The 54684-nt window shown below is 71.4% G+C and carries 56 protein-coding genes, 2 tRNA genes and 1 riboswitch (2 of these 59 only partly in view); of the genes, 17 read left to right on the top strand and 41 right to left on the bottom strand.

Annotation, left to right across the window (positions count from 1 at the left end; translation table 11 throughout):
• From R2D22_RS23305 to R2D22_RS23290, 4 genes are all read right to left on the bottom strand, one after another.
• Positions 1–1099 carry the 5' portion of a DUF445 domain-containing protein gene (locus R2D22_RS23305; RefSeq protein ID WP_318106598.1) on the bottom strand. 287 nt of this gene lie to the left of the window's left edge, so the window shows 1099 of its 1386 coding nt (coding positions 1–1099); it begins with the start codon at positions 1097–1099; its stop codon lies beyond the left edge, outside the window.
• Positions 1100–1152: 53 nt separating this feature from the next.
• Positions 1153–2217, bottom strand: coding sequence for an ABC transporter ATP-binding protein (locus tag R2D22_RS23300; protein ID WP_318106597.1), 1065 nt, complete (start codon positions 2215–2217; stop codon positions 1153–1155).
• Between the two features lie 16 nt (positions 2218–2233).
• A complete protein-coding gene (locus R2D22_RS23295; protein ID WP_318109947.1) occupies positions 2234–3010 on the bottom strand; it encodes an ABC transporter permease in 777 nt (258 codons plus the stop codon).
• A gap of 109 nt (positions 3011–3119) precedes the next feature.
• Positions 3120–3920: an ABC transporter permease gene (locus R2D22_RS23290; RefSeq protein WP_318109945.1), complete on the bottom strand. Its 801-nt coding sequence runs from the start codon at positions 3918–3920 to the stop codon at positions 3120–3122.
• 187 nt (positions 3921–4107) lie between these two features.
• On the opposite strand from R2D22_RS23290, the gene R2D22_RS23285 reads away from it, so the two are divergent.
• A complete protein-coding gene (locus tag R2D22_RS23285; RefSeq protein WP_318106596.1) occupies positions 4108–6531 on the top strand; it encodes a transglycosylase domain-containing protein in 2424 nt (807 codons plus the stop codon).
• Here R2D22_RS23285 and R2D22_RS23280 read toward each other — a convergent pair.
• The 3 genes from R2D22_RS23280 to R2D22_RS23270 all read right to left on the bottom strand — a co-directional run bounded on the left by R2D22_RS23280 (position 6528) and on the right by R2D22_RS23270 (position 7706).
• Positions 6528–6848: a DMT family transporter gene (locus R2D22_RS23280; protein WP_318106595.1), complete on the bottom strand. Its 321-nt coding sequence runs from the start codon at positions 6846–6848 to the stop codon at positions 6528–6530. The genes R2D22_RS23285 and R2D22_RS23280 overlap by 4 nt on opposite strands.
• A 42-nt stretch (positions 6849–6890) precedes the next feature.
• Positions 6891–6956, bottom strand: a riboswitch (guanidine-III (ykkC-III) riboswitch).
• Positions 6957–7010: 54 nt separating this feature from the next.
• Positions 7011–7349, bottom strand: coding sequence for a GroES family chaperonin (locus R2D22_RS23275; RefSeq protein WP_318106594.1), 339 nt, complete (start codon positions 7347–7349; stop codon positions 7011–7013).
• 36 nt (positions 7350–7385) lie between these two features.
• A complete protein-coding gene (locus tag R2D22_RS23270) occupies positions 7386–7706 on the bottom strand; it encodes a DUF3618 domain-containing protein (RefSeq protein WP_318106593.1) in 321 nt (106 codons plus the stop codon).
• Positions 7707–7828: 122 nt separating this feature from the next.
• Here R2D22_RS23270 and bcp point away from each other — a divergent pair, with 122 nt between their 5' ends.
• Complete coding sequence (bcp, locus tag R2D22_RS23265; protein ID WP_318106592.1) at positions 7829–8296, top strand: thioredoxin-dependent thiol peroxidase; 468 nt, start codon at positions 7829–7831, stop codon at positions 8294–8296.
• Between the two features lie 72 nt (positions 8297–8368).
• Positions 8369–8452: transfer RNA gene (locus R2D22_RS23260), tRNA-Leu, on the top strand.
• 1 nt (position 8453) lies between these two features.
• On the opposite strand, the gene rdgB is transcribed toward R2D22_RS23260, so the two are convergent.
• The 4 genes from rdgB to R2D22_RS23240 form a co-directional block, all read right to left on the bottom strand.
• On the bottom strand, positions 8454–9056 hold the full coding sequence (gene rdgB / locus R2D22_RS23255) for an RdgB/HAM1 family non-canonical purine NTP pyrophosphatase (protein WP_318106591.1): 603 nt from the start codon (positions 9054–9056) through the stop codon (positions 8454–8456).
• 8 nt (positions 9057–9064) lie between these two features.
• Positions 9065–9445: a hypothetical protein gene (locus R2D22_RS23250; RefSeq protein ID WP_318106590.1), complete on the bottom strand. Its 381-nt coding sequence runs from the start codon at positions 9443–9445 to the stop codon at positions 9065–9067.
• 84 nt (positions 9446–9529) lie between these two features.
• Complete coding sequence (gene rph, locus R2D22_RS23245; protein WP_318106589.1) at positions 9530–10261, bottom strand: ribonuclease PH; 732 nt, start codon at positions 10259–10261, stop codon at positions 9530–9532.
• Between the two features lie 77 nt (positions 10262–10338).
• A complete protein-coding gene (locus R2D22_RS23240; protein ID WP_018517946.1) occupies positions 10339–10572 on the bottom strand; it encodes a PTS sugar transporter subunit IIB in 234 nt (77 codons plus the stop codon).
• A 178-nt stretch (positions 10573–10750) separates the two neighbouring features.
• Between R2D22_RS23240 and R2D22_RS23235 the strand changes: the two genes are divergently transcribed.
• Both R2D22_RS23235 and R2D22_RS23230 read left to right on the top strand, forming a co-directional pair.
• Positions 10751–12058, top strand: a complete 1308-nt coding sequence (locus R2D22_RS23235) for a PTS transporter subunit EIIC (protein WP_411977067.1) — start codon at positions 10751–10753, stop codon at positions 12056–12058.
• 305 nt (positions 12059–12363) lie between these two features.
• Positions 12364–13629 carry a PTS transporter subunit EIIC gene (locus R2D22_RS23230; RefSeq protein WP_318106587.1) on the top strand — a complete coding sequence of 422 codons (1266 nt, stop codon included), beginning with the start codon at positions 12364–12366 and terminating at the stop codon, positions 13627–13629.
• An 89-nt stretch (positions 13630–13718) separates the two neighbouring features.
• Here R2D22_RS23230 and R2D22_RS23225 read toward each other — a convergent pair whose 3' ends face one another.
• A complete protein-coding gene (locus R2D22_RS23225) occupies positions 13719–14471 on the bottom strand; it encodes an MBL fold metallo-hydrolase (protein WP_318106586.1) in 753 nt (250 codons plus the stop codon).
• Positions 14472–14684: 213 nt separating this feature from the next.
• Between R2D22_RS23225 and R2D22_RS23220 the strand changes: the two genes are divergently transcribed.
• Positions 14685–15200 carry a type II toxin-antitoxin system PemK/MazF family toxin gene (locus R2D22_RS23220; RefSeq protein WP_318106585.1) on the top strand — a complete coding sequence of 172 codons (516 nt, stop codon included), beginning with the start codon at positions 14685–14687 and terminating at the stop codon, positions 15198–15200.
• 16 nt (positions 15201–15216) lie between these two features.
• On the opposite strand, the gene R2D22_RS23215 is transcribed toward R2D22_RS23220, so the two are convergent.
• The 7 genes from R2D22_RS23215 to clpS form a co-directional block, all read right to left on the bottom strand.
• Complete coding sequence (locus R2D22_RS23215; protein ID WP_318106584.1) at positions 15217–16167, bottom strand: PLP-dependent cysteine synthase family protein; 951 nt, start codon at positions 16165–16167, stop codon at positions 15217–15219.
• Positions 16168–16172: 5 nt separating this feature from the next.
• On the bottom strand, positions 16173–16451 hold the full coding sequence (locus R2D22_RS23210) for a MoaD/ThiS family protein (RefSeq protein ID WP_318106583.1): 279 nt from the start codon (positions 16449–16451) through the stop codon (positions 16173–16175).
• A 97-nt stretch (positions 16452–16548) separates the two neighbouring features.
• Positions 16549–16647: a putative leader peptide gene (locus R2D22_RS23205; RefSeq protein ID WP_318106582.1), complete on the bottom strand. Its 99-nt coding sequence runs from the start codon at positions 16645–16647 to the stop codon at positions 16549–16551.
• Positions 16648–16713: 66 nt separating this feature from the next.
• Positions 16714–17160, bottom strand: a complete 447-nt coding sequence (locus tag R2D22_RS23200; RefSeq protein ID WP_318106581.1) for a M67 family metallopeptidase — start codon at positions 17158–17160, stop codon at positions 16714–16716.
• A gap of 77 nt (positions 17161–17237) precedes the next feature.
• Positions 17238–18674 carry an amino acid permease gene (locus R2D22_RS23195; protein ID WP_318106580.1) on the bottom strand — a complete coding sequence of 479 codons (1437 nt, stop codon included), beginning with the start codon at positions 18672–18674 and terminating at the stop codon, positions 17238–17240.
• 250 nt (positions 18675–18924) lie between these two features.
• Positions 18925–19503: a DUF2017 domain-containing protein gene (locus tag R2D22_RS23190; protein WP_318106579.1), complete on the bottom strand. Its 579-nt coding sequence runs from the start codon at positions 19501–19503 to the stop codon at positions 18925–18927.
• Entirely contained in the window at positions 19503–19808 is a 306-nt protein-coding gene (clpS, locus tag R2D22_RS23185; protein WP_318106578.1) for an ATP-dependent Clp protease adapter ClpS, read from the bottom strand. Before clpS ends, R2D22_RS23190 begins: the two co-directional genes overlap by 1 nt.
• Before the next feature lie 112 nt (positions 19809–19920).
• Between clpS and R2D22_RS23180 the strand changes: the two genes are divergently transcribed.
• Complete coding sequence (locus R2D22_RS23180) at positions 19921–21249, top strand: nicotinate phosphoribosyltransferase (RefSeq protein WP_318106577.1); 1329 nt, start codon at positions 19921–19923, stop codon at positions 21247–21249.
• Positions 21250–21387: 138 nt separating this feature from the next.
• On the top strand, positions 21388–21978 hold the full coding sequence (locus R2D22_RS23175; RefSeq protein ID WP_318106576.1) for an isochorismatase family protein: 591 nt from the start codon (positions 21388–21390) through the stop codon (positions 21976–21978).
• 35 nt (positions 21979–22013) lie between these two features.
• Here the strand turns inward: R2D22_RS23175 and R2D22_RS23170 are convergent, their stop codons facing one another.
• Together R2D22_RS23170 and R2D22_RS23165 are read right to left on the bottom strand one after the other, a co-directional pair.
• On the bottom strand, positions 22014–22316 hold the full coding sequence (locus tag R2D22_RS23170; RefSeq protein WP_318106575.1) for a hypothetical protein: 303 nt from the start codon (positions 22314–22316) through the stop codon (positions 22014–22016).
• Between the two features lie 122 nt (positions 22317–22438).
• Positions 22439–24847: an immune inhibitor A domain-containing protein gene (locus R2D22_RS23165; protein WP_318106574.1), complete on the bottom strand. Its 2409-nt coding sequence runs from the start codon at positions 24845–24847 to the stop codon at positions 22439–22441.
• 390 nt (positions 24848–25237) lie between these two features.
• Here R2D22_RS23165 and R2D22_RS23160 point away from each other — a divergent pair, with 390 nt between their 5' ends.
• Positions 25238–25522: a hypothetical protein gene (locus R2D22_RS23160; protein ID WP_318106573.1), complete on the top strand. Its 285-nt coding sequence runs from the start codon at positions 25238–25240 to the stop codon at positions 25520–25522.
• An 11-nt stretch (positions 25523–25533) separates the two neighbouring features.
• Here the strand turns inward: R2D22_RS23160 and R2D22_RS23155 are convergent, their stop codons facing one another.
• Both R2D22_RS23155 and R2D22_RS23150 read right to left on the bottom strand, forming a co-directional pair.
• Positions 25534–26307, bottom strand: a complete 774-nt coding sequence (locus tag R2D22_RS23155; RefSeq protein ID WP_318106572.1) for an RDD family protein — start codon at positions 26305–26307, stop codon at positions 25534–25536.
• A 110-nt stretch (positions 26308–26417) separates the two neighbouring features.
• A complete protein-coding gene (locus tag R2D22_RS23150; protein ID WP_318106571.1) occupies positions 26418–27872 on the bottom strand; it encodes an RDD family protein in 1455 nt (484 codons plus the stop codon).
• Positions 27873–28203: 331 nt separating this feature from the next.
• On the opposite strand from R2D22_RS23150, the gene R2D22_RS23145 reads away from it, so the two are divergent.
• On the top strand, positions 28204–28722 hold the full coding sequence (locus tag R2D22_RS23145; RefSeq protein ID WP_318106570.1) for an SsgA family sporulation/cell division regulator: 519 nt from the start codon (positions 28204–28206) through the stop codon (positions 28720–28722).
• Positions 28723–28738: 16 nt separating this feature from the next.
• Here R2D22_RS23145 and R2D22_RS23140 read toward each other — a convergent pair whose 3' ends face one another.
• The gene (locus R2D22_RS23140; protein WP_318106569.1) at positions 28739–30127 is read right to left on the bottom strand and encodes an FAD-binding oxidoreductase; all 1389 of its coding nucleotides are present in this window, start codon (positions 30125–30127) and stop codon (positions 28739–28741) included.
• Positions 30128–30225: 98 nt separating this feature from the next.
• On the opposite strand from R2D22_RS23140, the gene R2D22_RS23135 reads away from it, so the two are divergent.
• The gene (locus R2D22_RS23135; RefSeq protein ID WP_318106568.1) at positions 30226–31758 is read left to right on the top strand and encodes a tetratricopeptide repeat protein; all 1533 of its coding nucleotides are present in this window, start codon (positions 30226–30228) and stop codon (positions 31756–31758) included.
• Between the two features lie 139 nt (positions 31759–31897).
• Here R2D22_RS23135 and hppD read toward each other — a convergent pair whose 3' ends face one another.
• Positions 31898–33043, bottom strand: coding sequence for a 4-hydroxyphenylpyruvate dioxygenase (hppD, locus tag R2D22_RS23130; protein WP_318106567.1), 1146 nt, complete (start codon positions 33041–33043; stop codon positions 31898–31900).
• 121 nt (positions 33044–33164) lie between these two features.
• Here hppD and R2D22_RS23125 point away from each other — a divergent pair, with 121 nt between their 5' ends.
• From R2D22_RS23125 to R2D22_RS23115, 3 genes are all read left to right on the top strand, one after another.
• Positions 33165–33638, top strand: a complete 474-nt coding sequence (locus tag R2D22_RS23125; protein ID WP_318106566.1) for an Lrp/AsnC family transcriptional regulator — start codon at positions 33165–33167, stop codon at positions 33636–33638.
• Positions 33639–33740: 102 nt separating this feature from the next.
• Complete coding sequence (locus R2D22_RS23120) at positions 33741–34313, top strand: ArsR/SmtB family transcription factor (RefSeq protein ID WP_318106565.1); 573 nt, start codon at positions 33741–33743, stop codon at positions 34311–34313.
• 13 nt (positions 34314–34326) lie between these two features.
• Entirely contained in the window at positions 34327–34500 is a 174-nt protein-coding gene (locus tag R2D22_RS23115) for a hypothetical protein (RefSeq protein WP_318106564.1), read from the top strand.
• Between the two features lie 27 nt (positions 34501–34527).
• On the opposite strand, the gene R2D22_RS23110 is transcribed toward R2D22_RS23115, so the two are convergent.
• From R2D22_RS23110 to R2D22_RS23085, 6 genes are all read right to left on the bottom strand, one after another.
• Positions 34528–35322, bottom strand: coding sequence for a S16 family serine protease (locus tag R2D22_RS23110; RefSeq protein ID WP_318106563.1), 795 nt, complete (start codon positions 35320–35322; stop codon positions 34528–34530).
• 93 nt (positions 35323–35415) lie between these two features.
• Complete coding sequence (locus tag R2D22_RS23105) at positions 35416–36057, bottom strand: IclR family transcriptional regulator (protein ID WP_318106562.1); 642 nt, start codon at positions 36055–36057, stop codon at positions 35416–35418.
• A gap of 322 nt (positions 36058–36379) precedes the next feature.
• A complete protein-coding gene (locus R2D22_RS23100; protein ID WP_318106561.1) occupies positions 36380–38173 on the bottom strand; it encodes a DEAD/DEAH box helicase in 1794 nt (597 codons plus the stop codon).
• Between the two features lie 108 nt (positions 38174–38281).
• The gene (locus tag R2D22_RS23095) at positions 38282–38677 is read right to left on the bottom strand and encodes a type II toxin-antitoxin system death-on-curing family toxin (RefSeq protein WP_318106560.1); all 396 of its coding nucleotides are present in this window, start codon (positions 38675–38677) and stop codon (positions 38282–38284) included.
• Complete coding sequence (locus tag R2D22_RS23090; RefSeq protein WP_318106559.1) at positions 38674–38862, bottom strand: hypothetical protein; 189 nt, start codon at positions 38860–38862, stop codon at positions 38674–38676. Before R2D22_RS23090 ends, R2D22_RS23095 begins: the two co-directional genes overlap by 4 nt.
• A gap of 223 nt (positions 38863–39085) precedes the next feature.
• The gene (locus tag R2D22_RS23085; RefSeq protein ID WP_318106558.1) at positions 39086–40546 is read right to left on the bottom strand and encodes an MFS transporter; all 1461 of its coding nucleotides are present in this window, start codon (positions 40544–40546) and stop codon (positions 39086–39088) included.
• A 170-nt stretch (positions 40547–40716) separates the two neighbouring features.
• Here R2D22_RS23085 and R2D22_RS23080 point away from each other — a divergent pair.
• Together R2D22_RS23080 and R2D22_RS23075 are read left to right on the top strand one after the other, a co-directional pair.
• Positions 40717–40788 (top strand) — tRNA-Cys (locus R2D22_RS23080).
• A gap of 283 nt (positions 40789–41071) precedes the next feature.
• The gene (locus R2D22_RS23075) at positions 41072–41452 is read left to right on the top strand and encodes a hypothetical protein (RefSeq protein WP_318106557.1); all 381 of its coding nucleotides are present in this window, start codon (positions 41072–41074) and stop codon (positions 41450–41452) included.
• Positions 41453–41465: 13 nt separating this feature from the next.
• Here R2D22_RS23075 and R2D22_RS23070 read toward each other — a convergent pair whose 3' ends face one another.
• The 7 genes from R2D22_RS23070 to R2D22_RS23040 form a co-directional block, all read right to left on the bottom strand.
• The gene (locus R2D22_RS23070; RefSeq protein WP_318106556.1) at positions 41466–41966 is read right to left on the bottom strand and encodes a DUF1269 domain-containing protein; all 501 of its coding nucleotides are present in this window, start codon (positions 41964–41966) and stop codon (positions 41466–41468) included.
• A gap of 124 nt (positions 41967–42090) precedes the next feature.
• A complete protein-coding gene (locus tag R2D22_RS23065) occupies positions 42091–44415 on the bottom strand; it encodes a xanthine dehydrogenase family protein molybdopterin-binding subunit (protein WP_318106555.1) in 2325 nt (774 codons plus the stop codon).
• Positions 44412–45800 (bottom strand): (2Fe-2S)-binding protein, encoded by a 1389-nt coding sequence (locus tag R2D22_RS23060; protein WP_318106554.1) that lies wholly within the window; start codon positions 45798–45800, stop codon positions 44412–44414. The genes R2D22_RS23065 and R2D22_RS23060 overlap by 4 nt, the downstream gene beginning before the upstream one ends.
• Positions 45797–46672 carry an FAD binding domain-containing protein gene (locus tag R2D22_RS23055; RefSeq protein WP_318106553.1) on the bottom strand — a complete coding sequence of 292 codons (876 nt, stop codon included), beginning with the start codon at positions 46670–46672 and terminating at the stop codon, positions 45797–45799. Before R2D22_RS23055 ends, R2D22_RS23060 begins: the two co-directional genes overlap by 4 nt.
• A gap of 253 nt (positions 46673–46925) precedes the next feature.
• Complete coding sequence (locus R2D22_RS23050; protein ID WP_318106552.1) at positions 46926–48527, bottom strand: beta-N-acetylhexosaminidase; 1602 nt, start codon at positions 48525–48527, stop codon at positions 46926–46928.
• Between the two features lie 132 nt (positions 48528–48659).
• Entirely contained in the window at positions 48660–48950 is a 291-nt protein-coding gene (locus tag R2D22_RS23045; protein ID WP_318106551.1) for a DUF3039 domain-containing protein, read from the bottom strand.
• Between the two features lie 30 nt (positions 48951–48980).
• Entirely contained in the window at positions 48981–49541 is a 561-nt protein-coding gene (locus R2D22_RS23040; protein ID WP_318106550.1) for a YqgE/AlgH family protein, read from the bottom strand.
• Positions 49542–49831: 290 nt separating this feature from the next.
• On the opposite strand from R2D22_RS23040, the gene murA reads away from it, so the two are divergent.
• The gene (gene murA / locus R2D22_RS23035; RefSeq protein WP_318106549.1) at positions 49832–51172 is read left to right on the top strand and encodes a UDP-N-acetylglucosamine 1-carboxyvinyltransferase; all 1341 of its coding nucleotides are present in this window, start codon (positions 49832–49834) and stop codon (positions 51170–51172) included.
• A gap of 295 nt (positions 51173–51467) precedes the next feature.
• On the opposite strand, the gene R2D22_RS23030 is transcribed toward murA, so the two are convergent.
• The 3 genes from R2D22_RS23030 to R2D22_RS23020 form a co-directional block, all read right to left on the bottom strand.
• Complete coding sequence (locus R2D22_RS23030) at positions 51468–51749, bottom strand: HU family DNA-binding protein (RefSeq protein WP_015033921.1); 282 nt, start codon at positions 51747–51749, stop codon at positions 51468–51470.
• A gap of 310 nt (positions 51750–52059) precedes the next feature.
• Entirely contained in the window at positions 52060–53496 is a 1437-nt protein-coding gene (locus R2D22_RS23025; protein WP_318106548.1) for an NAD-dependent malic enzyme, read from the bottom strand.
• A gap of 373 nt (positions 53497–53869) precedes the next feature.
• A protein-coding gene (locus tag R2D22_RS23020; RefSeq protein WP_318106547.1) for a HelD family protein crosses the window boundary here: on the bottom strand, positions 53870–54684 show its 3' end. Its footprint extends 1546 nt past the window's final position; 815 of the gene's 2361 nt are visible here — the last part of the coding sequence; its start codon lies off the right edge, out of view — the gene reads right to left on this strand; the stop codon is at positions 53870–53872.

Genomic DNA, 54684 nt, shown 5'->3' with positions numbered 1-54684 from the left:
GCGCGCGCAGGCGGAGTTCGCTGCGGTCGTCCTCCGCGGCCGCCAGCATCATCGTGCGGACCGCCGACCACGCCGAGGCGATGACGTCCTGCACCTCCGGCCGCGCCAAGAGGTCCGACTTCAGGCGCTCCACCCGTGCCCGCGTGTCCGTGTCGGCCTGGAGGTCGGCCGCGAAGTCCGTCAGGAAGCGGTCGATCGCGCCGCGCGCCGGGTGCCCGGGCATGTCCCGCATCTCCGTGACGAAGCGGAGGAGTTCCCGGTAGACCCGTTCGCCGACCTTTCTGTCCACGAATCTCGGGGTCCAGCCCGGCGCCCCGCCCTGCACCGCGTCCATCACCGAGTCCGCGTGGAACACCAGCCAGTCGTGCGCTCGTGCGCAGATCAGGTCCACCGCCCGTCGGTGCGCCCCGTCCGCGACGATCTTCTCCAGCGTCTTGCCGATGCCCGGCGCGACCTCCGCCGCGTCCGCCCGCCGCGTGATCGCCTCCCCCACCACCGCCTGCACGTCCGAGTCCCGCAGCACCGTCAGCGCCCCGCGCAGCGCCGTCGCCAGCTCCGCCGTCACCCGGTCCGCGTGCGCCGGCTCCGCCAGCCACGCACCCAGCCGGCCGGCGATGCCGAGGGCGCGCAGCCGGCCCCGTACGACGTCCGCCGACAGGAAGTTCTCCCCGACGAACGCGCCGAGCGTGGCCCCCAGCTGGTCCTTCTTCGTCGGGATGATCGCGGTGTGCGGGATCGGCAGCCCCATCGGGCGCTTGAACAGCGCCGTCACCGCGAACCAGTCCGCCAGCGCGCCCACCATCCCGGCCTCCGCCGCGGCCGCGACGTACCCCGCCCAGGCCCCGGCCCCCTCCGCCTTCCCCCACGTCGCCAGCGCGTAGATCACCGCCACGCACAGCAGCAGGCCCGTCGCCGTGGCCTTCATCCGCCGCACGCCGCGGCTCTTCTCCGCGTCCGCCGCCGTGTACGCGAACGCGGCGAGGGGGCGGGGAGACGCCGTACGAGGCGTGGGCGGGGACGGTGCAGGCGAAAGCGCCCCGGCCGGTGAGTCCCCCGCCCCCGGCCTCGCGCCCTGCCCGTCCCTCTCCCTGTCGTTCATCCGTCCGCCGTCCCCGTCCCGTCCCGTTCCGTACGCTTGCCGTACGAATGTCCCTACCTCAGAGACTTCTCGGGCGCATCCTGAGTTCCCGAGGACGGTCCCGCTGACGATCCCGTTGTCGGTCCCGCCGACGATCCCGTTGTCGGTCCCGCCGACGGTCCCGTCTCCGTCCCCGCGTACATCTTCGCGATCACCGCCTCGATGTCCGGCTCCCGCACGGACAGGTCCACCAGCGGGTACGCCTCCGCCACCGCCGCCACCACCGGCGCCGCCGACGCCGAGGAAGGGAACGCCAGCCACTGCCGCGGCCCCTCCGCCCGCACGAACCGGGCCCCCAGCACCTCGATCGGCGGCAGCTCCCGCTCCAGGTCCACCACCAGCGTCCGCTCGCTCTCCCCCGCCTCGTGCAGACCCGCCACCGCCCCCTCGTACATCAGCCGGCCGTGGTCGATCACCATCACCCGCCCGCACAGCTGCTCGATGTCCGTCAGGTCGTGCGTCGTCAGCAGCACCGTCGTGCCCCGCTCCGCGTTCAGGTCCCGCAGGAACTCCCGCACCCGCGCCTTCGACACCACGTCGAGCCCGATCGTCGGCTCGTCCAGGTACAGCACGTCCGGGTCGTGCAGCAGCGCCGCTGCGATGTCGCCGCGCATCCGCTGACCGAGTGACAGCTGCCGCACCGGTACGTCGAGCAGCGCGCCGAGCTCCAGGAGCTCCACGCACCGCTCCAGGTTCTCCGCGAACCGGGCGTCCGGGACCCGGTACATCCGGTGCACCAGCCGGTACGAGTCGATCAGCGGCAGGTCCCACCACAGCGTCGTCCGCTGCCCGAACACCACCCCGATCCGGCGCGCCAGCCTCGTCCGCTCCCGCGCCGGGTCGATGCCGGCGACCCGCAGCCAGCCGCCGGTCGGGGTGAGGATGCCCGTCAGCATCTTGATCGTCGTCGACTTCCCCGCGCCGTTCGGGCCGATGTACCCGACCATCTCGCCGCGCGCCACCCGGAAACTGATCCCGTCCACCGCTCTGACCTGCTGCTTCTCGCGACGGAACCGGCCCGCGCCCTTGCGGCGTACGTCGAAGACCTTCTCCACGCCGTCCAGTTCGATGAGATCCATGGTCCCGCCTCTCGCCTCAGCTTCCCGTGCTCCGGTACGACCGCAGCCCCTTCCGCCACGCCGCCCCCGCCACCGCGCAGCACCCCGCCGCCACCAGCGGCGACAGGAACGCCGCCCACACCGGCACCCCCGCCGGAAGCGGGCGGCCCAGCACGTACAGCGCCGGCAGCCAGTTCACGAACGCCAGCGGGACGACGTACACGACCCCCCGCACCAGCTCCTTCGCGAAGATCGTCGGCGGGTAGCCGAGCAGCGTGTTGCCGCCGTACGTGAACGCGTTCGTGACCTCCGACGCATCCTGCGCCCAGAACAGCAGCGACGCGCCCAGCACCATCAGCGCGGAGAAGAGCACCGCACCGGACACCACCATCACCGGCACCAGCAGCACCTTCACCGCCGTCCACTCCACGTCCACCAGCGCCAGGCCCCAGACCAGCACGAACAGACCCTGCGCCACCCGGCCCAGCCGGCGCAGCGCGAACCGGTCCGCGGCGACCTGCGCCAGCACCGGCGCCGGACGCACCAGCAGCGTGTCGAGCGTCCCGTCCCGGACCCGGCCGCCCATCCGCTGCAACGAGCCCATGGTCAGGTCCGCCAGGCCGAACGACGTCCCCGTCGCCCCGTACAGGAACGCCACCTCGCCGAACGAGAACCCGCCCAGGCCGTCCACCTGACCGAACATCAGCAGGATCACGACGAAGTCGAAGAACGTGACGGCGAACGACGCGAACAGCGTCATCGCGAAGGAGGAGCGGTACGTCATCGTGGAGCGCATCCACATCCCGGCGACCATCCGGTACGTACGCCACGCCTCGCCCGCGAGCCGGTACGAGGTCTCCCCCTCGCCCGCGAGCCGGTACGAGGTCTCCCCCTCGCCCGCGAGCCGGTACGAGGCCCCCGTCTCACCCACCCTGCACCACCACCTTCCGCGTCGCCGCCGACTGCAGCAGCCGGCCCGCCGCCAGCAGCGCGACCGCCCAGCCCGCCTGGAACGCGTACGCCCGCAGCACGCCCCACCCCTGGTACTTCTCCAGGTACACGTCCGCCGGGACCTGGAGCAGCGACGCCCACGGCAGCACCTGCGCGACCTCCCCCAGCGCCCCCGGGAACACCGTCAGCGGCAGCAGCATCCCCGAGAAGAACAGGCCCGACAGCCACACCACCTGCGTCACCCCCGAGCCGTCCATCAGCCAGAACGCGCTCAGCGCCACCAGGTACCAGATCCCGAAGCTCACGCTCGCGCCCAGCGCCACCGACACCACGAACGCCGGCCACGTCACCGCCCGTTCGGGCAGCGCGATGTCGAAGACCAGCGCGCCGACCGCCATCGGGACGACCCCGCGACCGAGGAACTGGAACGCCGCCCGGCCCAGGTTGGCCGAGAACCACCAGGCCTGCAGGTCCACCGGGCGGTACAGGTCGACGGCGATGTCACCGGTCCGGATCCGCTCCATGATCTCGTCCTCGAAACCGCCGCCCATCAGCCCGCAGACGGTGATCAGCCCCTGGCCGATCCACACGTACGCGAGCGCGTCGGCCATGTCGTAACCACCCAGCCGCGGGCGCTCGTCCCACAGGGCCATGTACGTGTACGCCAGGATGAAGCCGAAGACGGTGTTGGTGAACAGCCCGGCCAGCGTGGCCACCCGGTACGTGGCATGGCGTCGGAACCCACCGGCGGCAACCAATCCATAGAGCCTCAGCACGCCGCCCCCCGCCCCCCGTCCGTACGCCGCCACAGCGCGCGACCGCAGCGCGCAACCGCGGCACGCCGCCCCGTCGCTCCCCGAGTCGCCAAAGCGCACGACCTTAGCTGCCTCGGAGTGGCACCGCGAGCCCATTTCGAGCCGGATTCACGGCTTCTGCCCGGAAGGCGTGCAGTATGACCCCATGCGCGACGAGCCACAGCAGCCCGGCTGGGAACCCCGGGACCGGACGGTGCACACTCCCCCGACCCCTCCGACTCCCCCGACCGCCCCCGCCCGGCCCAAGAGGAGGGCCCGCCGGCGGCTCCTCCCCTCCTGGCGCACCCTCCTCGGCGCGTTCCTCCTCACCGGACTGCTGCTCGCCGGCGGATTCACCGCCGGCTACCTGCTCGTCGACATCCCCGCCGCCAACGCGACCGCGATCGCGCAGTCCAACGTCTACCTCTACGCGGACGGCACCCAGCTCGCCCGCGACGGCGAGGTCAACCGCGAGAACGTCCGCCTCGACCGGATCCCCGCACCCCTGCGGCACGCCGTCCTCGCCGCCGAGGACCGCGACTTCCACTCCGAACGCGCCGTCGACCCGCAGGCCATGCTCCGCGCCGCCTGGAACACCGTCACCGGCAAGGGCAAACAGTCCGGCTCCACCATCACCCAGCAGTACGTCAAGAACTACTACCTGGGCCAGGAACGGACCGTCACCCGCAAGGTGAAGGAGTTCTTCATCGCGATCAAACTCGACCGCGAGAAGAGCAAGGACGAGATCTTCGAGGGGTACCTCAACACCAGCTACTTCGGCCGCAACGCGTACGGCGTGCAGGCCGCCGCCCGCGCCTACTACGGCCAGGACGTCGAGCACCTCGACACCGCCCAGAGCGCCTACCTCGCCACCCTGCTCAACGCCCCCAGCGTCTACGACGTCGCCACCCACCCCGAGAACCGCGCGAACGCCGTCGCCCGCTGGCACTACGTCCTCGACGGCATGGTCGCGGAGAACTGGCTCACCCCTGCCGAACGGGCCGCCATGAAGTTCCCCGCCCCGCACAAGGCCCGGCCCGTCACCAGCCTCTCCGGACAGCGCGGCTACGTCGTCCAGGCCGTCGAGGACTACCTCACCGGCCGCGGCATCCTCGACGAGAACACCCTCGCCCGCGGCGGCTACCGCATCACCACCACCCTGGAGAAGACGAAGCAGGACGCCCTCGTCCGCGCCGTCGACGACCAGGTCATGTCACGGCTCGACCGGAACGGCAACGAGACCGACCGGAACGTCCGCGTCGGCGGCGTCGCCGTCGTCCCCGGCACCGGACACGTCGTCGCCATGTACGGCGGCATCGACTACACCAAGCAGTACGTCAACAACGCCACCCGCCGCGACTACCAGGTCGGTTCGACGTTCAAGCCGATCGTCTTCACGGCGGCCGTGGAACACGGCGCACACACCCAGGACGGCCGGCCCATCACCCCGAACGCCTTCTACGACGGCAGCGACCGGCGCCCCGTCGAAGGCTGGAACGGCCCCTCGTACGCCCCCGAGAACGAGGACGGAGGCTCGTACGGACAGATCAGCGTCCGCGAGGCCACCGACAAGTCCGTGAACTCCGTGTACGCGCAGATGGCCGTCGACGTCGGCCCCACGAAGGTCCGCAAGACCGCCGTCGCCCTCGGCCTGCCGCAGAACACCCCCGACCTCACCGCCTCCCCGTCCATCGCGCTCGGCCCCGCCACCGCCAGCGTCCTCGACATGGCGGAGGCGTACGCCACCCTCGCCAACCACGGCGAACACGGCACGTACACGCTCGTCGCCGCCGTCAGCAAGGACGGCCAGGAGGTCGAGCTGCCCGCCGCCGCGCGCCGGCAGGCCGTCGCCCGGGAGGCCGCCGACACCACCACCGCCATGCTCCGCGGCGTCGTCGAGGGCGGCACAGGCACCGCCGCGCTCGCCGCCGGCCGGCCCGCCGCCGGCAAGACCGGGACCGCGGAGGACGACAAGGCCGCCTGGTTCGCCGGCTACACCCCCGACCTCGCCACCGTCGTCGCGATGATGGGCCAGGACCCGGACACCGGCGCGCAGAAGCCGCTGTACGGGGCGATGGGACTGCCGCGCGTCAACGGCGGCGGGGCACCGGCCGAGATCTGGGCACAGTTCACCCGCGAGGCACTGGAGGACACCGAGGCCACGGACTTCGACCTGCGGCTCGCGGCCGGCGCCGAGGACATGACGTTCCCGGACGGCATGCAGGACCCGTTCGGCCCCGGCGACGGCACCGAACCCGGACAGCAGGACCAGCAGGACGGCCAGTCGGACGAGGAACTCCTCGGGCCGCAGGCGGGGCCACGCGGGCCGCAGGGCAAGACCCCGGGCGGCCGGGACACGACGCCCGGCGCCGGGCGTCAGCAGCAGGCACCGACCGGACCGGGACCGGACGGTCCGACGGTCGGCGGCGCCGGAACGGGAACCGCGACGGGGACGGCGACAGGGCCGGGAACCGGGGGCGGGATCGGCGGCACGACGGGCACGGCTGACCGGCCGCCCGCGCCGCCCGCCCCACCCGGACAGCCGCAGCCGGACGCGGGACCGGGCGCGGGACCGAACGGACGCCCCTAATGACCCGAGGTCGCCTTGAGGCCGACCACGGCCACCAGCAGCAGACAGACGAAGAAGATCCGGGCGGCGGTCGCCGGCTCACCCAGCACGACCATCCCCAGCACCGCCGCACCCGCCGCGCCGATACCGACCCACACGCCGTACGCCGTACCGATGGGCAGACTCTTCGCGGCCTGCGAGAGCAACAGCATGGAGGCGACGATCCCCGCGCCCGTCAGGACGCTCGGCCAGAGACGGGTGAAGCCGTCCGTGTACTTCATGCCGATGGACCAGCCGACCTCGAGGAGACCGGCGACGATGAGAAGAACCCAGGCCATGACGACGCATACCTTCCGCGAGACGGAACAACGGATCGAACCGGTGCGTCGTCTTTGCGTGTGACCCGGTACGGCGCGTCTCGTCGGGTGCCTCCACGGTAGCAAAACGAAGGCAAAAGGCCTGGTGACCATGGTCACCAGGCCTTTGATCGGTACTCCGAACTACAGATACAGGCCGGTCGAGTCCTTGGTGCCCTCGAAGCGGTCCGCGGCGACGGCATGCAGGTCGCGCTCGCGCATCAGGACGTACGCGATGCCGCGCACCTCCACCTCCGCGCGGTCCTCGGGGTCGTACAGCACCCGGTCACCGATCTCCACGGTCCGCACGTTCTGGCCGACCGCGACGACCTCCGCCCAGGCCAGCCGACGGCCGACCGCCGCCGTCGCCGGAATCAGGATGCCGCCGCCGGAGCGCCGCTCGCCCTCCGGCGAGTCGGTCCGGACCAGCACCCGGTCGTGGAGCATCCGGATGGGCAGCTTGTCGTGGGTGTTCTCGCTCACGCGTCGAACCTACACGTCTCGCGGGTCATGCCCCGGTCAGCCCTTGCGCTTGCGCGAGGAGATCGCGAGCAGACCGACCACACCGACGACGGCCAGCGCCACCGGCACCACGCGCTCCAGACGCGGCGCGCCGTCCTCGTGCGTGAACCGGGCCTTCACGTCGTCCACGGTCCGCTGGACGGCGGCGAACGCCCGCCCGGCGGTCTGCTCCACCGTGGAGGCGGCCTTCGCCCTGGCATCGCCGATGATCGTCTTCGGATGCATCCGAATACCGATCTCGTCGAGAGTGACGGCAAGCTGGTCGCGCCGGCGGACGATGTCCGCCTCGATCTGCGCAGGGGTCCTGGCGTCCGACACCGCGCTGCCTCCGTAGTCGTAATCGGTCGTTGATGAACAGTCTGTCAGCTTCGCCGCCGCGGGGTCGTCCCAGACCCCCATTAGGCTCGTGTGGCGTACGCCCCAGATTCCCGAGGAGAGCCATGAGCGAGCGACTGCAGCCCGGCGACACCGCCCCCGCCTTCACCCTGCCCGACGCGGACGGCAACGAGGTCTCCCTCGCGGACCACAAGGGCCGCAAGGTCATCGTCTACTTCTACCCGGCGGCCCTCACCCCGGGTTGCACCAAGCAGGCGTGCGACTTCACCGACAATCTCGACCTCCTCGCCGAGGCCGGCTACGACGTCATCGGCGTGTCCCCGGACAAGCCGGAGAAGCTGGCCAAGTTCCGTGAGAAGGAGCACCTGAAGGTCACGCTGGTCGGCGACCCGGACAAGAAGGTCCTGGAGGCGTACGGCGCCTTCGGCGAGAAGAAGCTGTACGGCAAGGTCGTGACGGGCGTCATCCGCTCGACGATCGTCGTCGACGAGGACGGCAAGGTCGAACGAGCCCTCTACAACGTCAAGGCCACCGGCCACGTCGCCAAGATCATCAAGGACCTGGGTATCTGAGCCCAGGCGTCAGATCCTGCACGACCGATCGTTGAACGACGCTGCCCGGCCAGTAGCATGGCCGGGCAGCAAGCGGCCGTGGTGGAATTGGCAGTCACGCTGGGTTTAGGTCCCAGTGGGGTAATACCCGTGGGGGTTCGAGTCCCCCCGGCCGCACTTACTTGACCAACTCCCGTACCACCGGTACCAGCGCCCTGAAGGCCTTGCCTCGGTGGCTGATCGCGTTTTTCTCGTCCGGGGTCAGCTGGGCGCAGGTCACGTCGTAGCCGTCCGGCTGGAGGATGGGGTCGTAGCCGAAGCCGTAGCCGCCGACGGGTTCGTGGCGGAGGACGCCCGGCATGCGGCCTTCCACCACCCGTTCCGTGCCGTCGGGGAGAGCCAGGGCTGCCGCGCAGGTGAAGTGGGCCGCCCTGTGGGCGTCGTCGATGTCGGTCAGCTGGGCCAGCAGGAGGTCCAGGTTGGCGCGGTCGTCCCCGTGCTTGCCGACCCAGCGGGCGGAGAAGATGCCGGGGGCGCCGTTCAGGACGTCGACGCAGAGGCCGGAGTCGTCGGCGATCGCGGGCAGCCCGGTGGCCCGGGCGAGGGCGTGGGCCTTGAGGAGGGCGTTCTCGGCGAAGGTGACGCCGGTTTCCCTGACGTCGGGCACGTCGGGGTACGCGTCCGCGCCGACGAGTTCGTGGTCGAGGCCTGCGTCGGCGAGGATCGCGTGGAGTTCGGTGATCTTGCCCGCGTTGCGGGTGGCGAGGACGAGACGGGTCATGCCCTCGATTATCCCGGCGTGCAGACCTTGCCGATCTCGGTGGCCGCGTCGGTGATGGGCTTGATGTCGGGGGTGGTGTCGCCGTTCTTGACCGCGGTGCGGACGGTTTCGACGCCCTTGGTGAGGTCGTCGACGGCCTTGGAGAGGTCCGCGTTGTCCGTCGTGTTCTTGAGGTTGCCCAGTTCGGTGTCGATGGTGTTCAGCGACTCCTCGATCTGGGTCGCGTCGTTCGTCCCCGTGCTGACGGCCTGCTGGAGGTTGTTGACGGAGGTGGCGATCGCGTCGGCGGTCTTGACGCAGTCCATCGCCTTGTCGAGTGCGCCGCAGCCCACCAGGCCGGTGAGTGTGGCTGCCGTGGCGACGGCGAGGGCTATGGAGCGGCGCTTCACGTTCGGGTCCCCCCAAGTTCGTATGACTGGACGGGGCGCACGGTTCGATCCGTGCGCCCGTACCGTTTCAGACGCAGCGGCGTCCTACAGAGTTCCTTCGAGGGCCTTGCGCTGGATCTCGGCGAGTTCGGCGCAGCCGCCGGAGGCGAGGTCGAGGAGGGCGTTGAGCTCCTTGCGGTCGAAGGGCTCGGCCTCGGCGGTGCCCTGGACCTCGACGAAGCGGCCGTCGCCGGTGCAGACGACGTTCATGTCGGTGTCGGCGCGGACGTCCTCCTCGTAGCGGAGGTCGAGGAGGGGGGTGCCGTCGACGATGCCCACCGACACCGCGGCGACGGTTCCCGTGAGGGGCTTGCGGCCGGCCTTGATGAGCTTCTTGCCCTGGGCCCAGGAGACCGCGTCGGCGAGGGCGACGTACGCGCCGGTGATGGCGGCGGTGCGGGTGCCGCCGTCGGCCTGGAGGACGTCGCAGTCGAGGACGATGGTGTTCTCGCCGAGCGCCTTGTAGTCGATGACGGCGCGCAGGGAGCGGCCGATGAGGCGGGAGATCTCGTGGGTGCGGCCGCCGATCTTGCCGCGGACGGATTCGCGGTCGCCGCGGGTGTTCGTGGCGCGGGGGAGCATGGAGTACTCGGCGGTGACCCAGCCCTCGCCGCTGCCCTTGCGCCAGCGGGGGACGCCTTCGGTGACGGAGGCGGTGCAGAAGACCTTGGTGTCGCCGAAGGAGATGAGGACACTGCCCTCGGCGTGCTTGCTCCAGCCGCGTTCGATGGTGACCGGGCGGAGCTGTTCGGGCGTGCGGCCGTCGATTCGAGACATGCCCCTGAGCCTAGCTGCCATGACGAAGGGCCCGTTCCCCTGCCGGAACGGGCCCTGTGCCGATGTGAGTCAGGTGCTCACATCATGTCTTCGATGTCCGCGGCGATGGGGTCGGCGTCGGTGCCGATGACGACCTGGATGGCGGTGCCCATCTTGACGACGCCGTGGGCGCCGGCGGCCTTGAGGGCGGCTTCGTCGACCTTGCTGGGGTCGATGACCTCGGTGCGCAGCCGGGTGATGCAGCCTTCGACCTCTTCGATGTTCTCGATGCCGCCGAGGCCGGCGACGATCTTCTCAGCCTTGCTGGCCATGTGTTTCTCCCTGTCCGTTCTGCGCACCAGTGGTCCGCTTTGTCACGGTAACCCACGGTTGGCCCAACTGTGCGAGCGGGTGCCGCCGTTCTGCCGAATGATGACGATCACCGGAAGCCTGTCCCGGCGGGCTCCGCGAGCCTACCGCAACTGGTCTACACCAGTTTTCCAGGGAGGGATGTCAATGAGCAGCGAGAGTGCCGCCGCACCACCGCAGAAGTCCTGGTGGAACGGGCTCTTCCAGGGGCTGCAGAAGATGGGCCGCAGTCTCCAGCTGCCCATCGCCGTGCTGCCGGCCGCCGGCATCATCAACCGGCTCGGCCAGCCCGACGTCTTCGGTGCCGACGGTCTCGGCTGGGACAACGTCGCGAAGGTGATGGCGGGCGCGGGCGGCGCACTGCTCGACGGCAACCTCGGTCTGCCGCTGCTGTTCTGCATCGGTGTCGCGATCGGCATGGCGAAGAAGGCGGACGGCTCCACGGCGCTCGCCGCCACGGTGGGCTTCCTCGTCTACTACAACGTGCTGCGCCAGTTCCCCGAGGACTGCCCGCGGGGCACGGTGGACGTCAACGGCGGCTGCCTGGCCCCCGACCAGGCGTTCAGCGGGTACACGTACCAGAACCCCGGCGTCTTCGGCGGCATCGTCATCGGCCTGCTCTCGGCCTGGTTCTGGCAGCGCTACCACCGGAAGAAGCTCGTCGACTGGCTGGGGTTCTTCAACGGCCGCCGGCTCGTGCCGATCATCATGACGTTCGTGGCGATCGCCTTCGCGTCCCTGTGCGTGTGGATCTGGCCGCCGATCGGCGACGGTCTCGAGAACTTCAGCGACTGGCTGGTGGGTCTCGGGTTCTGGGGTTCGGGGATCTTCGGCGTGGCGAACCGGGCACTACTCGTCATCGGCCTGCACCAGTTCCTGAACGTGCCGATCTGGTTCCAGTTCGGCACGTACGAGAAGCCGGACGGCACGACGGTCCACGGCGACATCCCGATGTTCCTCGCGGGCGATCCCGACGCGGGCCAGTTCCTGACGGGCTTCTTCCCGATCATGATGTTCGCGCTGCCGGCGGCGGCGCTGGCGATCACGCACTGCGCGAAGCCGCGGCGCCGCAAGGAGGTCGGCGGCATGATGCTCTCGGTGGCGCTGACGTCGTTCGTCACGGGCATCACCGAGCCGATCGAGTACTCGTTCCTCTTCATCGCCCCGCTGCTCTACGCGATCCACGCGGTGCTCACGGGTGTGTCGATGGCCGTGACCTGGGCGCTGGGCGTCAAGGACGGCTTCAGCTTCTCGGCCGGCCTGATCGACTACGTCATCAACTGGAACCTCGCGACGAAACCGTGGCTGATCATCCCGATCGGTCTCGCGTTCGCGCTCGTCTACTACGTGATCTTCCGGTTCGCGATCACCAGGTTCAACCTCCCCACTCCGGGCCGTGAGCCCGAGGAGCTGGAGGAGGAGATGGAGCGGGACGTCACGAAGGCATAACCGCGGGAGGGGCCCGGCGGGCCGGGAGCCCCCTGGAACGCAGGGATCCCGGGCCTTCCGACCCCTGTTCCGAAGCCGCGAAAGACCCCTGGACCTCACGGTCCGGGGGTCTTTCGTCATGCCCGTACGTCACCGCCCGGACACACAGAATTCGCAGGTTCCTTATCTAAGTCTCACGTGCTAAAACTGGTCTACACCACTCAATGGTGTAGACCACGCGGTCCAGACCACCGCGTTCCACGAGACGCCGCCGTCACCACCTTTGCCATGTCCTCTGGCGGCGCCTTGCCTACTGGAGGAAGTTGATGAGTACGGCTACCGCCCAGGCCGCCGCTCCCGCGAAGAAGCGGGGCTCCGGTCTGTTCCAGGGCCTGCAGAAGGTCGGTCGCAGCCTGCAGCTGCCGATCGCCGTGCTGCCGGCCGCGGGTATTCTGCTCCGCCTCGGCCAGCCCGACGTGTTCGGCAAGGACGGCCTCGGCTGGGACAAGGTCGCCTCCGTGTTCGCCACGGCCGGCGGCGCTGTCTTCGACAATCTGCCCCTGCTGTTCTGCATAGGCGTGGCCATCGGCTTCGCCAAGAAGGCGGACGGCTCCACGGCGCTCGCCGCCCTGGTCGGCTTCCTGGTCTACAGCAATGTGCTGAAGGCCTTCCCCGTCACCGAGGCCGTGATCAACACGACCGCCAACAAGGGTGTCGACGTCGCCGCGACGTACAACAACCCGGGCGTCCTCGGCGGCATCCTGATGGGTCTCGTCTCCGCCGTGATCTGGCAGCGGTACCACCGCACCAAGCTGGTCGACTGGCTCGGCTTCTTCAACGGCCGCCGCCTCGTCCCGATCATCATGGCCTTCGTCGGCACCCTGGTCGGCGTGCTGTTCGGCGTCCTGTGGGAGCCGATCGGCGAGGCCATCTCCAGCTTCGGCGAGTGGATGACGGGCCTCGGCGCGGCCGGCGCCGGCCTGTTCGGTCTGATCAACCGCGCGCTGATCCCGGTCGGCATGCACCAGTTCGTGAACACCGTCTCCTGGTTCCAGATCGGTGACTTCACCAACGCCGCCGGCGAGGTCGTCCACGGCGACCTGAACCGCTTCTTCGCCGGTGACGCGAGCGCCGGACTCTTCATGTCGGGCTTCTTCCCGATCATGATGTTCGGCCTCCCGGCCGCCGCGCTCGCCATCGCGCACTCCGCCCGCCCCGAGCGCCGCAAGGCCGTCCTCGGCATGATGCTCTCGCTCGCGCTGACGTCCTTCGTCACCGGCATCACCGAGCCGATCGAGTTCACCTTCATGTTCATCGCGCCGGTGCTGTACGCGATCCACGCCGTCCTCACGGCCGTCTCGATGGCCGTCACCTGGGCGTTCGGCGTCCACGCGGGCTTCACCTTCTCGGCCGGTGCGATCGACTACCTGCTGAACTGGAACCTCGCGACCAAGCCCTGGATGATCATCCCGATCGGCCTGGTCTTCGGGGCGATCTACTACGTGGTCTTCCGCTTCGCGATCACCAAGTTCAACCTCCCCACGCCGGGCCGTGAGTCCGACGAGGAGCTCGAGGACCTCACCAAGGCGTGAGCCCCGAAGCACCGAAGAGAAGGCCCCGGAACCTCGATGGTTCCGGGGCCTTCCCCGTTGTCCCGAACCGAACCGAACCGGGCCGGGACTCAGATCTCGTACGCCGCGCCCGCCCGGGCCAGCTCCACCGGGCCGTCGTACGCCGCGCGCGCGTCCGCCAGGTTCCGCTCGCCGTCCGTCCACGGCGGGACGTGCGTGAGCACCATCCGGCCCACGCCCGCGCGGGACGCCGCGGCCCCGGCCTCCCGGCCGTTGAGGTGCAGGTCCGGGATGTCCTCCTTGCCGTGCGTGAACGACGCCTCGCACAGGAAGAGGTCGGCCCCGGCGGCCAGTTCGTCCAGCGACCCGCAGACGCCGGTGTCGCCGGAGTACGTCAGCGTCTTCCCGCCATGCTCGATCCGGATGCCGTACGCCTCCACCGGGTGGCACACCCGCTCGGTGCGCACCTGGAACGGGCCGATGTCGAAGGAGGCGGACTTCAGCGTGCGGAAGTCGAAGACCTCGCTCATCGCGCCGGGCGTCGGGATGTCGGCGTACGCGGTGGTCAGCCGCTGCTCCGCGCCCTCGGGGGCGTAGACGGGGATCGCGTCGCAGCGGCCGCCCTCGTGGCGGTAGTAGCGGGCGACGAAGTACACGCACATGTCGATGCAGTGGTCGGCGTGCAGGTGGCTGAGGAAGACGGCGTCGAGGTCGTAGAGACCGATGTGGCGCTGCAGCTCGCCCAGGGCGCCGTTGCCCATGTCGAGGAGCAGCCGGAAGCCGTCGGCCTCGACGAGGTAGCTCGAGCAGGCCGATTCCGCGGACGGGAACGACCCTGAGCAGCCGACGACGGTGAGCTTCATGGAGCGAGAACCTCCGTGGACGGGCGTCCGGGGACGGGTGCGGGAATGTCGCTGAGGGGGAGGTCGTGCGGTCCATCGAGCGTACGGCGCGGTGGCGTCCGTCGCTCCTCCGCAGTGGCCCGTTGTGGGCGAACTCACGGGCTCTGTCACCGGTTCGGATGGACGGCGGGGCGGCGCGGCGCGGGCGGCCGGGCCCCGGTACGGTCTTGAGGTATGGACACGTCGTGGTGGCCTGCGCTGGTCGCGGTCGTGGTGATCGCGCTGGTCGTCGCGCTCGCGGACGGGTGGGGGCGGTCGCGTCGCCGGTCGTCCGACCGGGGGCGGGGGCCGTCCGATCGCGGGCGCCGGCCGGGCCGGGGCCGGGGTACGGCGCCGACGGCGCCGCCGGGCCGGCCGCGCGGTGCGGTGCGGGCACCGGCTCGGGCGCCGCGGCCGGGTGAGATCTGGTGGGCGGAGGTGCCCTACGAGGACGGTCCGGGCTCGAAGGACCGGCCGTGTCTGGTGCTGTCGCTGCGCGGGGACCGCGCGCTCGTCGCGAAGATCACCAGCAAGTACCACGACGAGCGGCCGGGCGTGATCGCGCTGCCGCCGGGTTCGGTGGGCGATGCGCAGGGCCGGCCGAGCTTCCTGGAGACGGACGAGCTGCGCGAGGTCGAGGTGGCGGAGTTCCGCCGCAGGGTGGGCACGGCGGACCCGGTCGTCTGGGACCAGGTCCGCCACCTGGCGTGAGCGGGGGCCGGGGGCCCTACGCCCAGAGCTGGCCCTGGACGGTCTCGATCGCCTCTTCGGTCGTCGCGGCCGTGTAGAGGCCGGTCGACAGGTACTTCCAGCCGCCGTCGGCGACGACGAACGCGATGTCCGCGCTCTCCCCCGCCTTGAGCGCCTTCTTGCCGACGCCGATCGCCGCGTGCAGCGCCGCGCCGGTCGAGACGCCCGCGAAGATGCCCTCCTGCTGGAGGAGTTCGCGGGTGCGGGTGACCGCGTCCGCCGAGCCGACCGAGAAGCGGGTGGTCAGCACGGAGGCGTCGTACAGCTCGGGCACGAAGCCCTCGTCGAGGTTGCGCAGGCCGTAGACCAGGTCGTCGTACCGCGGCTCGGCGGCGACGATCCTGACGTCCGGCTTGTGCTCGCGCAGGTAGCGACCGACGCCCATGAGGGTGCCGGTGGTGCCGAGGCCCGCGACGAAGTGGGTGATGGACGGCAGGTCCGCGAGGATCTCGGGGCCGGTCGTCGCGTAGTGCGCGCCCGCGTTGTCGGGGTTGCCGTACTGGTAGAGCATCACCCAGTCCGGGTTCTGCGCGGCCAGTTCCTTGGCGACCCGGACGGCGGTGTTGGAGCCGCCGGCCGCCGGCGAGGAGATGATCTCGGCGCCCCACATCGCCAGCAGCTGGCGGCGCTCCTCGCTGGTGTTCTCCGGCATGACGCAGACGATGCGGTAGCCCTTGAGCTTCGCGGCCATCGCCAGCGAGATCCCCGTGTTGCCCGAGGTCGGTTCGAGGATCGTGCAGCCGGGGGTGAGCCGGCCGGCCTTCTCCGCCTGCTCGATCATGTGCAGGGCCGGGCGGTCCTTGACGGAGCCGGTCGGGTTGCGGTCCTCGAGCTTCGCCCAGATGCGGACGTCGTCCGACGGCGAGAGCCGCGGGAGCCGCACCAGGGGCGTGTTGCCGACCGCGGCGAGCGGGGAGTCGTAGCGCATGTCGCTCAGACCATGCCGCCGGCCACGGCCGGGAGGATCGTGACGTTGTCGCCGTCGGTCAGCTTGGTCTCGATGCCGTCCAGGAAGCGGACGTCCTCGTCGTTGAGGTACACGTTGACGAACCGGCGGAGCTTGCCCTCGTCCACGATGCGGGCCTCGATCCCGGCGTGCCGGGTCTCCAGGTCGGCGAAGAGCTCGGCGAGCGTCGCGCCGCTGCCCTCGACGGCCTTGGCGCCGTCGGTGTAGGTGCGGAGGATGGTCGGGATGCGGACCTCGATGGCCATGGCGTGGGCTCCTGTCGGGAGGTGGCGTGAAAGGCGCGCGCGGCTGTGGGCCCCCGCGCGAGGGTGGTGCTGCTGAGGAGCGCGTACGCGCTCCCGCTCACATCGCGCTGGCGAGACGGCACAGGTCGACGTGCAGGCGCGCCGTGAGCAGCGCGCTGCCCGGCGTCGTCACTTCGCTCACGTCGTGGAGAACCATGGGCTCATCGTATCGATTCCCGGTCCGGGTTCCGGAATGTGATCTCGGATACTGGACGATCGATGCTCAGCCGGTGGACTCGTTCGCCTCTGCGTAGGACTCGACGATCTCCACCTTCTCCTCCGTGACCTCGCCCTCGACGATCCGGAAGGAGCGGAACTGGAACTCGCCGGCGCCGTCGGTGTCGGCGGTGGAGACCAGGACGTAGTGGGCGCCGGGCTCGTTCGCGTACGAGATGTCGGTGCGGGAGGGGTACGCCTCGGTGGCGGTGTGCGAGTGGTAGACGATCACCGGCTCCTCGTCGCGGTCGTCCATCTCGCGGTAGAGCTTCAGCAGGTCCGCGGAGTCGAACTCGTAGAACGTGGGCGACCGGGCGGCGTTGAGCATCGGGATGAAGCGCTCGGGGCGTCCGGTGCCGGCCGGGCCGGCGACGACGCCGCAGGCCTCGTCGGGGTGGTCCGCGCGGGCGTGCTCGACGATCCGGTCGTACAGGTCACGGGTGAGGGTCAGCATGTCCGACAGGATAGACAGACGGGCCGTTCCGTACCGAGGGTTGGTACGGAACGGCCCGGATGCCGAGACGGACGAGGTCAGGAGCGCTTGGCGAAGGCCGCGCCCTCGGGGTTGCGGGCCTTCAGGACCAGGTACGAGATGCCCAGGATCAGGCCCCAGACGGGCGCGCCGTAGAGCGCGACCCGGTTGTCCGCGTCCATGCCCATGGTCACGACGACCATGAGGATGAAGGCGAGGGCGAAGAGGCTGGCCCAGATGCCGCCCGGGGCCTTGAAGGGCGACTGGGGCAGCTCGCCGCGGTCGGCCTTGATGCGGTAGCGGACCTGGCAGACCAGGATCATGATCCAGGCCCACATGCCGGAGATGGTGGCGAAGGAGACGACGTAGTTGAACGCCTCGCCGGGCCACTGGTAGTTGACCCAGACGCCCACCAGCATCAGCGCGGCGGAGAACGTGGTGCCGGCCAGCGGGGTGCCGTTCTGCGTGAGCTTGGTGAAGAACTTCGGGCCCTGGCCGTTGAGCGCGAGGTCGCGCAGCATGCGGCCGGTGGAGTACATGCCCGAGTTGCAGGACGAGAGCGCGGCCGTCAGGACGACGAAGTTGACGATCGCGGCGCCGATGCCGAGGCCCATCTTCTCGAAGGCCTCGACGAACGGGGAGACGCCCGGCTTGAACTCGGTCCACGGGACGACCGAGAGGATCATGATCAGCGCGCCGACGTAGAAGACGGCGATGCGCCACGGCACGGTGTTGATGGCCTTGGGCAGGACGGTCTTCGGGTCCTTGGACTCGCCGGCGGTGACGCCGACCAGCTCGACGGCGAGGAAGGCGAACATGACCATCTGCAGGGTCATGAGGGTGGAGCCGATGCCGTTCTCACCCGCGAAGAATCCGCCGAGGTCCCACAGGTGGGTGATCGAGGCGGTGTCGCCGGCGTCGGAGAAGCCGAGGGTGAGGATGCCGAGGCAGATCAGGATCATGCCGACGATGGCGGTGACCTTGACCATGGAGAACCAGAACTCGAGCTCGCCGAAGAGCTTCACGGAGATCAGGTTCGCGCCGTACAGGATGATCGTGAAGACGAGGGCCGAGAGCCACTGCGGGATGTCCCACCAGTAGGTCATGTAGGTGGCCGCCGCGGTGACCTCGGTGATGCCGGTGACGACCCAGAAGAGCCAGTACGTCCAGCCGGTCACGAAGCCCGCGAAGGGGCCGATGAACTCGCGCGCGTACTCCGAGAACGAGCCGGAGACCGGGCGGTACATGAGGAGCTCGCCGAGTGCCCGCATGATGAAGAAGATGACGAGGCCGGCGATCGCGTACGCGAGGATCAGGCTGGGGCCGGCCTTGTGGATGCCCTTGCCCGCGCCGAGGAAGAGGCCGGTGCCGATGGCTCCGCCGATGGCGATCATCTGGATCTGACGGGCGCCGAGTGCCCGGTGATAACCCTCGCCCGAGGCGGAATCCGCGGCCTCAACGCCGTCGTGCTTCTGGTCGACCCGCAGTGAGGTCATGGTGGTGCGCCTTTCTCCATGCTTCCTGATCCCCCCGGATACGGATGGAGTGCCACCGGCGGTCAGCCGGTCCAAGCGCCCCTGGAGACATGGGTGGCGTCACCAGCGGTCGTGCAGATCTATCACGACCCGAACGGTGACTATGCGGAGAAAGCGGGCACACCGGCCCACCGGTGGACCCATTGCTGATGTATTCGTTATCCGGATTTGAGCGTCCGCTGAGCGAACACTCGGCAGCCGGCAGGCCGCGTCAGGACATCAGCGTCTCGACGAGCGACTCCTGGAGCGCACCGAGCCAGAGGTACGCCATGACCATCGGCTTGCGCGGATCGTCGTCCGGCAACCGGTACAGGTCCCCGCCCTCGTCCTCGTCGGTGACCTCGAGCCGGGTCCCGATGGTGAGCCGCAGGTCGTTGAGCGCGCCGAGCCAGGAGCGGGACTCGTCGGGGGTGAGCTTGAGGACGGCGCCGCCCTCCCCGGACGCGGAGAGCGCGTCGAGGGTGCGGACCACCGCGAGGGCGTCGTCCCGCTTGCGGGCGCGCAGGTCGTTCTCGGTGTAGCGGCGGAAGTCCGCGGCGGCCTGCCGCAGCTCCTCGTCGTCGTCCGCGTACGCGTCGGGGAAGAGCCGGCGCAGCGCGGGGTCGGACGGCGGTTCGCTCGGGCCCTCCGCGAACAGCGCGGCCAGCGGGTCCTCGCCCTCGACGGGCTCGTCGCCCGGGCCGATCAGCTCCAGGAGCTGGACGGCCAGGGAGCGCAGGATGGAGATCTCGACCTCGTCGAGCGGCACGGCCGCGCCGCCGCCGGGCAGCGCCTCGAAGTGTCCGGCCATCACTTGCGGTCCTGGGAGAGGGTCGCCCACAGTCCGTAGCCGTGCATCGCCTGCACGTCGCGCTCCATCTCCTCGCGGGTGCCGCTGGAGACCACCGCGCGCCCCTTGTTGTGCACGTCGAGCATCAGCTTGTGCGCCTTGTCCTTGGAGTAGCCGAAGTACGCCTGGAAGACGTAGGTGACATAGCTCATCAGATTGACCGGGTCGTTGTGCACGATGGTCACCCACGGCACGTCCGGCTCGACGACCTCGAAGGCCTCTTCGGCGGGTTTCGTGCGTTCGATCTCGATTGGCGCGACGCTCACTTACCCCATGCTGCCACTCGAAGGGGCCGGTCGCACAAACGGAACCGCCGCTTCCGCGCGCCCTCGAACTAGAAATCGTCACTTTGACGATTTCTGCGGTAGCATCGCTGACATGAACGCTGCGGACCTTGGGCTGCCGGTGGATGTTCCCTCGACGGCGCTCTTCACCGACCAGTACGAGCTGACCATGTTGCAGGCCGCCCTGCGGGCGGGCACCGCCGACCGGCGGTCCGTCTTCGAGGTCTTCACCCGCCGACTGCCCGAGGGGCGCCGGTACGGCGTCGTCGCCGGCACCGGCCGCGTCCTGGACGCCGTGGAGAACTTCCGCTTCGACGCGGGCGTCATCGGCTTCCTGCGCGACCAGGGCATCGTCGACGAGTCGACCCTCGAATGGCTCGCGGGCTACCGCTTCTCCGGCGACATCTGGGGCTACCCCGAGGGCGAGGTGTACTTCCCCGGCTCGCCGATCCTGCGGGTCGAGGGCTCCTTCGCCGAGTGCGTGCTCCTGGAGACCGTGATCCTGTCGATCCTCAACCACGACTCCGCCATCGCGGCGGCGGCCTCCCGGATGTCGGCCGCGGCCGGCGGCCGGCGGCTGATCGAGATGGGCGCCCGGCGCACCCACGAGCTGGCCGCGGTGGCCTCCGCCCGCGCCGCGTACGTCGGCGGCTTCGGCGCCACCTCGGACCTGGCGGCGGGCTTCCGCTACGGCATCCCGACCGTCGGCACCTCCGCGCACGCCTTCACCCTGCTGCACGACAGCGAGCGGGACGCCTTCCGGGCCCAGATCGACTCGCTCGGCAAGGGGACGACGCTGCTCGTCGACACGTACGACGTCGCCGAGGCCGTCCGCACCGCCGTCGAGCTGGCCGGGACGGACCTCGGGGCGGTCCGCATCGACTCGGGCGACCTGCTCCTGGTCGCGCACCGGGTGCGCCAGCAACTCGACGAGCTCGGCGCGACCGGCACCAAGATCGTGGTCACCTCCGACCTCGACGAGTACGCCATCGCCTCGCTGGCCGCGGCGCCGGTCGACGCGTACGGGGTGGGCACCCAGCTGGTCACCGGCAGCGGGCACCCGACCTGCTCGATGGTCTACAAGCTGGTCGCCCGCGCCGAGTCGGCCGATCCCAAGGCGCCACTGGTCCCGGTCGCCAAGAAGTCGACGGGCGGCAAGACGTCGATCGGCGGACGCAAGTGGGCGGCCCGCCGGGTCGACGCCGAGGGCGTCGCGGAGGCGGAGATCATCGGCACCGGGCCGGTCCCGGCCGAGCTCGCCGACCGGCAGCTCCTGGTGGAGCTGGTCAAGGGCGGCGAGGTGATCGCCCGCGAGCCGCTGGACACGGTCCGCGCCCGGCACATGGACGCGCGGGCGGGGCTGCCGATGTCGGCGATCCAGCTCTCCCGCGGCGAGCCGGTCCTGCCGACGCAGTACGTGTGACCGCCCGACGCGGTACGTGTAGCCACGCCGGGGGCGGGTAGCCCCCGGCATGCCCCCTCCCGCAGGGCGGGGGAAGTCTCTACGCTCGATGTCACCCCGGAAGACGCCCTCTCCTCCCCCCATCGAAGGACAACCGCCATGCACCGCGCATTGATCGTCGTGGATGTTCAGAACGACTTCTGCGAGGGCGGCAGCCTCGCGGTGGCGGGGGGTGCGGACGTCGCTGCCGCGGTCACCGACCTGGTCGGCGAGGCCGCGGGCGCCGTCTACCGGCACGTCGTGGCGACCCGGGACCACCACATCGACCCGGGCGACCACTTCTCCGTCGCCCCGGACTACGTCAGCTCCTGGCCCGCGCACTGTGTGGCCGGCACCGAGGGCGTGGGCTTCCACCCGAACTTCGCCCCGGCCGTCGCCTCCGGCGCGATCGACGCCGTCTTCGACAAGGGCGCGTACAACGCCGCGTACAGCGGCTTCGAGGGCCTCGACGAGAACGGTGGGACGCTCGCGCAGTGGCTGCGGGACCGGGAGGTCACCGAGGTGGACGTGGTCGGCATCGCGACCGACCACTGCGTGCGGGCGACGGCGCTGGACGCGGCGCGCGAGGGGTTCCGGACGAAGGTGCTGCTCGACCTGACGGCCGGGGTCTCCGCGGAGACCACCGACCGGGCGCTGGAGGAGCTGCGGGCGGCCGGCGTCGAGCTGACCGGCAAGCCGGTCGTCGCCTAGGGGCCGCTCAGGCCACGGGTCCCTTCGGCGGGGCCCTAGGCCACGGGCTCCTTCGGGAGGGTCCGTATCGAGTGCCAGAGCTCCTGGGTGGTCGAGCGCCACAGGAGGCCGTCCGGGTGGTGCAGGACGGCGGTGATCTCGTCCGGGGTGGGCGGCTCCGCGTTGCCGCGCAGGTACACCGCCCGCAGGCCCAGGTTCCGCAGCCTGGTCAGGGCGCGGGCCCGGTTCGCGGCGTGGACCAGGAAGCGGACCGTGCACCCGTCCCCGGCCGGGCTGGGCAGCCCTATCGCGACGACCACACTGCCGTTCGGCAACTTGCTGAACCCTCCGCCGGGCATGCGGAACCACTCCCCCGTGAGTTGGCTGTCAATAAGAACTGCGTCAGACGCACCTAAACACGATCGGCCGCCGCCCGCTAGAGGGCGACGGCCGATCATGATTTGACCTGCAGTTTTACCGATTACTTGGTCGAGGGGCCGACCTGAACCGTGATCGTCTGGCCATCCTTCGGCTCCTTGACGACCTGGATCTTGGTGTTGGTGTCAGTTACCTGGACACCGGCACGCTCGGTCTCCTTGAACCAGTACGTGCCCTTGCGGTCGTCGAAGACCGGGTTGCCGGCCTGCGACGGGACCCACGTGGCGACGCCCTTGTTGTGGAGCTGGAAGCCGTCGGTGCGGGAGATGCTGAACGGCGCGTCGTACGACTGGACGCGGTTGCGCATCAGCGTGCCGTCGGACCACTTCAGCGGGCTCGGGTGCGAGTCGATCGGGAGGACCAGACCGGCGCCCGGGTGCTGGGAGGTGTTGTTGTCCTTCTGGGACAGGTCCCACTTCCAGATGAGCAGACCGTTCTGGTACGGGTAGTGCTCGACCCAGCCCGCCTTGTCACCGGTGAAACCGAAGTTGTACGGGCCGACCTTGAGGGTCTTGTCGTACGAGACGTACTGGCGGTTCTCCGCGATGTAGTACTGCTCGTACTCCTTCGTGAAGCCCTTGCCGACCCGCGAGAAGCCCTTCGCGACCCAGCCGTTGTCACCGTTCTCGACGTTGTCGGAGAAGACGGCGGCACCGTCGGCGGTCAGCGTGATGGCGTCGGCGGTGAAGCCCTTGCCGCCCGCGCCGCCGTCCGTCTGGTAGCGGAAGCGGAGGTCGAACTTCTTGCCCGCGTAGGCGTCGAGGCCGTAGACGAGCTTCTTGTGCTTGCCGGAGACGTCCGTCAGCGCCGGGGCGCCGGAGGCGTCCTTCGGGATGGCCACGCCGTCGGCGGTGCCGTCCAGGGCGGTCCAGTTGGCGCCGCCGTCCGTCGACACCTCGGCGTAGAGGTAGTCGTAGTCCAGCTCGATGTCGTACCAGCCCTGGAGCTCCAGGGAGGCCGAGGTCTTGCCGGTCAGGTCGACGGAGCGGGTCAGGGTGTTCTTGAGGTCGTCACCCATGTTGCTCCACCACTGGGTGGCGCCCTCGGCGGGGGCCACGATGTCCGTGGTGACCTGCTTCTTCGGCAGCTCGACGAGGAGCGCCTGCGGGTTCTTCGTGTTGTACTCCGAGACGCCCAGCTTGTGGGTGGTCTTGGTGGAGCGCTGCCAGTCGTTGACCTTGGCGTAGTTCAGCCAGCCGAGCTGGAGCTTGTCCCAGGCGGTCATGTCGCCGGGCAGGTCGCCGATGGCGTCCTTGCCCTGGCCGAGCCAGGAACCCGAGGACATGAGGGTCCAGAACCCGGTGGAGTTCTCGCCGCCCGCGGTGTCGTAGTGGTCCGGCAGACCGAGGTCGTGGCCGTACTCGTGGGCGAAGACGCCGAGGCCGCCGTTCTCGGGCTGCATCGTGTAGTCGCCGACCCAGATGCCGGTGTCACCGATCGGGGTACCGCCGGCCTTGTTGCCCGACGGGCCGGTCTTGCCCGCGTCGGTGCCGTAGGCGTACCAGCGGTGGGCCCACAGGGCGTTCTTGCCCTCGGCGCCGCCGCCGGCCGACTCGTCCTCGCCCGCGTGCACGAGCTGGAAGTGGTCGATGTAGCCGTCGGACTCGTTGAAGTTGCCGTCGCCGTCGAAGTCGTAGCGGTCCCACTGGTCGTACTCGGCCAGCTGGGCCTTGATCTCGGCGTCGGACTTGCCCTTGGCCTTCTGGTCGGCGACCCAGGCGGTGAGACCGTCGCGGACGGTGTCCCAGACGTTGGCGCAGTTGGTCTGGCCGCACCAGTTCGAGCCGTAACGGGCCTCGTTGTACGGGACCTTGACCCAGTCGGAGACCGTGCCGTCGACCGAGTAGCGGCCGGACGAGGTCTTCTCGTAGTAGGTCTTCAGCGACTGCTTCGGCTTGCCCTGCGCGTCCTTGCCGGTACCGAAGTACAGGTCCTGGAAGTGCTGCTGGTTGTAGTCCGCCTGCCAGGCCGTGGAGTTGTCGTTCGCACGGTCGGGCTTGGCTATGCGGTTGTGCAGCGGGCCGGGCTCGCCGCCGTACTTCGGCTTGAGCTCGGTGGTGTCGTCGTCCTTGCGGTCGACCAGGGTGGTGTTGTCCACCTGGTCGCCGAACTCGACGAGGATGGTGAAGATCTTGTCGGTCTTCTCGCGGGCCAGCTCGACGTACTTCTTGCTGCCGAGCTTGACGACCTGAGAACCGCCACGGCGCTCGATCTTGGCGTCGCCGTTCAGGACCTGCTCCAGGGCAGCCTTGCGCTGCTGCTCCTGCTGCTCGCTGTACGGGCCTTCGAGGTCGTGGTCGACCGTCGTCTTGTCGACGGTCTGGATGCCTGCCGGTGCTCCCTTGCCGTTCTCGTCGGCCTGGGCGGTGGCGAAGGTCGAGGCGGTGGCGGCGGTGGCCGCGAGCGCCACGACGACTGCGGACGCTCTGATCGCCCGTCGTCTGTTGGTCACTTGGTGTTTGTCCTCCCCGGCGACGCGATTCCACGCGGACCGAGGGTGGGGTGTCCGCGAGTGGCGTCGCACGTCACAAGTGACGACATTCGACCGGAGTTGAGGAAGAAAAGACAGACCTTGACTTGAACAGGCCAACTGCACTATGCAGGAGTCGATTCCCGATATCCGGACGAAGCCGACGAGGGGCGCACACCTCGACGGGCGCACCGAACGGGGCAATTGACGGTGGCAGTGACTCGGTGCGCCCCCCTGTGCTCCGGCACCGTGGGTTAGGTCACGCTTACCAACGGTTCCGCTCGGGCATGCCCCGACGTAGAGTCGCCCGAGAGTGCGACCCCGTGCGCGTCACCCGACCGATGCACCCTTGCTTCGAGGACTGGACCCGTCATGCCGCGTCCCAATGCCGCACAACTCGCCTACGGTTCGGCCACCGTCGTCTTCTCGACCGTCGCCCTGTTGCTGCTCTCCCGCGCCACCACCGGAGCGGGGATCGCCCTGATCGGCGTGGCCTCGCTGCTGCTGGGCCTGCTGGTCGTGCTGACCATGCCGGTCGCGGCGCGACGGCGGACGCGGGCGTCCCGGGCCGCGGCGCCCGTTCCGGCCCAGGACGAGACGATCCGGGTGCCGGCCGCGCACGTGGGCGCGGGCGCGGACACCCGGATCGGTTCGTAGCCTCCTGTCGACTACTGCGGCGTGGAGACCACCACCGTCTTCGCCGCCTTGTCGTGCAGACCCTGCTTGTAGGGCTTGTCGACCAGGATGAGGATCAGCAGCAGCAGCGGCCACAGGCAGGCGCAGCAGATCAGCGCGGGCAGCCAGAGCACGATCGCGCGCATCAGCGAGGCGTTCATCGGCGGCGTCGAGCCGTCGTTGAGCATCGCCACCCGCATCTTCATCAGCTTCTTGCCGACGGTCTGCCCGCCCCTCGCGGTCATCACGGTGTCGTAGGCGACGAACGCCACGATCGTGATGAGCTGGAAGGCGAGACCGCTGCCCGTGCTCGACTGAGTGATGGCGTCACCGAAGTCGTCGCTGTCGGTGGTCCGCTCGTAGACGTTGAGCGGGATGCCGATGAGCGCCAGCGGCACCACGACGATCAGCCAGTCGACGATCCGGGCGAGGATCCGCTTGCCGGAATCGGCGAGCGGCGGCATGCCCGCGAGCGGGTCCGGACCGCCGTAACCGCCGCCGCCTCCGTAGGGCTGGGAGCCGTACGGAGGAGGAGGCGGGCTGTCGTACGGGGAGCCACCGCCGCCGTACGGGGATCCGGGCGGCGGGCCACCGGGCGGCGGGCCCCCGGGCGGTGGGCCACCCGGGGGCGGACCTTCGGGCGGCGGGCCACCCGGCGATTCGGAGCCGTACGGACCCTCCGCCGGCGGCGGCGTGGGGTCCTGCGGCTTCTTGAGGAACGGGTCCTCATCGGGCGGCTGGCCGGGCGGCGGCTGGTCGTTGCTCATGGGGGCAGTGCATCCCGGCCGACCGGGCCCCGCAACGAATCGCCCCCCGTTCGGGGGACGGCCCAGGTGACGGCCTGTGTGACGGCCGGCCTGCCGGCCTACCTGCCTGCCTACTTGCCGGCGACGAAGGTGCGGGCCGCCTTGTCGTGCCAGCACTGCCGCCACGGGCGGTCGAACAGGCACCACAGCACGTTGACCACCCCGATCGCGAGCAGCCCGAGGACGCTGTACACCAGCCAACGGCGCAGCGAGGCGCCGAAGGTCGGCGGCTGGTGCGCCTCGATGTCGCGCACCTCGAGACCGCAGACCTTCTTGCCCGCCGTCCAGCCCCACTTGGCGGTCGGCAGCACCTCGTACAGCAGGCCGAGGACCAGGAAGACGGCCAGCGCGATCCCGAACTGGACGGAGGTCGTGCCGTCCAGGAGCCACACCTGGACCGTCGTACCGGACTGCTTGGCCGTCTCGATCTTGTCGGCGATGTGGTCGAGCGCCTGGGTCACGAACGGGAAGGACGCGGCGCCGGCGAGGGCGCCGAGGAGCACGGAGTCGATCAGCCGGGCGGCGAACCGCCGGCCGAGACCGGCCGGCCGGGCGGCGGCCTGCGCCTGAGCGGCCTTCAGGAACGGGTCCTCGACCACCGGCTTCCAGGGGGTCACCGGCTGCTGCTGTTGCTGCGCGGCCGCCGCGTCCGGCTGCGCGAGCCGGTGCACCTGCTGCGCCCACGACGGGGAGCCGCCGCCTGGACCCGTGGTGACGGGCGCGGCGACGGGAGCGGGGGCCTGCTGGGCCTGCGGCGCGGGGGCCTGGGCGGCGGCCTGGGCCTGCTGCTGGGCCTGCTGGGCCTGGGCGGGGACCTGCGGGGCCTTGCCGGCCTGCGGGCCGCCGAGGGCGCGGATCGTCATCGTCCCGCTGTCGTCCCCGGCGGGGCGGCGGCGGATGGCGACCGTCCCCTCGGGCGCGTCGGAACCGGGCTGGGTCTGCCGTACGCCGGGCAGCGCGCCACCGGTCGGGTCGGCCGGCACCACGCCACTGCCGGGCACGGTGCCCGCGATGCGGCGGGACGGGGCGGCGGGCTCGGCGGCCGGCGCCGGGCTCGGGGCCGGGTTGCCGCTCGGCGCGCGGTCGGACGGCGTCCTGTCGGCCGGGGTGCGGGGGTCCGCGAGGGCGGCGCGCGGGTCGGCCGCCTCGGGCGAGCCCCAGGAGACCTTCTGGTCGCGCTCGCCACCGAAGCCGGACTGGCGCGAGGCGTCCGCCTGCCAGGCCGACGCGGGCTCGGGCCGGACCTCGTCGGCCGGCTCCTCGTCCAGGAACACCGGCCCGGTCTCGTCCACCGCCGGCCTCGGCGCGGGCGTCGGCGTCGGCGCGGCCGGGGAGGCGAGTACGGGGGCCGGGGGCATCGCCGACGCGGGCGGCGCGGGCATGGCCTCGCCGTCCTTCGGCGCGGGCCGGCTCGTCCCGGGTACCCAGGCGGCACCGTTCCAGTACCGGACATATCCGGGAATGGACGGGTCCGGGTAGTACCCGGCCTGGGGTACCTCCCCGCCGCCTCCAGGAGGAGTAGCCACCGCTCCGACTCCGTTCCGTCACACACCGCTGCTGCCAAGGAGGACAGTAACGAAGAACCCGGGAAGGGGAAGAAGGAGGCGGCCAGAAAGCCCGCCTTCGAGCGACATGGTCCCGATTCCCGTCACCGGGTGTGGGGACCCGGCCTAGGGTGACGCCGGACTGTTGCCGTGCCTGCAGCCGTGCCTGCCGTCGTGCTCTGCCGCCGTGTCCCGCGAGGAGGCCGGAAAAATTCTCGAGAAAGTTCGCGGAAGTCGCGTAATGGCAGGTCACCACCCCGCTCTCTCCTTGTGCAGGCCCGCCCGGGGCCGCACGAGACGAGGGAGCAGGACCGTGCGCAACATCGAGAACTCCGAGCACACCGAGAACACCGCCGAGAACCCCGTCGTGGAGCGCGATCTGGAGCTGCGTCTGGTGCTGTCGCCGGAGCGGAGCATCCCCGTGCCCGCCCGGCTCGGCTACCGCGCCGACGACCCGTTCGCCGTGCACATCGCCTTCCACATCGGCTCGGAGCACCCGGTCAACTGGACGTTCGCCCGCGAGCTGCTCGTCGAGGGCGTGTTCCGGCCGTGCGGCCACGGGGACGTGCGGATCTGGCCGACGAAGGTCGAGGGCCGCAGCGTGGTGCTGATGGCGCTGTCCTCGCCGGACGGGGACGCGCTCCTGGAGGCCCCGTCGGCGCAGGTGTCCGCGTGGCTGGAGCGGACGCTGCGCGCCGTCCCGCCGGGCACCGAGGCCGACCGGCTCGGCATCGACGACGGACTCGCCCGGCTGCTCGCCCCGACCGCTGCGGACGACCTGTGGCTGCGCGACCCGTGGCCGTCGGACGAGTCGCAGGACGGCGAGCTGTGACGCCCGCCCACCCGTCTCAGAAGAGCTTGCCGGGGTTCAGCAGGCCCAGCGGGTCGAAGGTCCGCTTGATACCCCGCTGCAGCTCCACGCCCACCGGCCCCAACTCCCGTGCCAGCCACTCCTTCTTCAGCGTGCCGACGCCGTGCTCGCCGGTGATCGTTCCGCCCAGTTCCAGACCGAGCGCCATGATCTCGTCGAAGGATTCGCGGGCCCGGCGCGACTCGTCCTCGTCGGTGTGGTCGAAGCACACGACGGGATGGGTGTTGCCGTCGCCCGCGTGGGCGCACACGCCGATGGTGAGGCCGTACTTCTCCGCGATCGCGGCGGTGCCGTCGAGCATGGCGGCCAGCTTGGTCCGGGGCACGCACACGTCGTCGATCATCGTCGCCGACTTCACCGCCTCCAGGGCGGTGAGCGAGAGCCGGCGGGCCTGCAGGAGGAGTTCGGACTCCGCCACGTCCTCGGCGGGGACCACCTCGGTCGCGCCGGCCGCGGTGCACAGCACGCCGACCGCGGCCAGGTCGGCGGCCGGGTCCGGAGTGTCGAAGGCGCACAGCAGCAGAGCTTCGGTGCTGTCCGGAAGACCCATGTTCGCCAGCTTGTTGACCGCCCGGACCGTGGTGCGGTCCATGATCTCCAGCAGCGAGGGGGTGTGGCCGGCCTCCATGATCGCGCAGACCGCCGCGCAGGCCGCCGCCGTCGAGCCGAACTCGGCGGCGAGCACGAGCTGCCGCGGCGGGCGCGGCTTGAGCGCCAGGACCGCCCTGACCACGATGCCCAGACTTCCCTCCGAGCCGACGAAGAGCCGGGTGAGGTCGTACCCGGCCACGCCCTTGGCGGTGCGCCGGCCGGTGGACATCAGCCGGCCGTCGGCGAGCACGACGTCGAGTCCGAGCACGTACTCCGCCGTCACCCCGTACTTCACGCAGCACAGGCCGCCGGACGCGGTGCCGATGTTGCCGCCGATCGTGCACATCTCCCAGCTGGACGGGTCCGGCGGGTAGTACAGCCCCTGCTCGTCGACGGCGCGCGAGAGCACCGCGTTGACGACGCCCGGTTCGACGACGGCGATCCGGTCGACCGGGTTGATCTCCAGGATCCGGTCCATCTTGACGAGCGACAGCACGATGCAGCCGTCGGAGGCGTTGGCGGCGCCGGACAGGCCGGTGCGGGCGCCCTGCGGAACGACGGGGACACGCAGTTCGGTCGCGACCCGCATGACGTGCTGGACCTGCTCGACGGTCCGCGGGAGCACGACGGCGGCGGGGGCGCCGGCCGGGCAGAAGCTCGCCATGTCGTGCGCGTACGAGGCCATGACGTCGGGGTCGTCGAGGAGGGCCTCGGCGGGCAGGCCCGCGCGCAGGAGCTCGTGGAGTCGTTCGGCGGTCGGCTGAAGATCGTCCATGCCTCCAGCGTGGCACTCGGGGCCATCGGTGTGAACCCGCCGGACGTTCGGGTTCGACGCGCTCGGTGTGCTCTTCGTACAGGCGCAAAGTGAGCGCCATGAAGACGCTGAACGTCTCACGGAAGGTGCTCGTCACCGGGGTGTGCGCGGTGGCGGTCGCGGGGGCGGCGCTGGTGTACGGGCCCGATCTGTTCGACGACGGGCCGGAGCCGCTGCCCGGCCCGGCCGGCCGGGCCATGACGGCGGTGACCGCAGGGGCGCCGGCGGCGCTGCCGGACCTGGTGGCGCTGATCGGGGACCGGCGGACCTGGCTGCGTGAGCACCCGGGCGACGAGGCTTCCTGGGCGGTGCTCGGGGCGGCGTACACGGAGCGGGGCACGCGGTTCGCGGAGGCGGAGGACTTCCCGCGGGCCGAGCGGGCGCTGCGGAAGTCGCTGGCGGTGTTGCCGGCGAAGCGCGGGAACGTCGACGCGCAGCTGGGGCTCGCGGCGCTGGCCAACGCGCGGGGCGACTTCGCGCGGGGCAGGGCGTGGGGCGAGCGGGTGCGCAAGGAGGCCCCGAAGCGCTGGGCGGCGTACCCGGTGCTGATCGACGCGTACAAGGGGCTCGGCGACTACCAGGCGGCGCAGAAGGCCATGACGGCCCTGGAGGGGCTGCACTCGGGTGCGGCGGTGCTGGACCGGGCCGCGCAGATGTACCGGGACCGGGGCTGGCGCGAGGACGCGGGCGCGGCAGCGCTGGAGGCGGCGGCGTACGCGGGCAGTCCGGTGCAGAAGGCGGCCTGTCTGCACCGGCTCGGCGAACTGGCCTGGGAGCGGGGCGAGCCGGCCGAGGCGGTGGCCCAGTACACGGCGGCGCTGCGGCTGGCCCCCGCGCACGGGCCGGCGCTGGCGGGCCGGGCGAGGGCGCTGGGGGCGCTGGGGCGGACGGCGGAGGCGTTCCGGGACTACCGGGCGGCGCTTGCGGCGACGCCGTTGCCCGAATACGCCCTGGAGGCAGGCGAGTTGTACGAGGCGGAGGGCCTGGACGGGGACGCGGCGACGCAGTTCGAGACGCTGCGGGCGCGGGCGACGGAGGCCGGGGCGCAGGGCGTGAACGGGGAGCTGACGCTCGCCCGGTTCGAGACGGACCACGGCGAACCGGACGAGGGCGTACGGCGATTGAAGGCCGAGTGGGCACGCGGGCACCGCTCGATGGAGGTGGCGGACGCACTGGCCTGGGCGCTGTACCGGACCGGCGAGGCGGAGGAGGCGCTGCCGTACGCGAAGCGGGTGACCGACGAGGGCCGGCGCAGCGCGCTTTTCGCGTACCACCGCGGCGAGATCGAGCGCACGCTCGGCGAGTACGGCGCGGCGCGCCGGCACATCGGGGAGGCGCTCCGGATCAACCCGTACTTCTCCCCTCTCCTCGCCCCCAAGGCGAAGGAGGCCCTGGCAGCCCTGGGAGACCCCCCGGAGGGCGGCCCGAAGGACATGGAGGACGCGAGGCGAGCGCGGGAGGCCGCGGCAGCGGCGGAGGCGGCGAGAGCGGCCGAGGCGGCGAGAGCCGCGAACGCGGCCAAGGCCGTGACGCCCGCGAAGCCCGCGAAGCCCGCGCCGGCGCGGAAGCCCGGGGGCGCGGCGCGCCCCTGACGCCCCCGCGTTGCGGACACACGTTCCCGGCGCCCTTTGCGGGCGCCTCCGCCCCATGCTCGTACCCGCACCCCGTGGCGCGTTCACGCCGCAAGGGCGGCACCCCCCGTCGGCGCCGCCCTTGCAACCGCGCGGCGGCCTACAGGTTGCCGCGCTTGTCCTGCTCTCGCTCGATCGCTTCGAACAGGGCCTTGAAGTTGCCCTTGCCGAAGCCCATCGAGCCGTGCCGCTCGATGATCTCGAAGAAGACCGTCGGACGGTCCTGGACCGGCTTCGTGAAGATCTGCAGCAGGTAGCCGTCCTCGTCGCGGTCCGCGAGGATCTTCAGCTCGCGCAGCTCGTCGATCGGGACACGTGTGTCGCCGACCCACTCGCCCAGCGTGTCGTAGTACGCGTCCGGGACGGACAGGAACTCGACGCCCGCCGCGCGCATCGTGCGCACCGTCGCGACGATGTCGTTCGACGCGAGGGCGATGTGCTGCACGCCCGGGCCGCCGTAGAACTCCAGGTACTCGTCGATCTGCGACTTCTTCTTCGCGATCGCCGGCTCGTTGATCGGGAACTTGACCTTCTTGGTGCCGTCCGCGACGACCTTCGACATCAGCGCCGAGTACTCGGTCGCGATGTCGTCGCCGACGAACTCCTTCATGTTGGTGAAGCCCATGACCTGGTTGTAGAAGGCCACCCACTCGTTCATCTTGCCGAGCTCGACGTTGCCGACGCAGTGGTCGATGGCCTGGAAGGTGCGCTTGGCCGGCGGGGCGACGATCGGGTCGGCCGCGATGAAGCCGGGCAGGTACGGGCCGTCGTACCCGGAGCGGTCGACGAGGGTGTGGCGGGTCTTGCCGTACGTGGCGATCGCGGCGAGGACGACGGTGCCGTGCTCGTCCTTCACCTCGTACGGCTCGGTGAGGCCGCGGGCGCCGTGCTCGACGGCGTACGCGTACGCGGCGCGCGCGTCCGGCACCTCGATCGCCAGGTCGATCACGCCGTCGCCGTGCTCGGCGACGTGCTCGGCGAGGAAGGTGCCCCAGTCGGTGGCGGCCTTGATGACGGAGGTGAACACGAAACGGGCCGCGCCGTTGGTGAGGACGTACGACGCCGTCTCGCGGCTGCCGGTCTCCGGTCCGGAGTACGCGACGAGCTTCATGCCGAAGGCCGTGGAGTAGTAGTGCGCGGCCTGCTTGGCGTTGCCTACGGCGAAGACGACCGCGTCCATTCCCTTGACCGGGAAGGGATCGGCCTCACGCGCGGTGTTCGGGGTGGTGTGGAGGGTCTCAGTCATGACCGCAGACTCTCTCCGTTCCACAAGCTGCGCAATAGTTCCCTGATTCACTGGTCAATCTGCTCAGCGACGGGCCAGTATCGACGTACGTTCTGCACAGGATGACCAACGGGAGGACGCCGTGGCGATCGATCATCTGGACGGCCGGCTGCTGACACTGCTGGCACAGGAGCCGCGTATCGGGGTGCTTGAGGCGTCCCGCCGGCTCGGGGTGGCGCGCGGCACGGTCCAGGCGCGGCTGGACCGGCTCCAGTCGAACGGGGTGATCCGCGGCTTCGGGCCGGACGTGGACCCGGCGGCGCTCGGATACCCGGTGACCGCGTTCGCGACGCTGGAGATCAAGCAGGGCCAGGGCGGCGACGTACGGGCGCACCTGGCGACCGTGCCGGAGGTGCTGGAGCTGCACACGACGACGGGCCACGGGGACATGCTGTGCCGGCTGGTGGCGCGCTCGAACGCGGATCTGCAGCGGGTGATCGACCGGGTGGTGGGCTTCGCCGGGATCGTCCGGGCGTCGACGGCGATCGTGATGGAGAACCCGGTTCCGCTGCGGATCGTCCCGCTGGTGCAGCAGGCGGCGGAGGACGAACGGTAGGGGGCGGCGGGACGCAAAGGAGTTCCCGCAAAGAAGTCCATGCAAAGAGATTGATGCAAAGAAAAGCTTGCAGAGACTCCTTTGCACGCTTAGGGTCGAGTCATGCCCGAATCCGAGAACTCCGAGGCTCGCGTACTCGACTCACGGTCACTGCGCGGACTCGCCCACCCCCTGCGCATCCGCCTCCTCCAGGCGCTGCGCCGGCACGGACCGGCCACCGCGTCCCAACTCGCCGAGCGGCTCGACGAGTCCAGCGGCGCCACCAGCTACCACCTGCGGCAACTCGCCGCGCACGGCTTCGTCGAGGACGACCCGGAGCGCGGCAAGGGCCGGGAGCGGTGGTGGCGGGCCGCGCAGCAGGGGACGGCGTTCGACGAGTCGCTCCTGAAGGACCGCGGTCCGGAGACCCGGGGCGCCGCCGACGTCTACCTGCACGAGATCGCGACCGTCCACCAGCAGGAGCTGTCGACCTGGATCGCAACCCGGAGCGACTGGTCGGACGAGTGGGGCGGCGCCTCCGACATGAGTGACTTCACCTTGAACGTCACCCCGGAGGAGCTGCGCGAGATCAACGCGAAGATCCACGAACTGCTCGACGGCTACCGGCGGGCCACGCCGGCGGACGCCGAGCGCGCGCGGATCCACTTTCACGCCTTCCCGCAGAAGAACGACTGAGAGGACCGCCGCCATGCACTCCGACATCCACCTCACGCTGCACGAGATGCGCGCCGCCGACCTCCGCCAGGAGGCGGCGGGGGCGCTCCCCCGGACCTCCGTACGCGTCCAGCTCGGCTGGAAACTGGTCGAGTGGGGGCTGCGCCTGGCCACGCCGGAGCCGCGACGCGTCGTGCTGGCGGCCTGAGCGGCAGCCGGCCCCGGCGCCGTCCGGTCAGCAGCTGGGGACCTTGGCCTCCTGACCCTTCCCCAGGGCGGTGAGGGACGCCACGGCGTCCTTGAGCGTCGAGACCGGGATCAGCCGGATGCCCTTCGGCAGCTCGGCCTCGGCGTCCGAGCACTCCGCCTTCGGCACGAGGAACACGGTGGCGCCGTCCCGGCCGGCGGCCTGCGTCTTGAGGGACACGCCGCCGACGGCGCCGACGGTGCCGTCGGCCTTGATCGTGCCCGTGCCGGCGACGACACGGCCGCCGGTGAGGTCGCCGCCCGCGCCGTTCCCGTCGAGCTTGTCGACGATCCCGAGGGAGAACAGCAGGCCGGCGCTGGGGCCGCCGATGTCCTCCAGGTGGAGGGTGACCTTCACGTCCTTCGGGCTCTTGCCCAGGTAGTTCAGGGCCGCGAGCGCGGCGGCGTCCTGGGACTCCTTCATCTGGTCGAGGTTGTGCTGCTCGACCTCCTCGTCGGACTGCCCCGACGGGTACACCAGGTCGTGCGGCAGCACGGACCGGTCGGTGCGGAACCACGCGTCGACGACGTCGCCGATCCCGACCTCGGTGCTGGGGCCGGTGGCCAGGATCGTGGTCATCCGCAGCTGGCCCTTGGTCGGCCGCACCGGCGCGCCGGTGATCGTGATGACCGGCTTCCCCTCGTCCTCGCCGAGCACGTCGGCGGTCGTCCCCGGCTGCGCCACCGCGAACGGCAGCGGCGCGAACCCGGCGACGGCGACGAGCGCGGCGACGGGCAGCGCGCAGAGCGCCAGGGCACGAGGACGGGAGAGATTGCTGAGCACGCCCCCAAGATACGGGTTCCCCTCCGCAAGGCGTCGGGGGCGGGGTGCCCGGCGGACGGGGCCGGCCCGGCCGGTGGGCGGCCCCGCCACGACCTAGCGCAGGGCGTCCGCGACCTCGCGGGCCGCGTCGACCACGCGGGGGCCCACGCGTTCCGGGACCGCGTCGGCGAGCATGACGACGCCGACGCTGCCCTCCAGGCCGGTGACGCCGACCAGGGGGGCCGCCGCGCCGCTCGCGCCCGCTTCGAGTTCGCCGTGGGTGAGCGTGAAGCCGGGCTCCGTCAGGCCGCCCTGCCGGGCGGCGAGGATCGCGCGGCCCGCGGCCCCGCGGTCAAGCGGGTGCCGGAAGCCCGCCCGGTACGCCACGTGGTAGTCCGTCCAGGTCGGCTCGACGACCGCGACGGCGAGCGCCTCCGCCCCGTCGACCAGCGTCAGGTGCGCGGTCGCGCCTATGTCCTCGGCGAGCGAGCGCAGCGCGGGCAGCGCGGCCTCCCGCACCAGCGGGTGGACCTGGCGGCCCAGCCGCAGCACGCCGAGCCCGACACGGGCCCGGCCGCCCAGGTCGCGGCGGACCAGCGCGTGCTGTTCGAGCGTGGCCAGCAGACGGTAGACGACGGTCCGGTTGACGCCGAGTTTGTTGGACAACTCGGTGACCGTCAGGCCGTGGTCGGTGTCGGCGAGCAGTTTGAGGACACGCAGTCCCCGGTCGAGCGTCTGGGAGGTCTCCGCGGTCACGACGCCCTCTCCTTCGGAGTGAGTGCCGACGGACTCTCACGGATTGCTGCGACACCGGTCCCGCGGCGACGCACGTCAGAGGCCGCCGGCGGACGGGGTGCAGTACCGGCTGCGCTCCGCGGCGGCGCTGCCACGGGGCGTTTGCTTGGCCGGGACAGTAGCGACCTGCTCCGCTCAGCGGAAGACCTCGTCCAGAATCCGGGCGCGAGCGACCGGATACGGCCGGTTCGGGGCCTAAGTCGGCCGGTCTGACGACTTCACCGGACAAGATCACCCAAGACGTGCGGGGGTGCGGCCCCCGGAATCGGGGCCTCACGCCGCCTCAGCGCATCCGGGTCGCCCACTCCTGGACCTTCTTGATCCGCTCCCGGATCTGCCCCGCCGTCGCCTCCGCGCTCGGCGGCCCGCCGCACACCCGGCGCAGCTCGGTGTGGACGACGCCGTGCGGCTTGCCGCTCTGGTGCACGTACGCGCCGACCATGGTGTTGAGCTGCTTCCTGAGCTCCAGCAGCTCCTTGTGCGAAACGACGGGGCGCCGCTCCGCCGGAAGCTCCAGGAGGTCGGCCTCCTCGTCGGGCTTCTTGCGGCTGTGCGCGATCTGCCGGGCCTGACGTTTCTGCAGCAGCAGCTGCACCTGGTCGGGCTCGAGCAGACCGGGGATGCCGAGGTAGTCCTGCTCCTCCTCGCTGCCCGGGTGCGCCTGCATGCCGAACTCGGCGCTGTTGTAGAGCACCCGGTCGAAGACGGCGTCGGACTCCAGCGCCTCGAAGGGCAGCATGTCCTGCTCGCCGGTGTCCTCGTCCTGCTGGCGCTCGGCCTCCGCCATCTCCTTCTCGGACTCGGCGTACGGGTCCTCGTCCTCGCCCGCCTTCTTCGGCTTGTCGAGGACGTGGTCGCGCTCGACCTCCATCTCGTTGGCGAAGCCGAGGAGGCTGGGGATCGTCGGAAGGAACACGGACGCGGTCTCCCCGCGCCTGCGCGATCGCACGAAGCGGCCGACGGCCTGGGCGAAGAAGAGCGGCGTCGAGATGGTGGTGGCGTACACACCGACCGCGAGCCGCGGCACGTCGACGCCCTCGGACACCATCCGGACCGCGACCATCCAGCGGTCGGTGTTCTCGCTGAAGTCGTCGATCCGCTTCGACGCGCCGGTGTCGTCGGAGAGGACGACGGTCGCCTTCGTGCCGGTGATCTCGCGGATCAGCTTGGCGTACGAGCGGGCGGAGTCCTGGTCGGAGGCGATGACGAGGCCGCCGGCGTCCGGGATGGACTTGCGGACCTCGGTGAGCCGCTGGTCGGCCGCGCGCAGCACGTTCGGCATCCAGTCGCCCTTGGCGTCGAGCGCGGTGCGCCAGGCCTGCGAGATCGCGTCCTTGGTCATCGGCTCGCCGAGGCGCGCGGCGATCTCGTCGCCGGCCTTCGTGCGCCAGCGCATGTTGCCGCTGTAGGAGAGGAAGATGACCGGCCGGACGACGCCGTCGCCGAGGGCGTTGCCGTAGCCGTACGTGTAGTCCGCGGAGGAGCGGCGGATCCCGTCGTTGCCCTCCTCGTAGGTCACGAACGGAATGGGGTTGGTGTCGGAGCGGAACGGCGTACCGGTCAGCGCGAGGCGGCGGGTGGCCGGATCGAACGCCTCCAGACAGGCCTCGCCCCAGGACTTGGAGTCACCGGCGTGGTGGATCTCGTCGAGGATGACGAGGGTCTTGCGCTGCTCGCAGCGGTTGCGGTGCAGCATGGGCCGCACGCCGACGCCGGCGTACGTGATGGCGACGCCCTGGTACTCCTTGCTGAGCGGCCCGGCGCTGTAGTCGGGATCCAGCTTGATCCCTATCCGCGCGGCCGCGGCGGCCCACTGCTTCTTCAGGTGCTCGGTGGGCGCGACGACGGTGACCTGCTGGACCACGTGGTGGTGCAGCAGCCACGACGCGAGGGTCAGCGCGAAGGTGGTCTTTCCGGCGCCGGGGGTCGCGACCGCGAGGAAGTCGCGGGGCTGCTCCTGGAGGTACTTCTCCATGGCCCCCTGCTGCCAGGCACGCAGCTTGTTGGCGGTGCCCCAGGGGGCGCGGCCGGGGAAGGCGGGAGAGAGGTGATGGGAGGAGGTGGCGGTGGTAGTCACGGTCTCCGGTTCGACGCTCGTCCAGATATGACAACCGGGCCACCTTACCGGTGCGACCGGTGCGACCCACCCCGCCCGAGGGCGTGGCGGGTGCGCTTGAGACGGTCCTCACAACTCCCGGACGCGTCGCGCGATGTCCGGAATGTCGGCGAGCTCGCCGGCGGCCACCTCGATGACCAGGTCGTATGCGCGATCGAGGTCGACGCCCGCCAGATCGACTCCGTTGATCCCGAGGAAGACGGCCGCGGCCAGCCAGGCGGCGCGCTTGTTGCCGTCGACGAAGGGGTGGTTGGCGGCGATGGCGTGCAGCAGGGCGGCGGCCTGCTCGTACCGGTCGCGGTAGGCGCTCTCGCCGAACATCCGCGCGCGGGGCCGGTGCACGGCGGACTCCAGCAGCCCGGGCGCGCGCAGCTCCGGCACGCCGTCGCCGGTGAAAGCGATCCGGGCGATCTCGGTGACCTCGTGGACGGTGAGGAAGCGGGTGGGCCCGGTGGCGGTGCTCATTCCCCGAGCCTCCTCAGCAGCGACGCGTGGCGCAGCGCGAGCCGCATGGCCTCGTGCCGCACGAGCGCGTCTTTGGTGGCCAGAAACCGCCCCATGGCCTCTTCGACCTGCGCCTCGACACTGACCCCCCGGGCATCGGCCAGATCGACGAGCTCGGGCGGAACAGAAACGGTGATCTCCTGCATGACCACGGAGCGTAGGGGCGGGAGGGAGTGGGCGCGACGGGGTTTACGGGGGGGCGGACCGGCAGTCGCGACGGCCCGCGACCGCCGTCGGCCGACACCTCCGGCGGGAGGACCGTCGGACGACGCGACGCCGCACGGGCGGTGCGAGCGGGAAACACCGCGCGGGCGGAGGGACCGTCGGTCGACGTCCACGTCGCCCCCGGGCCCGGGCCGCCGGGCCGGCCTACGCGCGCAGCCGCGTGGCCACCCACGCGCCCGCCGCCGCCACCGCCGCCATCGGCAGGAAGACCGCCGCGAAGGCCGTCGGGTGGGAGCCGGCGCCGCCGGCCGCGGCGGCGCCGTGGGCCGTCGCGCCCACCAGGCCGCCGCCCAGCGCGGCGAACGCCGCACCGCCCGCCGCGAGCAGAAGGACGTTCGACAGGCCGTCCGAGATCTGCAGGGCTGCCGAGTTCGCGCCCGCCTCCTCCGGCGCCGACAGCTCCAGGAGCAGCACGCTCGTCGAGGCGATGACCACGCCCATCCCGAGGCAGCCGAACGCCCACGCCACCGCGACCGTCCAGGCCGGCACCGACGGGATCAGGACGCTCGGGGCACCCGCGATCGCCGCCGCGACCAGGATCATTCCGGCCACCAGCGTGCGGTCCCGGTACGGCTCCATCCAGGGCCGCGCCTGGAGGTACGAGCCCAGCGCCCAGGTCAGCCCGCCGACCGCGAGCGACAGCCCCGCCAGCGTGGGGCTGAGCCCGCGCTCCGTGACGAGCATCAGCGGCACGAACGATTCCGCGGCGATGAACGACCCCGCCGCGATCCCCCGCAGCAGCACCACCGCCGGGAGCCCCCGCGCGGCCCGGAACGTGCCCTTCGGCAGCAGTCCCAGCGCGGACGGGACGAGCAGCGCCGCGCCCGCCGCCGCGGGCAGCAGCGAGAGCCAGCGCAGGTCCTGCCCGGCGTACTGGAGCAGGCCCGCGCCCAGCGAGATGCCCAGCGCCAACCGGATCCGCCGCCGGTCGTACGGCGGCAGCGGCGCGGTCGGGTCCGCCGGACCCGACGCGGTGCGCCGGATCGCCGGCAGCGCGAGCGCCAGCGGGAAGACCACGAGCGCCGGGATGCCGACGAAGACCCAGCGCCACCCCAGGTGCTCCGTGATCGTCCCGGACGCGAGCGGCCCGACCACCGACGGCACGACCCAGCTCGCGGCGAACGCCGCCATGATCGCGGGCCGCAGCGCCTCGGAGTACGCGCGGCTGACGACGACGTACAGCGCGACGATCACCAGTCCGCCGCCGAGGCCCTGCACGGCCCGGCCGACGATGAACAGCCACATCGTCCCGGCGGTGCCGGACAGCAGCAGTCCGGCGGCGAACGCGGACATCCCGGCCGCGAGCGGCGCGAGCGGGCCGCTGCGGTCGGACCACTGCCCGGACAGCACCATCGCGAAGAGGCTGGTGGTGAAGTACGCGGAGAAGGCGAAGGCGTACAGGGAGACGCCGTTCAGCTCCCGCGCGGCGACCGGCATCGCGGTGCCCACGGCGGTCGCCTCGAAGGCGATCAGCAGGACGACGGAGACGATCCCGATGCTGAGCGCCCGGTGGGCCCGGTCGAGAACCCCGCCGCCGGGGGTTCCGGCGGCGGGTGCGGGCGGTGCGGGTGCGACGTCGGTGTCGCGTGGGTCCAGGGCGCTCATGACGTCCAGCGTAAGGGGCGTAGGGCGGGGTGGGCCCTGTCGTGAGCAGGGAGTGACCTCGGACCTTGGTCGTACGACCGTGAACGGCACATGGCAGTCGTGTTGCGGCGCCCGCGATTCCCTTGAGCCCGCCACAGCGCCGCGCCTACGGTCGTTCCAGAGCACAACACGACCGTGTGCCCGAGTGGTTCAGGGGCTCGACTGCAACTCGAGTTACGTCGGTTCGATTCCGATCACGGTCTCAAGTGGGGGCGCCCCGACCTCTGCCGGGGGTCCGGGGGTCGCCCCCGGGAAACACAGCGTCGGTTCGATTCCGATCACGGTCTCAAGAGGGGGCGCCCCGACCTCTGCCGGGGGTCCGGGGGTCGCCCCCGGGAAACACAGCGTCGGTTCGATTCCGATCACGGTCTCAAGTGGGGGCGCCCCCGACTCGCACACCGAAGGGCCTGGGGAGTCTCCTCAGGCCCTTCGAAATTCATCCGCACGATCTTCACAAGATCACCCCCGCCGTGCGACAGTCCCGCCATGACAGTTACGGCCGGTCGCAAGCTGGGCGCCCTCGTGGGCGTCGGCCTTGCCGGGCTCCTGCCCGGCGTCACCCTCGGATCCGGCTCCGAGGCGTTCATCTCGTACATGGTCGCGTTCATCGCCGTGGGGCTGCTGACGCAGGTCGTCTACATAGGGCCGTCCGCCCTCGTCCCCGGCCTGCCCCTGCTCGCCTTCGCCGCCGCCGGCGTCGTCCAGGACTCGCTCATCTGGTGGCTGTTGTCCTGGGTGGGCCTGGCCGGCGGGTTCGAGCTGCGGGTGGACGGGTTCCTCGCGATCGTGCTGGCCGGTCTGATCACCCGGGTCGCGATCCTCGGCGTCTCGCTCCTCCTCGGCCGCCCGGCGGCCGAGGAGGACTGACCGCGAGAGAGGATCAGGCCGACGGTCGGGCCGCCTGGGCCATCTCCTTCAGGTGCTCCTCGTCCGCCTTGCTCAGCGACGTCCGCACCACCTGGCCGCCGTACTGGGCCAGTTCCGGCACCACCTTGTCCGCGGCCGCGTGCTTCACCAGCGTGAACACCGCGGCGGCGCCCGGCTGGAGGTTGGCGCTGAGCTCCTTCATGAAGCCGTCGTCGATGCCCGTGTCGGTGACCGCGCCGCCCGCCGCGCCCGCCGCCGCGCCCACGGCGGCGCCGAGGAACGGGACGAGGAAGAGCAGTCCGATGACGCTCCCCCACAGCGCGCCGCCCGCCGCGCCCATGGCGGTGTGGTTGACGGCCTGGTGGAGCTTGATCTTGTTGTCGCTCGCCCGGCGCTCGACGACCACGATGTCCTCGAGTTCGACGAGGTGTTCGCGGTTCATGGACAGCAGCCTGTCGCGGACCTGGTTCGCGGTGGCGAGGTCGTTGTAGGCGACGACGAACAGATTGCTCATGCGACTGACTCCTTCTACGGATTCCACGGAAGGCGAAAACGGGAGATGCCCGATTCGCCCCCACCCTAGAGTCAGGGAGCGAATCGGGCATTCCGAAGTAATCCACCCACGTGGCAGGCCGCGCTCAGGCGCCCGTCTGCGTCACCGCCGCCACCGCGGCCTGCGGCCTGATCGGGAGCCGGTTCACCGGCCGCCCCGTCGCCGCCCGCACCGCCGCGGCCACCGCCGCCGGAGACGTCACGACCGGCACCGCGCTCGCCGCCTTCGCGCCGAACGGGGCCACCACGTCACGCTCCTCGACAAGCTTCACGATCCGTACGTCCGGGGCGTCGAGCGCCGTCGGCAGCGCATAGCCCATGAAGTCCGGGTGCCGCACCACTCCACGCGCCGTACGCAGGTTCTCCGTCAGCGCCGCGCCGACGCCCTGCGTGACGCCCGCCTCGATCCGGGCCGCGAGCTGCGCGGGGTTGAGGATCCGGCCGACGTCCTGGGCGACGGCCATCTCCACCACCCGCACGGAGCCGAGCTCGATGTCGACGTCCACCACCGCGCGGATCGCGCAGAACGCCAGGCCGACGAACGCGTCGCCCTGCCCCGACTCGTCCAGCGGCTCCGTCGGGTGCGGGCGGCACTGCGCGGTGGCCCACAGCTCCTTGCCGTCCATCGCCTCGGTGACCGTCGTGGAGAGCACGCCGTCGTACGAGGTGATCTTGCCGTCGGTGATCTGGAGCAGCTCCGTCGACATGCCGAACTTGTGCGCCAGCGGCTGCAGCAGCTGCGTACGGACCATCTTGGCCGCCCGCTCCACCGCGCCGCCCGACACCCACGTGTGCCGGCCGTGCGTCGCCGCGCCGGCCGGCGGCTGGTCGGTGTCGACGGAGGCGACGTGCACCTCGTCGATGCCCAGGGTCTCCTGGACGATCTGGCGGGCCAGCGTGGAGAAGCCCGAACCGGTCTCCACCGCCGCGCAGATGACCGTCGCGACCCCGTCCTGCACCTTCACCGTGGCCGTCGAGACCTCGTCGGCACCTTCCGCGCCGAGCATGTGGACCATGCCGAGCGCGTAGCCGACGCCCCGCCGCACCGCCCCCGGCTCGCCCGCGCCGTCCGGTCCGCCGGGCAGCAGCCAGTCGTCCTCGGGGGCGTCCATCGGCAGCGGCGGCAGCGGGAAGTCCCGTACCGCGCCGAGGAGTTCGGCGACCGGGGCCGGGCAGGTCACGGTCTGCCCGGTGGGCAGCAGGTCGCCGGTCGCGAGCACGTTCCGCATCCGCAACTCGGCCGGGTCGACGCCCAGTCGGGCCGCCAGCTTGTCCATCTGCGCCTCGTAGGCGGCGCACACCTGCATCGCGCCCTCGCCCCGCACATGGCCGGAGGGCGGGTTGTTCGTACGGACCGCCCAGCCCTCGATGAAGGCGTGCGGCACGACGTACGGGCCGCAGGCGAACGAGACGGCGGCGGCGAGGGATTCGGCGGAGTGGTCCGCGTACGCGCCCGCGTCCAGCAGGATCTGCGCCTCCACCTTCACCAACCGGCCCTCGCCGTCCGCGTGGTGGCGGTAGCGCAGCAGCGTCGGGTGGCGGTGGGCGTGGCCGAGGAAGGACTCCTCGCGGGTGGCGGTGAGCTTGACCGGGCAGCCGGTGCGCAGCGCGAGCAGGCCCAGCGGGATCTGGAAGCCGGGATCCTCGCGGTCGCTGGTCGCGCCGGGCACGCCGGTGACGACGACCTTGACCTGCTCGGGGGCGAGCCCGAAGCAGGCCGCGGCCAGGTCGCGGTCGGTGTGCGGGTCGGTGGAGGCGGTGTAGATCTCGACGCCGCCGTCGGGGCGCGGGACGGCCAGGCCGGCCTCGGCGCCGATCGGCGCGGGGTCCTGGCGGCCGATCCGGTACAGCCCCTCGACGACGATCTCGCCGGTCGCCTCGGCGTCGCCGAAGCTCAGTGGGATGTGCCGGATCAGGTTGCCGTCCGGGTGCAGCGCGGGCGCGGCGAAGGCCTTCTCGGGGTCGGTGACCGGCTCCAGGACCTCGTACTCGACGGCGATGGCCGCGGCCGCGAGCCGGGCGGTGTCGGGGTGGTCGGCGGCGACGGCGGCGATCGCCTCGCCGTGGTGCCGGACGAGTTCGGCGGCGAAGACCGGCCGGTCGGCGACGGTACGGCCGTACGACGGGTCGCCCGGCACGTCCGCGTGCGTCACCACGGCCCGGACGCCCGGCATCTCGGCGGCGGCGGTCGTGTCGAGGGAGACGATCCGGGCGTGCGGGTGCGGCGAGCGCAGGATCGCCGCCCACAGCAGGCCCTCGGCCCACAGGTCGGAGGCGTACGGGAAGGTGCCCTCGGTCTTCGCCCGGGCGTCGGCCGGCGGCAGGGAGACCCCCAGGCCGTGCAGCCGCTGCTCCTGCCGGGGGCTGTCGAGCGGGGCCGTGGGAACGGCGGTGCTCGTGTCGCTGCTCACGCCATGCCTCCGTCGAGCGGGTGCGGAATCTGGTGCGGGATGCGCGCCTCGTCCGCCGGGTCCGCGGCGGCCGGGTCGGCGGCCGCGGTCGCGGCCCGCTCGGCGACGACCTCCTGGACGGCGTCGAGTACGCCCCGGTAGCCCGAGCAGCGGCACAGGTTGCCGCAGAGGGCCTGGCGGGTCTCCAGCTCGGTGGGCGCGTGGTTGCCCTCGAGCAGGTCGTGCACGGTCATGGCCATGCCCGGGACGCAGAAGCCGCACTGGACGGCGCCGCACTTGGCGAGGGCCCGCTGCACGTCGGAGGGCTCGCCGTCGACGGCGAGGCCCTCGACGGTACGGATCTCGCTGCCGGCGGTGGTCGCGGCGGGCACCAGGCAGGAGGCCACGAGCCGGCCGTCGACCTGGACGTTGCACGCGCCGCACTCGCCCTGCGAGCAGCCGTCCTTCGCCCCGGCGAGGCCGAGCCGCTCGCGCAGCACGTAGAGCAGGGACTCGCCGATCCAGGACCCGGTGACGGGGCGGTCGGCGCCGTTGACGCGCAGCGCGTACGAGATGTGCGGGTGCTCTTCGCTGTCGCTGCTGCTGCCCGTGTCGAACACGGGAGCGGGCCCCGCCTCGCCGGGGTCCTCGGGGGCCTCAGGAAGCTCGGGAAGGGCCTCAGGGGCCTCTGGAGCCTCCGAGGCGGTCTCCTGGACGTCCTGGACGGGCTCGACGGCCGCATCCGCCTCCGGCGCCGCCTCGGGCTCCGGCTCCGCGACCGCCCACGGCGCGGGGGCGCCGCCGGGCAGCGTGGCGGGCGCGCTGCTCGCGTACTGGGCCAGCATCGACGTGGTGAACTCGCCCGACTCGTCCGAGCCTTCCGGCACGGTCGGGATGGTCCACTGGCCGGTGGACTGCGAGGCGTCCGGAAAGCTCCACTGCCCGGTCGCGTGCGGGTCGTGCGCGGCCGGCGGCTCGGACGCCCCGGCCCCCGCCGCGGGCTCGCCGTAGGCGGAGTGGTCGCCGTACTGCGCGTGCTCGGACTGCTCGCCGTACTCCCTGTGCTCGCCGTACTCGCTGTGCTCGCCGTGCTCGACGAAGTCGCCCGGGTCGGTCGGGTCGGTCGGGACGACGTACTCCGCCTCCGTCGGCTCCTGCACCACCCAGGTGCCGGTCGCGGCCGGGTCGGTCGCGGCGGCCGGGGTCAGCGGCACGATCATCGGCGGCACGTAGCCGTGCCCGGGGGCCTCCAGGGGCGCGGTGGCGAAGTCGAAGTCCGGCGGCAGCTGCACGAAGGCCGTGGCGTCGCTGTCGTAGCCCTCGCTCTGCGGGATGGGCTGCCAGCCGCCGTGGTCGTGACCCGCTGCGTACGGGTCGTTCGGCTCGTTGGTCTCGTCCGTGCTCACGACAGCGCCCTCCCCAGTGCCCGTCGGGCCAGCGCGGCGACGGTGCGCCGCAGGTGCAGTACGGCGGGCGGCAGCTGCTCGTCGCCCTCCGGGTCCGGGATGCAGGCCGCGGCCACGTACTCTCCGAAGGCCGTCAGGGCCTCCGGGGCGAGCCCCCGGTCGTTGTCCCAGTCGATCAGCGAGGCGATCCACCGCTCCGCCTCCAGCGGCCGCAGCGGCATCGGCGCGATCGCGCCGACCGCGCAGCGCACCGCGCGGTGCGCCGGGTCGAGGACGACGGCGACGGACGCGGCGGCGCGGGCCGGGCCGGTCCGGCCGGTGACCTTGAGGAACACCTGCGGGGCGTGCAGCAGCGGTACGCGGACGAAGCCGACGAGTTCGCCGGGCGCGAGCATGTCCCGGCCGGCCAGCAGGTGCGAGACGGGGATCTCGCGGCCGCCGTCCGGGCCCGTGACGACCAGGTCGGCCTCCAGGGCGGCCAGGACGGGCAGCGAGTCGCCGGTGGGCGCGGCGGAGACGACGTTGCCGCCGAGGGTGCCGGCGTTGCGGATCTGGGGCGGTCCGGCGGCGCGGGCGGCCGCGGCGAGCGCGGGGATCAGGGCGGCGAAGTCGGGCCGGCCCATCCGGGAGTGGGTGAGACCCGCGCCGAGCAGCGCGTGACCGTCCTGGTACTGCCAGCCGCGGATCTCGTTGATCCGGCCGAGGCCGACGAGCCCGGCGGGGCGCAGCTGCCCCCGGTTGACGGCCGCCATCAGATCGGTGCCGCCCGCGACGGGCACGGCGGCGGGCATGGCGGTGAGCGCGGCCACGGCCTCGTCGAGCGTGGCCGGAAGCGTCACCGAATGCGCCGTCCGTGGTGCGTGCGTGGTCAACCCGCTGCCCCTTCCCGGTGTCCCCGGCTGTCCCCGGTTGTCCCGCCTGTGTGGCCGTACGGTACGTGGTCACAGCCCGGACGTGGCAACTCTGGCACATCTTCCGAGCCGTCCGACGCGAGGGTCCGCGAAGGACGGTTCCGTCCCGGACCTCCCACGACCCGGGATATGGTCCGTTTTGACACTACTTCGGAAGCTGGGGCGGATTGCGGCACTTCGGCGAATTCCGAGCGGGTGCCGGTGCGGCCGGCGGTCAGCCGCCCGACCTGGGCGGCCCGGCCGGGCGGCGCTGCCGAGGGAGGGGTCCGGAGGGCGGCCGGTAGTCGACGCCGAGGGCGTCGAGGCGCGCGTAATGGGTGGTCAGGCGCCGCTCGAAGTCGGCGACATCGCGGTCCGCGGGGGCGGGCAGGGCGGACCAGGCGACCTCCGCGAAGGCGGCGAGCCGGGGGAACACCTGGTAGTCGACGCGGTCGCGGCTCTCCATCGCCTCGGTCCACACGTTGGCCTGGGTGCCGAGGACGTGCCCGGCGGCCGTCTCGGACAGGCCCGGCGGCACGGGGTCGAAGCGGTAGACGTCCGCCAGGGTCACGGTGTGGCCGACGGGCATCGGCTCGTCCTCGCCCGGGTCCTGACGGTAGTCCAGGTAGACGTGCTGCGCGGGGCACATGACGACGTCGTGCCCGGCCTCGGCGGCGGCGATCCCGCCCTCGTACCCGCGCCACGAGGAGACGGCGGCGCCGTCCGCGAGCCCGCCCTCCAGGATCTCGTCCCAGCCGATCAGCCGGCGTCCGCGGGCGGCCAGCCAGCGGTCGAAGTGCCGGACGAACCACGACTGCAGCTCGTCCTCGTCGGCGAGACCCAGCTCCTTGATGCGCGCCCGGGCCGAAGGGGACGCCCTCCACTGGTCCTTGGGGCACTCGTCGCCGCCGATGTGGACGAAGGTCGACGGGAAGAGGTCGAGGACCTCCTCGAAGACGCCCTCGTAGAAACGGAGTACGGCGTCGGTGGGCGCGAGCACGTTGGGGTTCACGCCCCAGGTGTCCCAGACCCCGAGCGCGGCGGTGTCGACGACGTCGGTGTTGCCGAGTTCGGGGTACGCGGCGATCGCGGCCTGCGAGTGGCCGGGAACGTCGATCTCGGGAACGACGGTGACGTGCCGTTCGGCTGCGTACGCGACGATCTCGCGGATGTCGTCCCGCGTGTAGTACCCGCCGTGCGGTGTCTCGTTCCAGTACGGCGAGTTCTTGTGCCCCCACTTGGTCCGCGCCCGCCACGCACCGGTCTCGGTGAGCCGCGGGTACCGCTCGATCTCGATCCGCCAGCCCTGGTCGTCGGTGAGGTGGAGGTGGAGCACGTTGAGCTTGTGGGCGGCGAGCAGGTCGACGTAGCGCAGGACGTCGTCCTTGGGCATGAAGTGCCGCGCGACGTCGAGCATGAGCCCGCGCCAGCGGAACCGGGGCGCGTCGGTGACGGACTGGACCGGCAGGGCGGCAACAGCCTCCGGGCCGCGCGCCCTGCGGAAGGCGGCGGGACCGAGGAGCTGACGGAACGTCTGGGCGCCCCAGAAGACGCCGGCCGGGTCGCCGCCGGCGATCTCGACCGTCCCGTTCACGACCGCGTCCAGGCGGTACGCCTCGGGGCCCAGGGCGTCGTCGACGCGCAGCCGGACGACGTTGTCCCGCCGTCCGTCCGGGGCGGGCCGCAGCGGCAGGCCGAAGGCCGCGCCGAGCACGGCGCGCAGCCAGCGCTCGGTGGACTCGGTGCCGGGCGCGGCGTCCAGGGCGGTACGACCGTCGAGAGCGAAGCCGCAGCGGTACGGCCCCTCGACGCGCGCGGGCGCGGGGATCAGGTCCATGGGCTCAGTCCTACCCCACAAGTGGTCTCGACCACTACGGGACGGACGGAGGCACCGGGTACGAACAGGACGGCCCCCGGCGCCCGCGCCGCAGCGCGTGCACCGGGGGCCGTCCCCGCGGTCGGGACAGGACTACTTCTTGTCCTTGCCGCCCTTGTCCTTGTCTCCGCCACCGGCGCCCATGGACTCGTAGATCTCCTTGCACATCGGACAGACCGGGTACTTCTTGGGGTCGCGCCCCGGCACCCAGACCTTGCCGCACAGTGCCACCACGGGAGTGCCGTCGAGGGCACTCGCCATGATCTTGTCCTTCTGGACGTAGTGGGCGTAGCGCTCGTGGTCGCCGTCACCGTGGGACACCTGCGGCGTCGGCTCGACGAGGGTTCCCGTACCTGCCCCGCGCTCGGGCTCGAGAGTGCTCATGGGTCCCAAGAGTACTGAAACGTGGCGGCTTCAGTTCAGCGACGGGTCGTCCGGGTAGGTGGCGACGATGGCGAGCTCGCCGCGCTGGCGGCGCAGCACCGCGCGCCACAGGGTCTCCGGGTGCGGGGCGGAGACGTCGCCGGGTTCGGACTCGACGACGTACCAGGCGCCCTCCGCGAGCTCGCGCTCCAGCTGGCCCGGGCCCCAGCCCGCGTAGCCGGCGAAGATCCGGAGCGAGCCGAGGGCGGCGGCGAGCAGTTCCGGCGGGGCCTCCAGGTCGACCAGGCCGATCGCCCCGTACACCCGGCGCCAGCCGAGCGGGCCCTCGTCGCCGGGGATGACGGCGACGCCGAGCGCGGCGTCGAGGGAGACCGGGCCGCCCTGGAAGACGACCCCGGGCTCGCCGGCCAGCGGCGCCCAGGACTCCAGGATGTCACCGACGGTGACGGGGGTGGGCCGGTTCAGGACCACGCCGAGGGAGCCCTCGTCGTCGTGGTCGAGCAGCAGCACGACCGCGCGGTCGAAGTTCGGGTCCGTCAGCGCGGGCGTGGCGACGAGCAGCCGTCCTGTGAGCGAGGACACCTCGGTCATGCGAGACATGATCCCGCATCTCGGCCCGTTGTGGGGGCCCGGCGGCCGGACCGGGACGGGGCCGCAGGTGAGGCCCGGAGTGTCCGATGTCCGGAGAACGACCCGCACGCAAACGGACGGTGACACTCCGCAAGCTCGGGCGAACAGAGGGTGTTGTGCCGAATTCATTACATCTGCGTGGCCGCCTCGCCCTTACAAGAAGGGGGTACTCGGCCCTTACTCTTTTCCCTGGCCCTGCCCGAGCTCCCCCTCGCCATCACTGGGGGGACCACCTCCGGAACGCGAGATTCATGACCGGCACAGACGATGTCCTGCTTGTCCACGGCGGAACCCCGCTCGAGGGCGAGATCCGCGTCCGCGGCGCGAAGAACCTCGTGCCCAAGGCGATGGTCGCCGCCCTGCTCGGCAGCGAGCCGAGCCGACTGCGCAACGTGCCCGACATCCGCGACGTGCGTGTGGTGCGCGGACTCCTCCAGTTGCACGGGGTGACGGTCCGCCCCGGCGACGAGCCGGGCGAGCTGGTGCTCGACCCCACCCACGTCGAATCCGCGAACGTCGCCGACATCGATGCCCACGCGGGCTCGTCGCGCATCCCGATCCTGTTCTGCGGTCCGCTGCTGCACCGCCTCGGTCACGCCTTCATCCCGGGCCTGGGCGGCTGTGACATCGGCGGCCGGCCGATCGACTTCCACTTCGACGTGCTGCGACAGTTCGGCGCGACCATCGAGAAGCGCGCGGACGGCCAGTACCTGGAGGCCCCGCAGCGGCTGCGCGGCACCAAGATCCGGCTGCCGTACCCCTCGGTCGGCTCGACCGAGCAGGTGCTGCTCACGGCCGTCCTGGCGGAGGGCGTCACCGAGCTGTCCAACGCGGCGGTGGAGCCGGAGATCGAGGACCTGATCTGCGTCCTGCAGAAAATGGGCGCGATCATCTCCATGGACACCGACCGGACGATCCGGATCACCGGTGTCGACAAGCTCGGCGGCTACACCCACCGCGCCCTGCCGGACCGCCTGGAGGCGGCGTCCTGGGCGTCGGCGGCGCTGGCGACCGAGGGCGACATCTACGTGCGCGGCGCGCAGCAGCGCTCGATGATGACCTTCCTGAACACGTACCGGAAGGTCGGCGGCGCCTTCGAGATCGACGACGAGGGCATCCGCTTCTGGCACCCGGGCGGCCAGCTGAAGTCGATCGCCCTGGAGACGGACGTGCACCCCGGCTTCCAGACCGACTGGCAGCAGCCGCTGGTGGTCGCGCTGACGCAGGCGACGGGTCTGTCGATCGTGCACGAGACGGTGTACGAGTCCCGGCTCGGCTTCACGTCCGCGCTGAACCAGATGGGCGCGCACATCCAGCTGTACCGCGAGTGCCTGGGCGGCTCGGACTGCCGTTTCGGCCAGCGCAACTTCCTGCACTCGGCGGTCGTGTCCGGCCCCACGAAGCTGCAGGGCGCCGACCTGGTCATCCCGGACCTCCGCGGCGGCTTCTCGTACCTGATCGCCGCCCTGGCGGCCCAGGGCACGTCGCGGGTCCACGGCATCGACCTGATCAACCGCGGCTACGAGAACTTCATGGACAAGCTGGTGGAGCTCGGCGCGAAGGTGGAGCTGCCGGGCAGCAGCCTGGTGTAGCGGACACGGAACGGCCGCCCGGCCCCCAGGACCCCGGCTGGGGGTCCGGGGGTCACCCCCCGGGAAGACACAGCATGGACAAGCTGGTGGAGCTCGGCGCGAAGGTGGAGCTGCCGGGCAGCAGCCTGGTGTAGCGCGGCGGGCCTGAGAGGGCCTCAGGATCGACGAAAGGGCCGGCCCCCACCCACTCGGGTGGGGGCCGGCCCTTTCGGGCTTCGTACGGGCGTACACGCGTACGACGAAGGGCGGCCACCCCCTGACAGGGTGGCCGCCCTTCCAAGCTGCCTGGAGGCGCTTACTTGCCCTTGGCGGCTTCCTTGAGCTTCGAGCCCGCGGAGACCTTCACGCTGTAGCCGGCCGGGATGTCGATCGGGTCGCCGGTCTGCGGGTTACGCGCGGTGCGAGCGGCACGGTGGGTGCGCTCGAAGGTCAGAAAGCCGGGGATGGTGACCTTCTCGTCGCCCTTGGCGACGACCTCGCCGACGGTCTCGGCGAGAGCGGCCAGCACGGCGTCGGCGTCCTTGCGGGTCACCTCGGCGCGGTCGGCCAGGGCGGCCACCAGCTCACTGCGGTTCATGTTCTTACTCCCGTGTTCTTCTTGCCTGTGAGGCGGGCCACGCGGCGGAGCCGCATGTTGGGCACAGCGAAGCCGATGCTGCCAGGGCCCTCGGACAGTCCCCGGACCCGGGTCTGCGGTCAGACCCTCGCGCCCGAATAGGCATCCTGCCCCCACCAGCGGCGGGAACGCCAATCCGGAACCCTCCGGGGTCACACGAAAAGCGCCAGAGGCCCTTCACGATGACGTTGCGTCGACTCCGCGGAAACGCTGCGGAGCCGAACAGCAACCCTAGAGGCGGGTTTACGGTGCGGCGACTCGCGACGCGCCGTCAGAGCCCGTTCGACGAGGCGTCGGTCCCCGAGCCGGCGGCCTTCGCGGCGGTGCGCACCGCGCCCGCGACCGCGCCGGCCACCTTGTCGTTGAAGACCGACGGGATGATGTAGTTCGGGTTCAGCTCGTCCTCGGTGACGACGTCCGCGAGGGCGGTCGCCGCCGCCAGCATCATGTCCGTGTTCACCGTGCGGGACTGCGCGTCCAGCAGGCCGCGGAAGACGCCGGGGAAGACCAGCACGTTGTTGATCTGGTTCGGGAAGTCCGAACGGCCGGTGGCCACGACGGCCGCGGTCTGACGGGCCGCGGCCGGGTCGACCTCCGGGTCCGGGTTCGCGAGCGCGAACACGATCGCGCCTTCGGCCATGGCCGCCACGTCCTCCGCGCCGAGCAGGTTCGGGGCCGAGACGCCGATGAACACGTCCGCGCCGACGACGGCCTGCTTGAGGGTGCCGGTGACGCCCTCCGGGTTGGTGTTGTCGGCGATCCAGCGCAGCGGCGAGTCGACCGACGCGTCCACCAGGTCCTCGCGGCCCGCGTGCACGACGCCGTGGATGTCGGCGACGACGGCGTGCTTCACACCCGCCGCGAGGAGCAGCTTCAGGATGGCCGTACCGGCCGCGCCCGCACCGGACATGACGACCCGTACGTCGCCGATGCCCTTGCCGACCACGCGCAGCGCGTTGGTCAGCGCGGCGAGCACGACGATGGCGGTGCCGTGCTGGTCGTCGTGGAAGACGGGGATGTCGAGGGCCTCGCGCAGCCGGGCCTCGATCTCGAAGCAGCGCGGCGCGGAGATGTCCTCCAGGTTGATGCCGGCGAAGCCCGGGGCGATGGCTTTCACGATCGCGACGATCTCGTCGGTGTCCTGGGTGTCCAGGCAGAGCGGCCAGGCGTCGATGCCGGCGAAGCGCTTGAACAGGGCCGCCTTACCCTCCATGACCGGCAGCGCGGCCTTGGGGCCGATGTTGCCGAGGCCGAGGACGGCGGAGCCGTCGGTGACCACGGCGACCGAGTTGCGCTTGATGGTGAGGCGGCGGGCGTCCTCGGGGTTCTCGGCGATCGCCATGCAGACCCGGGCGACGCCCGGGGTGTAGATCATCGAGAGGTCGTCACGGTTGCGGATGGGGTGCTTGGACGCCATCTCGATCTTGCCGCCGAGGTGCATCAGGAACGTACGGTCGGAGACCTTGCCGAGCGTGACGCCCTCGATGCGGCTGAGCTTCTCGACGATCTCGTCGGCGTGCGTGGTGGAGGTCGCCGCGATGGTGACGTCGATGCGCAGCTTCTCGTGGCCGGAGGCGGTCACGTCGAGGCCGGTGACCGAGCCGCCGGAGGACTCGACCGCGGTGGTGAGCTGGGAGACCGCGGTCCCGCTCGCCGGGACCTCGAGACGGACCGTCATCGAGTACGAGACGCTGGGCGCCGTTGCCATGCCGGGTTCCTCTGCTTTCCCTAGCTTCGTTGCTACGCCGCCCCGGCTGGTTGCCAGGCGGCGCCCTCCGATCGTCGCACCTACCTGCCGGTAGCAGGTAATGCGGTCATTTTGTTTTCGGAAAGTAGTTTCCACCATACGAGAACTAGAGGAAGAACAGAAGAGGCCCCCGTCACCAGCAGGTGACAGGGGCCTCAACTTTGTGCATTTCAACAAACTGTTCAAGTGGCACCGACCCGCCATGCTCGCCTCGCGGCAAGTGGTCCCTCTGAGGGACGAAGGTTGGGCCCGGGGGCTTGGATCGAGCCGGTGCCACAGACAGGCTAACAAACCACCCTGGTAAGTGATTCCTGCGGCGCAGGTTGACCGGAAATCAGTCCCTCAGCAGGTCCGGCACCCCGTCCGCGTCCGGTACGTCCCGGGGCCCGGAGACCACGGTGAGCTGCTGCGTCGCCCGGGTGAGCGCCACGTACAGCACCCGCAGGCCGGCCGGGGACTCGTCCGCGATCTCCGCCGGCGAGACGACCACCGTGGCGTCGTACTCCAGGCCCTTGGCCTCCAGGGAACCCAGCGCCACCACCCGGTCGCCCAGGTCGGCGAGGAGCCGGGCGGCCTGCTCGCGGCGGTTCATCGCCACCACGACGCCGACCGTGCCGTCCACCCGCTCCAGCAGCCGGGCCGCCTCCGCGTGCACCGTCCGGGGCAGGGCGTCCCGTTCGGGCACCGCCACGAACCGGGGCTCCACGCCGGTCGAACGGACCGCGCGCGGGGACTCCTTTCCGGGCATCGCCAGCGCCAGGACCTTGGCCGCCAGCTCGGCGATCTCGGCCGGGTTGCGGTAGTTCACGGTCAGCTCGAAGCGGCGCCGAGGCCGGGTGCCCAGCGCCTCGTCACGGGCCTCGGCAGCCTCGTCCGGGGTGGACCAGGAGGACTGGGCCGGGTCGCCGACGACCGTCCAGGTGGCGTGCCGGCCGCGGCGGCCGATCATCCGCCACTGCATGGGCGTCAGGTCCTGCGCCTCGTCGACGATGACGTGCGCGTACTCGGTGCGCTCGGCGGCCAGCCGCTCGGCCCGCTCGCGCTGCGTCTCCTCGCGCACCGGCATCAGCTCCTCCAGGCCGGTGAGCTGGTCCAGCGGGTCGTACTCGCGCTTCTTGCGCGGCCGGGCCGGGGCGCCCAGGAGGGTGT

The sequence above is a fragment of the Streptomyces sp. HUAS YS2 genome, from assembly GCF_033343995.1.
GTDB classification, from domain to species: domain Bacteria; phylum Actinomycetota; class Actinomycetes; order Streptomycetales; family Streptomycetaceae; genus Streptomyces; species Streptomyces solicathayae.
Note: the sequence above shows the minus strand (reverse complement) of the source record. Positions and strands in the feature narration are given on the sequence as shown.

What these genes read in the sequence shown, in the direction of transcription:
- R2D22_RS23300 (WP_318106597.1), bottom strand. Translation starts at nt 2,217, where the DNA reads ATGGATCTCATCGAACTGGACGGCGTGGAGAAGGTCTTCGACGTACGC.
- R2D22_RS23075 (WP_318106557.1), top strand. Translation starts at nt 41,072, where the DNA reads ATGACAGTTACGGCCGGTCGCAAGCTGGGCGCCCTCGTGGGCGTCGGC.
- R2D22_RS23140 (WP_318106569.1), bottom strand. Translation starts at nt 30,127, where the DNA reads ATGGACGATCTTCAGCCGACCGCCGAACGACTCCACGAGCTCCTGCGC.
- R2D22_RS23115 (WP_318106564.1), top strand. Translation starts at nt 34,327, where the DNA reads ATGCACTCCGACATCCACCTCACGCTGCACGAGATGCGCGCCGCCGAC.
- murA (WP_318106549.1), top strand. Translation starts at nt 49,832, where the DNA reads ATGACCGGCACAGACGATGTCCTGCTTGTCCACGGCGGAACCCCGCTC.
- R2D22_RS23195 (WP_318106580.1), bottom strand. Translation starts at nt 18,674, where the DNA reads ATGACCTCACTGCGGGTCGACCAGAAGCACGACGGCGTTGAGGCCGCG.
- rph (WP_318106589.1), bottom strand. Translation starts at nt 10,261, where the DNA reads ATGTCTCGAATCGACGGCCGCACGCCCGAACAGCTCCGCCCGGTCACC.
- R2D22_RS23095 (WP_318106560.1), bottom strand. Translation starts at nt 38,677, where the DNA reads ATGAGCACCGCCACCGGGCCCACCCGCTTCCTCACCGTCCACGAGGTC.
- R2D22_RS23050 (WP_318106552.1), bottom strand. Translation starts at nt 48,527, where the DNA reads ATGGACCTGATCCCCGCGCCCGCGCGCGTCGAGGGGCCGTACCGCTGC.
- bcp (WP_318106592.1), top strand. Translation starts at nt 7,829, where the DNA reads ATGAGCGAGCGACTGCAGCCCGGCGACACCGCCCCCGCCTTCACCCTG.
- R2D22_RS23180 (WP_318106577.1), top strand. Translation starts at nt 19,921, where the DNA reads ATGAACGCTGCGGACCTTGGGCTGCCGGTGGATGTTCCCTCGACGGCG.
- R2D22_RS23040 (WP_318106550.1), bottom strand. Translation starts at nt 49,541, where the DNA reads ATGACCGAGGTGTCCTCGCTCACAGGACGGCTGCTCGTCGCCACGCCC.
- R2D22_RS23045 (WP_318106551.1), bottom strand. Translation starts at nt 48,950, where the DNA reads ATGAGCACTCTCGAGCCCGAGCGCGGGGCAGGTACGGGAACCCTCGTC.
- R2D22_RS23030 (WP_015033921.1), bottom strand. Translation starts at nt 51,749, where the DNA reads ATGAACCGCAGTGAGCTGGTGGCCGCCCTGGCCGACCGCGCCGAGGTG.
- R2D22_RS23210 (WP_318106583.1), bottom strand. Translation starts at nt 16,451, where the DNA reads ATGGCCATCGAGGTCCGCATCCCGACCATCCTCCGCACCTACACCGAC.
- R2D22_RS23090 (WP_318106559.1), bottom strand. Translation starts at nt 38,862, where the DNA reads ATGCAGGAGATCACCGTTTCTGTTCCGCCCGAGCTCGTCGATCTGGCC.
- hppD (WP_318106567.1), bottom strand. Translation starts at nt 33,043, where the DNA reads ATGACTGAGACCCTCCACACCACCCCGAACACCGCGCGTGAGGCCGAT.
- R2D22_RS23160 (WP_318106573.1), top strand. Translation starts at nt 25,238, where the DNA reads ATGCCGCGTCCCAATGCCGCACAACTCGCCTACGGTTCGGCCACCGTC.
- R2D22_RS23280 (WP_318106595.1), bottom strand. Translation starts at nt 6,848, where the DNA reads ATGGCCTGGGTTCTTCTCATCGTCGCCGGTCTCCTCGAGGTCGGCTGG.
- R2D22_RS23190 (WP_318106579.1), bottom strand. Translation starts at nt 19,503, where the DNA reads ATGGCCGGACACTTCGAGGCGCTGCCCGGCGGCGGCGCGGCCGTGCCG.
- R2D22_RS23085 (WP_318106558.1), bottom strand. Translation starts at nt 40,546, where the DNA reads ATGAGCGCCCTGGACCCACGCGACACCGACGTCGCACCCGCACCGCCC.
- R2D22_RS23235 (WP_411977067.1), top strand. Translation starts at nt 10,751, where the DNA reads ATGTCAATGAGCAGCGAGAGTGCCGCCGCACCACCGCAGAAGTCCTGG.
- R2D22_RS23225 (WP_318106586.1), bottom strand. Translation starts at nt 14,471, where the DNA reads ATGAAGCTCACCGTCGTCGGCTGCTCAGGGTCGTTCCCGTCCGCGGAA.
- R2D22_RS23205 (WP_318106582.1), bottom strand. Translation starts at nt 16,647, where the DNA reads ATGGTTCTCCACGACGTGAGCGAAGTGACGACGCCGGGCAGCGCGCTG.
- R2D22_RS23220 (WP_318106585.1), top strand. Translation starts at nt 14,685, where the DNA reads ATGGACACGTCGTGGTGGCCTGCGCTGGTCGCGGTCGTGGTGATCGCG.
- R2D22_RS23230 (WP_318106587.1), top strand. Translation starts at nt 12,364, where the DNA reads ATGAGTACGGCTACCGCCCAGGCCGCCGCTCCCGCGAAGAAGCGGGGC.
- rdgB (WP_318106591.1), bottom strand. Translation starts at nt 9,056, where the DNA reads ATGACCCGTCTCGTCCTCGCCACCCGCAACGCGGGCAAGATCACCGAA.
- R2D22_RS23135 (WP_318106568.1), top strand. Translation starts at nt 30,226, where the DNA reads ATGAAGACGCTGAACGTCTCACGGAAGGTGCTCGTCACCGGGGTGTGC.
- R2D22_RS23175 (WP_318106576.1), top strand. Translation starts at nt 21,388, where the DNA reads ATGCACCGCGCATTGATCGTCGTGGATGTTCAGAACGACTTCTGCGAG.
- R2D22_RS23200 (WP_318106581.1), bottom strand. Translation starts at nt 17,160, where the DNA reads ATGCTGACCCTCACCCGTGACCTGTACGACCGGATCGTCGAGCACGCC.
- R2D22_RS23120 (WP_318106565.1), top strand. Translation starts at nt 33,741, where the DNA reads ATGCCCGAATCCGAGAACTCCGAGGCTCGCGTACTCGACTCACGGTCA.
- R2D22_RS23215 (WP_318106584.1), bottom strand. Translation starts at nt 16,167, where the DNA reads ATGCGCTACGACTCCCCGCTCGCCGCGGTCGGCAACACGCCCCTGGTG.
- R2D22_RS23155 (WP_318106572.1), bottom strand. Translation starts at nt 26,307, where the DNA reads ATGAGCAACGACCAGCCGCCGCCCGGCCAGCCGCCCGATGAGGACCCG.
- R2D22_RS23285 (WP_318106596.1), top strand. Translation starts at nt 4,108, where the DNA reads ATGCGCGACGAGCCACAGCAGCCCGGCTGGGAACCCCGGGACCGGACG.
- R2D22_RS23025 (WP_318106548.1), bottom strand. Translation starts at nt 53,496, where the DNA reads ATGGCAACGGCGCCCAGCGTCTCGTACTCGATGACGGTCCGTCTCGAG.
- R2D22_RS23170 (WP_318106575.1), bottom strand. Translation starts at nt 22,316, where the DNA reads ATGCCCGGCGGAGGGTTCAGCAAGTTGCCGAACGGCAGTGTGGTCGTC.
- R2D22_RS23070 (WP_318106556.1), bottom strand. Translation starts at nt 41,966, where the DNA reads ATGAGCAATCTGTTCGTCGTCGCCTACAACGACCTCGCCACCGCGAAC.
- R2D22_RS23240 (WP_018517946.1), bottom strand. Translation starts at nt 10,572, where the DNA reads ATGGCCAGCAAGGCTGAGAAGATCGTCGCCGGCCTCGGCGGCATCGAG.
- R2D22_RS23295 (WP_318109947.1), bottom strand. Translation starts at nt 3,010, where the DNA reads ATGGTCGCCGGGATGTGGATGCGCTCCACGATGACGTACCGCTCCTCC.